At 59.5% G+C, this 41,311-nt stretch carries 34 protein-coding genes and 4 pseudogenes; 27 read left to right on the top strand and 11 right to left on the bottom strand.

What is annotated here, in order from left to right; genetic code table 11:
* The 3 genes from GZH79_RS13950 to GZH79_RS13940 all read left to right on the top strand — a co-directional run.
* The coding region (locus tag GZH79_RS13950; protein ID WP_211644388.1) for an efflux RND transporter permease subunit at positions 1-1,566 on the top strand (1,566 nt) is incomplete at its 5' end.
* A 532-nt stretch (positions 1,567-2,098) separates the two neighbouring features.
* A complete protein-coding gene (locus GZH79_RS13945) occupies positions 2,099-2,269 on the top strand; it encodes a hypothetical protein (protein WP_211644387.1) in 171 nt (56 codons plus the stop codon).
* A 415-nt stretch (positions 2,270-2,684) separates the two neighbouring features.
* Positions 2,685-3,392 carry a hypothetical protein gene (locus tag GZH79_RS13940; protein WP_211644386.1) on the top strand — a complete coding sequence of 236 codons (708 nt, stop codon included), beginning with the start codon at positions 2,685-2,687 and terminating at the stop codon, positions 3,390-3,392.
* A gap of 190 nt (positions 3,393-3,582) precedes the next feature.
* Here the strand turns inward: GZH79_RS13940 and GZH79_RS13935 are convergent, their stop codons facing one another.
* The 4 genes from GZH79_RS13935 to GZH79_RS13920 all read right to left on the bottom strand — a co-directional run bounded on the left by GZH79_RS13935 (position 3,583) and on the right by GZH79_RS13920 (position 8,326).
* Entirely contained in the window at positions 3,583-6,057 is a 2,475-nt protein-coding gene (locus GZH79_RS13935; RefSeq protein WP_211644385.1) for a VWA domain-containing protein, read from the bottom strand.
* Positions 6,058-6,063: 6 nt separating this feature from the next.
* Complete coding sequence (locus tag GZH79_RS13930; RefSeq protein ID WP_211644384.1) at positions 6,064-6,528, bottom strand: hypothetical protein; 465 nt, start codon at positions 6,526-6,528, stop codon at positions 6,064-6,066.
* 3 nt (positions 6,529-6,531) lie between these two features.
* Entirely contained in the window at positions 6,532-7,308 is a 777-nt protein-coding gene (locus GZH79_RS13925) for a hypothetical protein (RefSeq protein WP_211644383.1), read from the bottom strand.
* Positions 7,309-7,378: 70 nt separating this feature from the next.
* Positions 7,379-8,326 carry a helix-turn-helix transcriptional regulator gene (locus GZH79_RS13920; RefSeq protein WP_211644382.1) on the bottom strand — a complete coding sequence of 316 codons (948 nt, stop codon included), beginning with the start codon at positions 8,324-8,326 and terminating at the stop codon, positions 7,379-7,381.
* Positions 8,327-8,355: 29 nt separating this feature from the next.
* Between GZH79_RS13920 and GZH79_RS13915 the strand changes: the two genes are divergently transcribed.
* The 12 genes from GZH79_RS13915 to GZH79_RS13860 all read left to right on the top strand — a co-directional run bounded on the left by GZH79_RS13915 (position 8,356) and on the right by GZH79_RS13860 (position 22,900).
* Positions 8,356-9,153 (top strand): hypothetical protein, encoded by a 798-nt coding sequence (locus GZH79_RS13915; protein WP_211644381.1) that lies wholly within the window; start codon positions 8,356-8,358, stop codon positions 9,151-9,153.
* Complete coding sequence (locus GZH79_RS13910) at positions 9,150-11,312, top strand: hypothetical protein (protein ID WP_211644380.1); 2,163 nt, start codon at positions 9,150-9,152, stop codon at positions 11,310-11,312. Before GZH79_RS13915 ends, GZH79_RS13910 begins: the two co-directional genes overlap by 4 nt.
* 257 nt (positions 11,313-11,569) lie before the next feature.
* The gene (locus tag GZH79_RS13905) at positions 11,570-12,205 is read left to right on the top strand and encodes a hypothetical protein (protein WP_211644379.1); all 636 of its coding nucleotides are present in this window, start codon (positions 11,570-11,572) and stop codon (positions 12,203-12,205) included.
* A 375-nt stretch (positions 12,206-12,580) separates the two neighbouring features.
* The gene (locus tag GZH79_RS13900; protein WP_211644378.1) at positions 12,581-13,804 is read left to right on the top strand and encodes a GAF domain-containing sensor histidine kinase; all 1,224 of its coding nucleotides are present in this window, start codon (positions 12,581-12,583) and stop codon (positions 13,802-13,804) included.
* 810 nt (positions 13,805-14,614) lie between these two features.
* Positions 14,615-16,021: a TrkH family potassium uptake protein gene (locus GZH79_RS13895; protein ID WP_211644377.1), complete on the top strand. Its 1,407-nt coding sequence runs from the start codon at positions 14,615-14,617 to the stop codon at positions 16,019-16,021.
* 1 nt (position 16,022) lies between these two features.
* Entirely contained in the window at positions 16,023-16,478 is a 456-nt protein-coding gene (locus tag GZH79_RS13890) for an NAD-binding protein (protein WP_211644376.1), read from the top strand.
* A gap of 153 nt (positions 16,479-16,631) precedes the next feature.
* Complete coding sequence (locus GZH79_RS13885; RefSeq protein WP_211644375.1) at positions 16,632-17,450, top strand: bacteriorhodopsin; 819 nt, start codon at positions 16,632-16,634, stop codon at positions 17,448-17,450.
* Between the two features lie 263 nt (positions 17,451-17,713).
* The gene (locus GZH79_RS13880; RefSeq protein ID WP_211644374.1) at positions 17,714-18,505 is read left to right on the top strand and encodes a polyprenyl synthetase family protein; all 792 of its coding nucleotides are present in this window, start codon (positions 17,714-17,716) and stop codon (positions 18,503-18,505) included.
* The gene (crtI, locus tag GZH79_RS13875; protein ID WP_349291206.1) at positions 18,495-20,000 is read left to right on the top strand and encodes a phytoene desaturase family protein; all 1,506 of its coding nucleotides are present in this window, start codon (positions 18,495-18,497) and stop codon (positions 19,998-20,000) included. Before GZH79_RS13880 ends, crtI begins: the two co-directional genes overlap by 11 nt.
* The gene (locus GZH79_RS13870) at positions 19,997-20,848 is read left to right on the top strand and encodes a squalene/phytoene synthase family protein (RefSeq protein WP_211644373.1); all 852 of its coding nucleotides are present in this window, start codon (positions 19,997-19,999) and stop codon (positions 20,846-20,848) included. Before crtI ends, GZH79_RS13870 begins: the two co-directional genes overlap by 4 nt.
* Entirely contained in the window at positions 20,835-21,944 is a 1,110-nt protein-coding gene (locus GZH79_RS13865; protein WP_211644372.1) for a lycopene cyclase family protein, read from the top strand. Before GZH79_RS13870 ends, GZH79_RS13865 begins: the two co-directional genes overlap by 14 nt.
* Positions 21,941-22,900 carry a Brp/Blh family beta-carotene 15,15'-dioxygenase gene (locus GZH79_RS13860; RefSeq protein WP_211644371.1) on the top strand — a complete coding sequence of 320 codons (960 nt, stop codon included), beginning with the start codon at positions 21,941-21,943 and terminating at the stop codon, positions 22,898-22,900. The genes GZH79_RS13865 and GZH79_RS13860 overlap by 4 nt, the downstream gene beginning before the upstream one ends.
* Before the next feature lie 192 nt (positions 22,901-23,092).
* On the opposite strand, the pseudogene GZH79_RS13855 reads toward GZH79_RS13860, so the two are convergent.
* Positions 23,093-24,178: pseudogene (locus GZH79_RS13855) on the bottom strand (IS3 family transposase).
* A 402-nt stretch (positions 24,179-24,580) separates the two neighbouring features.
* Here GZH79_RS13855 and istA point away from each other — a divergent pair.
* Positions 24,581-25,150, top strand: a pseudogene (gene istA, locus GZH79_RS13850) (IS21 family transposase); the annotation flags it as partial.
* Positions 25,151-25,296: 146 nt separating this feature from the next.
* Here the strand turns inward: istA and GZH79_RS13845 are convergent.
* The 3 genes from GZH79_RS13845 to GZH79_RS13835 are packed head-to-tail and all read right to left on the bottom strand — an operon-like array spanning position 25,297 to position 28,761.
* On the bottom strand, positions 25,297-26,463 hold the full coding sequence (locus tag GZH79_RS13845) for a LarC family nickel insertion protein (RefSeq protein WP_211644370.1): 1,167 nt from the start codon (positions 26,461-26,463) through the stop codon (positions 25,297-25,299).
* Positions 26,456-27,325, bottom strand: a complete 870-nt coding sequence (locus GZH79_RS13840; RefSeq protein ID WP_211644369.1) for an NAD(P)-dependent oxidoreductase — start codon at positions 27,323-27,325, stop codon at positions 26,456-26,458. The genes GZH79_RS13845 and GZH79_RS13840 overlap by 8 nt, the downstream gene beginning before the upstream one ends.
* A complete protein-coding gene (locus GZH79_RS13835; protein WP_211644368.1) occupies positions 27,322-28,761 on the bottom strand; it encodes a lactate racemase domain-containing protein in 1,440 nt (479 codons plus the stop codon). Before GZH79_RS13835 ends, GZH79_RS13840 begins: the two co-directional genes overlap by 4 nt.
* A 227-nt stretch (positions 28,762-28,988) precedes the next feature.
* Between GZH79_RS13835 and GZH79_RS13830 the strand changes: the two genes are divergently transcribed.
* The 7 genes and pseudogenes from GZH79_RS13830 to GZH79_RS19085 form a co-directional block, all read left to right on the top strand.
* Complete coding sequence (locus GZH79_RS13830; RefSeq protein ID WP_211644367.1) at positions 28,989-29,993, top strand: LacI family DNA-binding transcriptional regulator; 1,005 nt, start codon at positions 28,989-28,991, stop codon at positions 29,991-29,993.
* 35 nt (positions 29,994-30,028) lie between these two features.
* Entirely contained in the window at positions 30,029-31,021 is a 993-nt protein-coding gene (locus tag GZH79_RS13825; RefSeq protein WP_211644366.1) for a TRAP transporter substrate-binding protein, read from the top strand.
* Positions 31,012-31,539 (top strand): TRAP transporter small permease, encoded by a 528-nt coding sequence (locus GZH79_RS13820; protein ID WP_211644365.1) that lies wholly within the window; start codon positions 31,012-31,014, stop codon positions 31,537-31,539. Before GZH79_RS13825 ends, GZH79_RS13820 begins: the two co-directional genes overlap by 10 nt.
* A 4-nt stretch (positions 31,540-31,543) precedes the next feature.
* Positions 31,544-32,821, top strand: coding sequence for a TRAP transporter large permease (locus GZH79_RS13815; RefSeq protein WP_211644364.1), 1,278 nt, complete (start codon positions 31,544-31,546; stop codon positions 32,819-32,821).
* A gap of 92 nt (positions 32,822-32,913) precedes the next feature.
* Positions 32,914-33,624: an adenine nucleotide alpha hydrolase gene (locus tag GZH79_RS13810; protein ID WP_211644363.1), complete on the top strand. Its 711-nt coding sequence runs from the start codon at positions 32,914-32,916 to the stop codon at positions 33,622-33,624.
* Positions 33,614-34,327 (top strand): nickel pincer cofactor biosynthesis protein LarB, encoded by a 714-nt coding sequence (gene larB / locus GZH79_RS13805; RefSeq protein ID WP_249219200.1) that lies wholly within the window; start codon positions 33,614-33,616, stop codon positions 34,325-34,327. The genes GZH79_RS13810 and larB overlap by 11 nt, the downstream gene beginning before the upstream one ends.
* Positions 34,328-34,577: 250 nt before the next feature.
* Positions 34,578-34,685 (top strand): annotated as a pseudogene (locus tag GZH79_RS19085) (IS6 family transposase); the annotation flags it as partial.
* Between the two features lie 39 nt (positions 34,686-34,724).
* On the opposite strand, the gene GZH79_RS13800 reads toward GZH79_RS19085, so the two are convergent.
* Positions 34,725-35,405: an RraA family protein gene (locus GZH79_RS13800; protein WP_211644362.1), complete on the bottom strand. Its 681-nt coding sequence runs from the start codon at positions 35,403-35,405 to the stop codon at positions 34,725-34,727.
* A 1-nt stretch (position 35,406) separates the two neighbouring features.
* Positions 35,407-36,465: a hydroxyacid dehydrogenase gene (locus GZH79_RS13795; RefSeq protein WP_211644361.1), complete on the bottom strand. Its 1,059-nt coding sequence runs from the start codon at positions 36,463-36,465 to the stop codon at positions 35,407-35,409.
* A 236-nt stretch (positions 36,466-36,701) separates the two neighbouring features.
* Between GZH79_RS13795 and GZH79_RS13790 the strand changes: the two genes are divergently transcribed.
* The 4 genes from GZH79_RS13790 to GZH79_RS13775 all read left to right on the top strand — a co-directional run bounded on the left by GZH79_RS13790 (position 36,702) and on the right by GZH79_RS13775 (position 40,427).
* Positions 36,702-37,661 (top strand): tripartite tricarboxylate transporter substrate binding protein, encoded by a 960-nt coding sequence (locus tag GZH79_RS13790; protein WP_211644360.1) that lies wholly within the window; start codon positions 36,702-36,704, stop codon positions 37,659-37,661.
* A 74-nt stretch (positions 37,662-37,735) separates the two neighbouring features.
* Positions 37,736-38,194 carry a tripartite tricarboxylate transporter TctB family protein gene (locus tag GZH79_RS13785; protein ID WP_211644359.1) on the top strand — a complete coding sequence of 153 codons (459 nt, stop codon included), beginning with the start codon at positions 37,736-37,738 and terminating at the stop codon, positions 38,192-38,194.
* A gap of 5 nt (positions 38,195-38,199) precedes the next feature.
* Complete coding sequence (locus tag GZH79_RS13780; RefSeq protein ID WP_211644358.1) at positions 38,200-39,717, top strand: tripartite tricarboxylate transporter permease; 1,518 nt, start codon at positions 38,200-38,202, stop codon at positions 39,715-39,717.
* 5 nt (positions 39,718-39,722) lie between these two features.
* The gene (locus tag GZH79_RS13775; RefSeq protein WP_211644357.1) at positions 39,723-40,427 is read left to right on the top strand and encodes a GntR family transcriptional regulator; all 705 of its coding nucleotides are present in this window, start codon (positions 39,723-39,725) and stop codon (positions 40,425-40,427) included.
* Positions 40,428-41,030: 603 nt separating this feature from the next.
* On the opposite strand, the pseudogene GZH79_RS13770 reads toward GZH79_RS13775, so the two are convergent.
* Positions 41,031-41,219 (bottom strand): annotated as a pseudogene (locus GZH79_RS13770) (potassium transporter TrkG); the annotation flags it as partial.
* Between the last annotated feature and the right edge of the window lie 92 nt (positions 41,220-41,311).

Below are 41,311 nucleotides of genomic sequence, written 5' to 3'. Positions count from 1 at the left end.
GTAGTCAAAGGGTCCGTGCGCCATCCCGTCTTCGCCATCGTGGTGTGCGTGGCCATTGCCGTGGCGGGTGCGGGGCTGTTGGCGGCGGGCGTCGTGCGCTTTGTTTTTTTCCCGTCGATCGAGGGGAATTTCGTCACCGCCCAGTTGAACCTGCCCGAAGGCACGTCGGAGGCCGCGACCCGCGCCCGTGCCGATGCTTTCGTGGCGGCGGCACAGCGCGCGGCGGATGATCTGAACGAAGAAGGTCTGTTGGAGGCAACAGCAATTTCCATCGGTTTTTCCACCGACGGCGGGCCTGACGACACCGGCGGGGTCAATCCGTCCTCTACCGCGCGGATCGATGCGCGTCTGCGCTCTTCGGCGATGCGCGAGACGTCGGCAGAGGCGTTCAAACAGGCATGGCGCGCGGAGGTGGGCGAAGTTGCGGGTGCTAAGGAGGTCATATTTTCCTCGTCAGTGGTCGGTGTCGGGGCGGCCATCAACCTGGAGATCGCTGCAGAGGACAAGACCGCACGAGATGCGGCCACGTCGCGCCTGCGCGAGGCGCTTTCCGAGCGCGCGGGCGTGTTCGACATTCGCGACGATTCCGTATCGTCCGCTCAGGAAATCACGATTGCGCTGCGCGACGCGGCGCGCGCCTATGAGGTGACGCTTGCCGATATCGCTCGCGAGGTACGTGGCGCGTTCTTCGGCGTCCTGGTTGATCAGTTCGCCCGTGATCGCGAGGAAGTCGACATCCGCCTGCGCCTGCCCGAAGACCAGCGCAATTCGGTTGCCGATCTGGAGCGGCTTCGCATTCCGACGTCCCAAGGGATGATCCCGATCACGGTGCTGGCTGATCTGTCGTTCCAGCCTGCGTCGACGGCGATCACCCGCGTGGACGGGCGCACCATCACCACGCTGCTGGCCGATGTGGATGTCGGCGTGACGACCGGCGCCGATGAAACCGCGCGCGTCATGTCGCAGGTCGTGCCGGGACTGCGCGAGGATTATCCCGGTCTGCGCGTGTCGGCAGGCGGCGAGCAGGAGGAGCAGGGGCGTTTCCTGCCTGCGCTGGCCACCAATTTCGGTCTTGCCCTTCTGGCGATCTATACACTCTTGTCGCTGGCTTTCGGAAGCTATCTGAAACCGCTGATCGTGCTTGGGGTGGTCCCTTTCGGCTTTGTCGGGGCCTTGTTGGGGCACGCGGCGCTGGGGCTGAACCTGACGATCCTTTCGCTGTTTGGGGTCATCGGACTGGCGGGCGTGATCATCAACGACGCGCTGCTGATCGTCGATTTCACCCGCGCGCGCGAAGCCCGTGGCGCGCCGCCGCTCGATGCGATCGTCGAAGCGACGCTTGGGCGGTTCCGGCCCGTGGTGCTGACCACGCTGACGACATTCCTCGGGATCACGCCGCTGATGCTCGAGACGTCGGTTCAGGCGCAGTTCCTGATCCCCACGGCAGTTTCGTTGGGGGCGGGCGTGCTGTTCGCGTCAGTGCTGCAGATGGTTCTGGTCCCTGCCTATTCCTCGTTGGGCATCCGTGCGGGAAGGGTGCTTTTCGGGCCTGACCGGCTGGGCTGATGCATGCGGGCGTGCGAGAAATGCGGGAACCAATCGCGGGCGATGACATTGGTGGTTAAAGGAAATGAGTTGGCCTTGCGCCGTCTTGAGAGCGCCTGCCGAGTGATAATGTCCGTCGTCATATAAAATGGGACATCAGAGCTGCTTGAACATTGGAGGCTCTGGTTCTGTTGTGTGATTGATTACGCTGCTTGTTTTTGATGTTGTAAGCGGCGCTGCCGGATCATCAGTTTCTTGATCTTCTCCCTTTCTCTAAGAATGGCTTTGTCCCGCCGTTCCTCCCGAGTGCCTTCGCGGGTGCAGCGCAGATCGCGCCGCCGCGGCGAAAGACCGCAATGTCCGGATACTGTTGAAAAAGTCGGCGATCAGAGCGTTCTGACCAGCATCCAAACTGAGCCGATTGCCAGTCCCGGTCACGCGGGGACTGGCATGGGCACCAACTTGGCCAGTTTGCGGAGGTTCTGGGTGCCGGGAGCGCCTGTCGCGGATCGTCGGGCGGGACGGTCTAGATCGGGACGTGCCGGAGACGGGCGTGGAATGCGTGGACCGGAGCCGGGCGCAGGAGCGGCTACGGGAGGCGCTGAACAGGCCGCGCGCGCGGCTGGAGCTGGAGGACGAGCGCGACACGAAAAAGGACCGGGAGGTCGAGAAGGAGCGCGGGATCGACAGGGATACGGATCGCGGCTACGGCCTCGGCGACTGAGCGGCCGCGGGTGTTGGACGGCTTTGAAGCGGTATGTTTCGACGCCTATGGAACGCTGCTGGAGATCACGTACCCGCCCGCGCCAGCTATGTGACAAGCGCGTCATTGCGCGATCCGCCCGGCGGGGATCTTTGCGCGAAGGTTGCAGGATCGAGTACGCTCAGCGTGATCTCCAGTTCCCCCTTTAGTGCCTGGCGGCGCAATCAAGGGACCGGTGGCACTCGGGGGATCGAATTATGCTGCAGACGGAGTCTGGCACAGCTTTGGATAGGCAGTCGTGATCGAGCTATCGTCCACCGCGAATAGGGCGAATGCACTATGACGCAGGTATCATAATCCCTATGCTGCGGGAAAAGTCCAAACTGGAGTTTCCGCCAATGAACTGTCAACTCCCGAAACTTTTCGCCAACTTGCTTTGCGGTTCCGTCGCATTGCCAGGGGCGGGACGCTTGGGTTCGTTCTGACGGCAGGGATCATCCTGTTTCTGCGGCAGTACATTCTCTACATCGTCAAGGCGGGTCATATTGCCGTCATGGTGGAGTTGATGGAGGGGCGCGATCTGCCTTCGGGCGGTGCCCAGATCACCCATGCGCAGGCCATGATCAAAGAGCGCTTCGCGACTGCCAACGTCCTGTTTGGTGTCGATGTTCTCATCAAGGGCGTTTTGCGCGCGGTCACCGGATCGGTTCAGGGTCTCGCCAACGTCCTGCCGGTCCCGGGCGTCAATCAGGTGATGGTCATTGTTCGCGCCTTCCTGCGCCTGTCCGTCGGCCTGATCGACGAGGTGATCCTCGGCTATCTGATCCGCGAACGGTCGGAGAATCCTTGGCGCGGCGCGCAGACGGCGCTGGTTCTCTACGGACAGAACTACAAACCGATGCTGAAGAACGCCTTCTGGCTGACGATCATCGTCTACGGGCTGGCGGCGATCATCTTCATCGTGATGCTGGCACCGGCGGCGGCGCTGGTCTACGTGATCCCCGGCGCGTGGTCGGCGGGCGGGGTCGTGTTCGCCCTGCTGTTCGCTTGGGCGGCGAAAGCGGCGCTGATCGAACCTATCGCCATCGCCTGCATGTTGCAAGTCTATTTCCGCGCCATTGAGGGGGCAGTCCCCGGATCCTGAATGGGACGCGAGACTGTCGCACATGACGGGCAAGTTCCGCAAGCTGGGCGAGCGCGCAGGCAACTGGACGCCAGAGCGGGGCAGGGGGCAGATGGCGGAACCCGGTGCGGCCGAATAACATGCCCGGTCCTGCGCTGAGGGCAAGCCGGTCAGGACCACGGGCAGGGACGACGACTTTCGCCGCTCCGCGTCAGTTCAGCGTGATCGTCTGTCGGACCAATGCTGTTCCGCCTTGGACATAGAGCAACTCATAGGCACCCGGAGCGTCGGGCAGGTCCATGGCGACCGGATTGCCGGTGGACAGTGGCACGCGGGCAAGCGCCGCGCCGTCATCGCCGCCGACCGGCACGATTGCCAGCGCGTCATCCGCGCCGCCCGGCCCCTGCCAGGCGATCTGGAGCGTGGTGCCCGCCGTAGCCTGCGGCGGTGCGGCCAGCCGGGCAGATGGCAACGTCGCCGCGAAAGGCATCCGCGCGATGGCACGCTGGCCGCCGCTGAGAACGTAGCGCAGCTCATAGGCCCCCGGCTCCTCCGGAACGGGCAGGGTCAGCTCCGCGCCGTTGCGCGTATAGGCGTAATCCTCGTATTCCGTATCCGGCGCGTCCGGTCGCGCGACCGTGACGTAGTCGCCCGGCCCATCCGGCCCCGTCCACCGCACCGAGACGTGCGTGCCCCGCACCGCCTCGGCCGGCGCGTCCAGCGTGGCTATGGCCTCGGTGACGGTGATCGGCTGCGATACCAAAACGTTGTAGTCCTCCTCCAGGACATAGCGCAGTTCGTAGGTCCCGGCTTCGGCGGGCATTGTCAGGCCGATCTCCGGACCTTCGAGGTAGGCGTAGTGTTCGTAGCCGTTCGGGGCCATTTCGAGGAGGGCGACGCTCAGGAAGTCCCCGTCATAACCCGGACCCGTCCAGCCGACCCGCAGCACGCTGCCCGCCATCGCCTCCTCCGGCGCATCGATGGTCGCCGCGACCGCGGTAACAGTGATGGGCCGACTGACAAGGATGCGCGGTCCTTCCGCGAGAATGTAGCGCAATTCGTAAAAGCCCGGCTCGCCCGGCATGACCAGGTTCAGCGGGCTGCCTGCTCCGACGTAGGTATAGTTCACGTAGGCACCCGGCGCGTCCTCGGGCCGCGCGACGGACAAGAAGTCGCCATCGTATCTCGGCCCCGTGAAGCTGACATTCAACGCGTTACCGATATCGGCGCTGTCGGGCGCGTCGATGGTGGAGGACACATCGATCACCTCGATCGCAGCACGCGCGAGGATCGTGCCGTCCTGGTCAGCCACGTAGCGCAGCTCGTAGGATCCCGGCTCGCCCGGCATGACCAGTTTCAGCGGGCTGCCCGCCCCGACATAGGTATAGTTCACGTAGGCATTGCCCGGACCGTCCGGCTTGGCCACGGTCACGTAATCCCGATTATAGCCCGGCCCGTCCCATTCGACCGGAATTGTCGCTCCGGCCGGGGCGGTCGCCGCAGCCGCCACGCGGGCCGGGACGGGCACGACCTCGACGGGAGCAGTGGCGAGCACGCGGTTGCCATCCGCCGTCACGTAGCGCGCCTCGTAGAAGCCGGGCCGGATCGGCATCTCCACCCACACCGGAGAGCCGCCTTCGACGTAGGAATAGGTCTCGTAGGCGCCGCCCGCCGCGTCCGGCTCGGCGATCGACACGAAGTCGCGGCCGGCGCCCGGCCCGGTCCATTCGATGTCGACCTTCGCCCCTGCCGGCGCTGTGGGGGGCGGGGCGACCGTGGCATCGGGTCGATGCGCCGCCAGTTCGAGCGTGACCGTGAACGGTGCGGCATCGGTGGGAACGGTCACCGCGGCGCTGGCACTTTCCTCGGTCCGGGTCCACAGAACGGTGGCGGTGTAGGTTCCGGGAAGAAGATCCACAACCGGCGCGGCGTCGAGCGCGTCCTGCAGCGGCGCGATGTCGGTGCCGTCCTCTTGCACCGTCCAGACAAGACCTTCGCCGATGGGCTCGCCCGTGCCCTCTATCACGGCGGTGAAGGTGACGGAGACGGAGTCAGCAACCGGCGCTTCGGCGACCGTTTGCAGCGCGATGGCCAGACTTCCCGCGTCCGCCGCCGTCAGGAACGTGCCGCCTGTTGCCTCTGCCAGGCAGGAGAGTTGTTCGGCCGCCTCGCCATCGACGTCAAAGCCGATGACATGGGCGGTAAAATCGATCCCGGTCTCCTCCAGCCGCCGACCGACCGCACATGGATCGGCCTCGCAGGTCTCGATCCCGTCCGAGATCAGGATGACGGTCGCCCGCTCCTCGGTGAAGGCGAGCCCTTCGGCGGCGTGCAGCACGGCTTCGGAAAGCGGGGTCTTGCCCTTCGGCGAGATGTCATCCAAGGCAGCGAGGATGTCCTCACGCGTGCCGGAGCCGGGTTCCACCAGCGTCTCGATATCTCTGCATTGGCCGCGTTCGCGGTGGCCGTAGGCCACAAGGCCGAGCGCCGCATCGGCGGGCAATCCGTCGATCAGCCCGACAAGGGCGCGGCGGGCGATGGTGATCTTTGCCTCGCCGTCGATCTGGCCCCACATCGAGCCCGAGCCATCGAGCACCAACGTCGTGCGCCCGTCCTGCGCGGCGACCGAGGTTGCAAGCGCCACGGACAGAAGCGGGGCGGCGAGACGGGAAATCAGATGAAACATTGTGGCTCAGCCTTCCGTGCAATTGAATGTCAGGTCAAAATCAAAGCTCCCGCCGGTCGTGCTTTTCATCGGACTGCCGGCGAGAGCGAGCTTGCCTTCCGATATATCCGCCCTGATTTCAGCACTCCGGCCAAGAGCGATGCGATACGCCTCGACGTCGGTCACCACGTCGAGCCTTCCTGCACGAGTCTCGCTGTTGAGGGAAATTTCCACGATGCTGTCGCAGGCGTCAACGGTCCCGGCCCAGAAGGCGCCCGAGCCCTTCGGATGGTCGCATACCACCGCCTCGTTGATGATGTGACCGTCGATCGTTCCGGTAACCCAGCCACCGCCGTCCTGCTGCGCGGCGTCGCGCGAGACACAAGAATGCCCCATTCCTTCTGCCGTCTGTGTCCCGGCGGATATCGGTGAGGCCGACGGCGCAAGAAGCATAAGACTGGCCAGGAACGTTGCGCGACCGCGCGTGATCATCGCTCAGCGATCCGTGCAATCGAAGGTTAGATCGACATCGTAGGTCTCGCCAGTCCCGCGCGACGTCAGTTCGTCGGCGAAAGTGACCCGATCCGCCGACATGCCGAATTCCCTGCCCGCGATCGGCGCCACCACGATCTGGTATTCCTCGGTCCCGGCCGTGACCGTGATCGTCCCCTGGCTGTTTTCGCGCATCACGAAAAGTTCGACGGAAGGCTCCTGCTCTTCCTCGGTCCGGGCCTGGATCGCGTTGGGTTGATCCCACGCCCCGCAAAACAGGGCCTCGCCCACGACAATGCCATCGATCGACCCCGTGACCGTTCCGGTGAAGCCGCGCTCGGATGCGGCGCGCGGGGCGCAGTCGATCGTGATGGACACCTCGGCGCTGTCGGCCCCGGCGGTCGGGCCCAAAAAGGCGGCGCCGGTATCGGTCACGTCCCACTTGGGAGCATCGGGACCTGGCCGAAAACCGGAGTTCAGCGTCAGTTCGCGATCGTCGATCCATAGCGTGCCACTCGTCCGTGCCGCCGCCGGTTCGAAATAGCTGAAGGTCAGACGCATGCCGTCGCCATTGTCATCGCGCCGGCCGTCGTCGTCGCCGGCGCTGAAGATTATTCGCTGATCGTTGTCCCAACGGGCGCAATCCAGCGGGATGCTGAACGGCACGCCGTCCACCTGACCTTCGGCGAGGCCGGGAACGGGAGAATCCTGGGCCAACGCGGTTGTGGGAGCCAGAGGCAAGATAAACAGCAGAAATTTCGGGAAGCGGCCTTCAAACACGTCGACGGTCTCCAGTGGATTAAAACTAAAGTGTCGTGCAAATTCTCGGATAGCGCATAGGGATATCGCCCTATGCCTCTCGATTTCCGGAGAGAGCCGACCATATCGCCGCGCGGGACCGTATTCCGAGTCGGGACAGCACCGCCTCGCAGTGTCGCCGGGCGGTATGGGGCGAGATGCCCAACCGCTCGGCGATTCGTGCGGACGTGAGACCTTCGAGCATGAGGCCCATCACCTCGGTCTGCCGCGCGGTCAGCCCATGCCTTGCAGCCGCACGAGCGCGAGTTTCCGGCCTCGTCGCAAAGTTGGTCTCAAACGTGATCCAGCTGCGGTTATATCCAGGAAGAGGCGGCCCCGGAATTACCCGTATCGCTTCGGTCGTCTCCGGCGCGGCATGGGTAACGAGCCGCATGTCCGGTGCGGAGGCCAGTGCCGCTTCGAGTTCCTGCTGGGCGGTGGCGCGCGCGTCCCATGCGGTGAAACCCGCCTGGAAGGCGGGCAGGACCAGCCGCAGGAGATCGACCGCGCGCGTCCCGGCGAAGCCCGGGTCATCGTCGCCGTCGAAGCCGAAGGCGAAGACCGCCTCGCCGATCGGCAGAGGCGCGGTCAGACCTATCACATGATGCATTCCCGCCGGCGCGAAAGCCTCCTTAAAATAAGCGCTGGCCTCGATCCGTTCTCGCAGCTGCAATTTCGCCTCGTGATGTACGCCCGGGCCCATCTGTCGGCGCCGAAGGTTGATCTCTTCCAGTTCGGGATCGCACATCAGCGCATTGCCGTTTCGGTCGAAGCCTCTGAACACGCGCGCAAGATAGGCCTCGATCTGCGGGCCGGCACCGTTGTTGATAAACCGAAACTGCGCTCCGAGCGTGAAGGCCGCGAAGCTGCGTTGCGCTCCGATCAGGGATGACAGGGCCGTCAGAATCTGTCTGACGCGCCCCTCATCGTCGAGCCTGTGGGACAAAAGCGCGGATTGTTGGGCTGTCAGAACAGCGATATCGGATGCGGTCAGGATCATGGGTCTTTGATAGGGCATTCGCCCCATGGATGGAAACGATCTGTCGTTGCAATGTTTACGCGATGCGCAAAATGTTCCCAAACCCTTTGATTATGGCGGCTTCGATCTGCTTCCTTGCGGCTACTCCGGCCGCGACCGCGGAGCTGACGCTCGATATTTCGGTGCTGAATCCGCAAAGCTTCGAGCAGGCTCCGCCGTCGGGCGATACGCGCTGGGTCATCGAAGGACCGGGCAATTTCAGCCTTGCCGAACAGCATGGTGCCTTGCCGTCCATGACCTTCAACCTGCCGGCGGGCGCATACCGCGTTACCGTATGGGAGATTTCCAGCGGTGCCGCAGCCGAGCACCGCGCCACGCTGCGCGATGGCGAACCGGTGTCCGCCTATCTGTTGCTGACCCCCGACAATTCCGGATTGATCGACGTGGTGATGGAGCGCATGAACCGCGAGGAGCCGGGGCCGCCGCAGACAGAGAGAGCCATGCCCGGCGCCGTCACTCTCGATGGCTCGACGCTTCTTCCGGACGATGACGTGATTGTCTCCGCGCCCGGCGACACTGGACCCAGCCCGCCCGCGCAGCTGCGCGTGGTTCACTCCTTCGCGCCCGGCGCGCCGATCGACGTGCTCCTGCCAGTCGTGCCTGACGATCCGAGCGACGATTTCGTCGGTATCGACGACGGGCGACCCGGATGGGCCATGCAGCGCCAGCGCGGCACTGACGAGGCGATGACGCTGACCGCGCCGGAGCTGCCAGGCCGATACCTTCTTCAATACGTCGCCGTGCCGTCGCTTGAAGTGCTGGCCGAGGCGGAGATCACGGTCGAATGAAGAAGGTGCTGACAGCGGCTCTCGCGGCCTGTTGCTGCACGCTCTCTCCGGCGAGGGCGGAGACCTGGCCAAACGATGTCATCTTTTCCTGCGACTCGGCCTTTACCACCGCGTCCGACCGACAAATGCTCGGATTGCCAAGCGAACTCCTTGGCCCTTGCTCGGAGCCGGACAGCAGCGGGGTCGACGAGGAAAAGGCGTATTGGACGGCGCTGGTCGCCGTTGCATCGGAATGGTTCGCGATGCACGCGGTCCCTCCACCCCGACTAGGCCAGAGCAATGATGTACTGACCATTTACGACATGGGAGCGACCGGGGGACGTTGGCGACAGACCCCGCTGGCCCATCATTTCGTCGCGCTCGACCGATTCCTGGCGAGGGTGACGGATGGCGGACCGGGCGACCCGACGGACCCCGCGAATCTCAGCCAGGTGGGCCATGCGCTCTATTCCGGCGCCGCTGCGGGCTACGCTGCCGGACCCGATCAGGCTGGCAGTTGCGCGCTGTGGCTGCAGGAGGGGCTGGCCGGGGCAGCGGGCGGCCTTCTCGCCCTGAATTACCGTGGGCGGCCGGCCGTTCCGGGGCGGGACTTCGACGTTCCGTGGCATATTCCCGAGGATCGCGAGGCCGGCGGCGGACTGTCGGGAACCGAGATCGACACGAGCTGCGAGCCCCGGGAGAACCCGAGCGGATCGGAGAGAGGCGACCGCGGGCGGTCGAACGCCATCCTGTTCACCCGCCTCGCCGAGGCGCTTGCGCGCGGCGGAACGGGCGGCAATCCGCACTTCAGACCCACGAGCCGGGCGATGGTGACGCTGGACCTTCTCTACACCTCCATTACGGCCCCGGCGGCAAACGAACGTGGCAAGGTCGCCGCCGCGCTGGACCAGGCGCTGCGGGTGCATCATCCGCGCGGCCTCAATCATTTCTACCCCGAGATCATGCGCACGATTGTCACCGAGGGCGCGCGGATGGACCGGCTTTTTCGCGAGGCGAGGACCGCGAAGGGGCGTGTCGGTGCCATGATCGGCTTTCCCGACCGCCGGGTTCACCCCCTTGCTACTCATGGCTGGACCATTGATGTTCCGCAGCACGCCCGTCCCGTCAGGGTCACGCTCACCGCCAGGCCGAACGTCGAGGAGAAGATGCCCGATCTGCACCTGATCGTGGACGGTGACCTGCACCGGACGGTGAAGGGAATGCTGCAGGCCAGCCTGATCTTCTTTCCCTCGGACACGGACCGCACGTTCAACGCGGGCGTTGCGCTCGCGCCGCGGCCCCAAGCGGAGCTTGCCTCGGCCCTCTACGAGCTGGAGGTGGACGTGCGCGAGGTCGGCCTTTGCGATGCGGAGACGATGGAGGCCCTGAGCAACCCGCAGATGTACAAGATGCTCGGTGCCTTCGCGGCGGGCGTGGGTGCCGGTGACGACCTTCCTGACGAGCTCCGCGAGCTTTTGGGAGGCATACTGGGCGGCGGATCGCCCGCCATCGAACCCACGATCGGCGCGCTCGAATTAAGACTTGGCGGGATCCGCGCGGGTGGGCTGGCCTGCGCCGATCCGCTGGCCGCCATGGGACCCGGTGGCGCTGGCGGCGATCTGGTGATCTCCCTCTTCACCCCAGCCCCGGTCACGGTCATGGGTGGCGGGTTCGACGGCATGTCGGTCGCCCATGACGGCTGGGAGGGCTGGCCCGCGAACGCGAAGGCGCAGGTGCACGTGCAATTGATCGGTGTGTCCGAGGACGACCTGGAGGAAGGGCGAAGCTACCCGGCGCGGCTCACCGGGCTGCAGGGCGCGGACTTCGCCCCGATCTTCAGCCGATACGAAGGCACGTTCTACGACTATATTCCCTATCAGGAAGCCTTCACCGGGCAGAGCCAGATGGTCATGCCCGAGGCCGTGGCCGGCACGGTGACGATCGAGCGGATGAGCGGCGGGACGGTCGAGGGGCGCCTGCGGCTCGCCGGAACTGCCCTGCGGTTCGATATCGAGCACACGATGCGCGAGGGCGGCGGATCGACGCCGACGTTCGAATGGGAGGGCGCGGAGACGCGCGTTCCGCTGTCCATATCGGGCCGTTTCGTTATCGCCGCGACGGATTCGGGCACCGTGCTGATGCGCGACGCCGGAACGTTGCGCACCATAGCGATCGATTGATGTCGTTTTTCACAAACACGTTCAACACCTCGTCACAAGAGACTCAGTAAGCGGTCAAAACCATCAACGCCGATGATGCGGCGGCAGAAAACAGAGCCCCGGACAAAGGAACATTCATGGGTAGCTTTTTGAAAACGGGTATTTGCACCGCGCATTTGTCGCTATTTGCCGCCCTCGCTCCGGTTCAGGCTATCGCGCAGTTTGACGGGCACGGCCCAGACGCGTGGCAGGTAACGGGTGTCGCCAGCGACGACTGGTTGAACCTGCGCATGGGACCGAGCACCGACTATCCGATTATCGGATCGTTTTCTTCAGATGCGATGGGACTGACCAAGACCACCTGCGTGCCATTCATGACCGAAGGCCAAGGTATCATGCTGTCACAGGCCGAACGTAGTTTTCTCGATCTGCCGCCGCGTTGGTGCCTGATGAGCAACGGGCAAAGCCACGGCTGGGTCGCTGCGCGTTTCTTGATGGAGGCGACAGGGCAAGCGACGCCGGATCAAACCAGCAACCGGATGCTCGCCGACGCAGTATCTCTGGTCAGGCGACTTTACGCCCGCCACGAGCAGTCAATGCGAGGCGAGGCTTTGGCGCCATTCGGCGCATCGCGGGCGCTGGACTTCTTTATGGCGGATATCGCAAACGACCTGGCGCAAACGCAGTGGCAAGCAGACCCACTCTATAACGCTCAGGACACGGATATCAGCAACTTTCGGGTGATGTCGGATCCTGACCAGCCAATGCTGCGGGGCATGATCACTGTGCGCGCAGAGTTCACAAACTTCGGCCAGCCCCAGACCGTCACGTTCAATTTGCGCGCCGATCCCGTCCAGCCCGATGCCCCGGTGCGGATCATGCGGATTAACCACGGTGAATGGTCAATCCCTTGATAGCGAAACAGAATCCGCCGAAGTGCCGCTGGCGACCCAAGACGCCGCCTTTGGCCGCTGTCTAAGCGGCTCGGGAAGCCCAACTTACCAAAACACAACATTTGATAGACCGTAGTTTCACCTAAAACGGCCGTATTTGACCAGCCATTTATGACCAAAGGTTTTTGTCCATGTCGAGCGGCAGAGGTGCAGACAAAGCGGTCAATCCCCGCTCTTCGAGTGGTGGGATAACGGTGTCGGTTTCTGTGACCAACAAGCACGGGGCGCATATCTTTGGCGTGTTTTTCACTTAACGCCACGAAAGCGCCCTAAATTCGTCCCATCCGCTGCTATGCTGCATCCGTGCTTGTCATTCTGGCTTAACGAGGTCGCATTATGCGAACTTACCCCATCCCGTTCAATGAAGAAGCCCGCCTGCGGTCCCTGCTTGCGGTTCCTGGTTTGACCGAAGGCAACCAAGCGGTCTTCGAAGCAATCTGCGAAGCAACGCGAAAATTACTCGACTGCCCTATCGCACACATAAGCATCGTTGAAGATGACACGCAGTGGTACAAATCGGTTGTCGGCATCGATTTGGAACGCATGCCTAAAGAGAATAGCTTTTGTACGTATACCATCATGTCCGATGCCCCACTGGTTGTTCCCGACTTGAGTAAGGACCCGCGGTTCAAACGGCATTCAATGGTGGCCGAGGGAGGTCCGGGAGCTCGGTATTATGCCGGAGTACCGCTTGTACTTTCCTCTGGGCATCGTCTCGGCAGTCTTTGTGCGCTCGACTTGGTCGCTCATGAAAAGCCCTCCGACCAGCAAATGGCCGTGCTTGCAGAGTTGGGCAAAGCCGTTGTCGCGGCGTTTGAAGCCACCCCGCCCAAACCTGTCGAAAAGACTGAGGATGAAGCTGTAAAAGCCGGTTTCATTGCGCTGATTGGCCATGAGCTGCGAACGCCTCTGACAATTCTCTTTGGGAGCCTACGACTGCTCGAAGCCTCAGGCGGAGGCGGCACCAATGAGAAGCTGATAAGTTCAGCACGCAAGTCAGTTGAACACTTGAAGAGCCTGATTGAAACGATCATCGTGTTCAGCGACGCAACCACTGGCGAGCTGCAGTTGAACGAACAAAGCAGTGAGTTGGATGCGCTCCTCCAAGAAATGGCAGATCTACGGCTTCCGGGTGCAGACGGCGAACTCAAATCGATTACCGTGGACAAGGCGTCGATGCCGCAGTCAGCCTTGATCGACTCAGACCAAATCAGACTTGCCCTCAACGCGCTGGTGCTCAACGCCATCAATCACGGTGGCCAAGAAATCACTTTGAACGCGTTTCGGGATTTAGAGGGTAACCTGGAAATTCAAGTCTCTGACGACGGAAATCTCGGAGACCACGTCGAGCTTGAGAAGCTATATGAACCGTTCGTTGTCGGTGGAAGTTTCAATCACAAAGACACGCGAGGCGGGCTTGGCCTTGGACTTCCGTTGACCCGCAAGCTGGTTGAGTTGCACGGAGGCGACTTTGAAGTCAGAGCCGACCCAGACCGCACCACTGCGATAATTCGCTTGCCAGCATGGCGTGCAGAAGTCTTACAAAAAACTGAATCATAGACGTCAGTGGTTCAGGCCGACGTGTTAGATGGTGCCGGACGGTGGCGAACGTGCTTTCAATCGGATTTAACTGGGTCGCGAGATATTCCTCGACGAGACCCTCTCCAGCGCATTCTCCTATGCCTCGCTGTGTCAATGTGCGGGATTATGAGTCCTCTCTGTACAATGGCCTACAGACCACCATTTTGGCACATTGCGATGCCGTCTGGGGAGGGCGGCAACCATCCAATCTATCGATGGTGGACACTATCAACCACTCTATCAGGCAGGCAGGGCAGTCAGACTCGACAGATACTTTTATGGTGCAGAATCCGCGTCATACATCCGGCGGAGTGCCATGTGAGTCCTTATCTTTCGACAGAGTGGATTTTGTAGCGTTTTTATTTCTCAAGCGCTTGTCTATCGCGCGCTTGGCGAACAGTATAATCACCAGAACAATACCCAAGGTGCCCAGAGCCTAAGCGGCCAGTAAGGGAAAGTTTTCCATTTTTCTCATTTCTTTTTTACTTCATACTATAATACCAACGTTCTGGGGGGGGCGGCGTTCCGGAGGTGCGGCAAGATGGCCCGACTCCGCTCGATCAATTGGCATTCCAGAGATCGTCCAAGGGGTTGAGTTCCGCGACGGGATCCGCCAACTTCAAGCCGCCGCCTGATCAGGCGTCACCAACTTTTGCCCATATCTCGGTAACTGGGAACTGTCGATCACAGTCGGCGTTTGTTGTTCATGAAAATGAATAAGCGGTTTTGTATTTGAGCAGGCTTGGTGCGGTCCACTCTGCGCGGTTCAGTGTCGTCGTCGGACTTTGCTTGAAACAAGCTCCGGTGCTTTCTGCGGTAGTGCTTCCGCCCTGCCTTGTCTCAGCGGCGCTCGGAAGCTGGGGTTTATTCGCAGCGCTGGCGCCCCAATCGGCTGTGCTGTTGGCGATTTCGGTCACGAGCTATAAACGCCCGGCGCCGAAATTCACACGGCGCATTGAAGCGGTGGTATTATTCGCAACACTGTTTCTACTTGCCTGCCTCATTTCGACACCGCCTTTTTTGGCTTTAAGAATGTCACCTTTGAACGCGTTTTTCGAGGCGACGTCAGGCATTACCTCGACTGGGCTGTCTGTGGCGCGCGATGCGACAGTGTGGCCCGTTGCAGCACATCTGCTGCGGGGCTGGCTCCAATGGTGTGGCGGATTCGCTTTGGCCTTTGCCGGCCTGACAATTCTGCACGACCACACTTCGGCGTTGCGCGAACTTGGTCAGTCCACTCTCGAAGAGCGTGACAAGATGACATCAATGCGCAAGCATGCGCAGCTTTTACTGGCCTTCTACGGCGCTCTCACTGGCGTTGCGGTAGCGGGTTGTCTTTTTTTGCTCCCGACATGGTGGGAGGGGGTTTCGATCGCGCTGGCATCAGTTTCGACAGGTGGGTTCACCCCACAGGCCGATAGCCTCGCCAGCTATTCTGTCGCCGCGCAGGTCTTCGTAATGGGGATCTGCGTCATGAGCTCGGTGTCATTTCTGTTCTACATTATGCTCTGGCGCGCCGGGTTCCGGAAGGCCATCGCAAGCGGTCACGTGGTTCTTTACATCGGTGTGGTTTGCGCCGGAACGCTCCTTTATGCCTTTGTGTCTGCACTTCTTTTTCCCGATACCGATGCAACGGTCATTGAAGGCAGCCTGAATTTCATCAGTGGTTTGACGACAGCGGGGTTCAGCGCGGCACCGGTTTCTTCATCACCACTTCTGGTCGTGCTGCTGCTCGTGGGAATGGTGATCGGAGGCGATATTGGCTCTACCTCAGGCGGTATGAAAATTGGCCGTATCGCCGTTGCTATCCAGATGGTGCGCCTAAGCTTCCATCGTTTACTATTGCCGACGCACGGAGTGCTTCATCTCCGGGATCGGGGAAAGCGTCAGACCAGCGATGACATTACAGCCGCAGGTGCCGTTCTGGTCCTTTATATCGCCACGGTTTTAATTTGCTGGAGCATCTTTCTTGCAGCCTCGCAGCCAGCTCTGCCAGCCTTGTTCGAAGTCGTTTCAGCGGTCTCAACCGTCGGATTGTCGTCAGGCATCACGGCGCCAGACCTGCCGCCACACCTTGTGTCAGTTCTGCTCGTGGCGATGCTGCTTGGCCGCTTGGAATTTATCGCGCTTATAGCGATTTTTCTGCCCAAAACCTGGATCCGTGGAAGGTACCTGGCATCGAAAAGGAGACAATAACATGCGTATCATCGTCGTTGGCGCGTCGCGCTTCGGGGTCGCCACCCTTAAGCAGGTTATGGACAAAGGGCACGAGGCGGTCCTGGTGGACCAAAGCCGGGAACGGCTTGACGACATTTCCGACGAAGTTGAATGCGGTCTGGTTCATGGAGATGGCACGCTACCTTCCATCCTGCGGGAAGCGATAGGCGACGGGGCAGACGTCCTCATGATGCTTACCAATCATGATGAGGCAAACATTCTGGGCGCCGCTGTCGGGCGGTCGATCGGGGTCGAACGCATTGTGGTCCAAATAATTCGGCCAGAGCTTTTGCCGATCTGCGAAGAACTTGGTCTTGATGAGGTGGTGATGCCACACGAAACAGTGGCACGCAGCATTGTCTCCTCTCTGGAGACTGGCGACAACACACGTGAACGCACAGAAACCGATGTCGAAAACGCGAACAGCACAGACTAAGGTTCTTTAGCTTACGTCGTCGATAATCTGCATAAAAACAGAGCGGATGATGCGGCAGCGCACCCCAACTGCGGCAATGTATTGCGTCCACGGAACCATTTTCACAGAGCATCGTTTACAAATCTGATAGGCTTAAAACGAAGGACCTGTAAAATGCCAAATTATGAAAATTTCTTTGTTTTTGAATATTGGCAATACGAGGTTATTCGTCACGCTTTCAGTTTCACTGCCGCAGTTTTTGCCGCAGCACTGCTCTACTTTGTTCTGACGGCAAGTGAAGCGACAAAAAAATACCGACGCACTTTCTATATCTCAGGTGTCGTCATGGTTTCGGCGACAATCGAGCTCGGTCTACTTTACCTGATGTGGAACTCGAGCTTTACCTACGACGCGGAGCAAATGGTCTACACCAGAGCAGAAGGGCAGATCTTTGCAAATGGCTACCGCTACGCGAACTGGCTGATCGACGTGCCGATGCTTCTGACACAATTTCTTGTTGTCCTGCAGTTTGCTGGCGCGGAGTTCATGAAGCGTTGGGCAAAGCTGACGATCGCAGGCGCCGCAATGATCATTCTCGGCTACATCGGTCAATACTACGAGCCGCAGGTTGCTGGCTTTGTTCAAGGGTCGGGCGCCGGATTCTGGATCTGGGGTGGACTGTCTTGGCTTGTGTTCTTCTACTTGCTCTACGTGGCCAACGACAGCGTGAAAACGGGTCTTGAATCCCTATCGCAGGATGCCCAACCGTGGATGAGCCGGGCGTGGACGCTCCTCATTGTTACGTGGTTTATCTACGGCTTCGTCTACCTTGTCCCCGGCATTCCTGGGATCAATCAGTCCGCCGACTGGGTGGTGATACGCCAGCTGGGCTATACATTTTCGGATGTGGTCTCCAAAGCCGTGTTCGGACTGATGCTGAGTCAGGTTGCGATCATTCAAAGCCGTTCCGAAGCAGGCTCACAGCGCGGCTGACCAGCACGGCACAGGAGGAGAGCTTATTCAGCCTTCTCCTGTGCCCTCACAGCAAAGCCGACCAACTCATGAGAGGACGACGTTATGCTTGATCGCGCCACGCCCTCAAAAACACCAAATCAAGTCGCGAAAAGGTCGAAAACTTCGACCGAACACCATGTTTGCTCTCGCGCAATTTCAGTCGCTCATTGCAATTTGCCTAGCCAGCGGAGCTTGACGTGACACATCAGCAACTCCGTGGGGACCAGGCGACTGAGGCGCTGATGCGCGACCTTCTGGGAAGCGGCCTTGTAGCAGAGGCTGCGGCGCATCACATGAACGGCGGCGGTGGCCGGATCCGTGCTCAAATTGCGCTGGATGCGGCGGCGAGGCTTGGCCTCGACACCACCACCGCGCTGTCCTGCGCTGCGGCATCGGAATTATTGCATAACGCATCTCTTGTGCATGACGACGTGCAAGATGCCGACAAAACGCGCCGAAATCGGCCAACGGTTTGGCAGAAGTTCAACGTAGCGACTGCAATCTGCGTTGGTGATTTAATGATGTCGGCCGCCTACGCCAGTCTTGCTGCACACCCGGACCCGGCACGCGCGCTCAAGATCATGCACGATGCCATCAGTCGGACTACACAAGGCCAGTCTGAAGATCTACGCGCGCGTGCCGGGTCGCTTAGAGAATATAAAAGTATCGCCATGGCAAAAAGCGGTCCCTTGCTGGCGTTGCCCATGCGTCTTGCCCTTAGCGCCGCAGGTGCCCCCGGCGACCAGACCGCCAAAGCTATCGGCGCGCGGCTCGCCATCGCCTACCAAGTGCTTGACGACATTAAAGACCGCGAGGCCGATCTTGCCATCGGTAGCGTCAATATCTGCCTGATCCTCGAAGCCAATGGCGCCAGCTCGATCGAGGCGGCGTGTGAAGCCCGTCGCGAAGCGCGCGAGGCGCTGCAGGAGATGCGTATCCTCGCAGCCCAATTGCCTGCCGGGTCAGGGCAGGCCTATTGCAACCTCGCCGACCAAATGGACCGCGCCTTGCAGGAGTTATTGGATGCCGCGTGACACGATGATCGAAGATCAGCCGCGTGCCATCGTGGCGGGGGCCGGTTTCGGAGGTATTGCTGCTGCCCTGCGGTTGCGCGCACGCGGCTATGATGTGCACCTTATTGATCGGTGTCCACGGCTGGGCGGGCGTGGGCAGGTATTTGAACACGAGGGGTTTCGACACGATGCGGGCCCGACCGTGCTGACTGCGCCGCACCTGTTCGAGGAGCTGTTCGCACTCTTCGGCAAGCGGATGTCCGATTACGTGGAACTGATAGAACCTGACCCGTGGTACCGCTTTCACTTTCACGATGGCGAAACCTTCGATTATGGACCCACGGAAGCTGCAACTGAGGCTGAGATTGAACGCCTATCGCCATCCGACGTCGACGGTTATCGCCGCATGGGTGCGTGGTCAAAGAAGATCTATGACGTAGGGTTCCAACGGCTTGCCGCCGCACCGTTCCATTCGATCGGGTTTATGTTGTGCCAGATTCCGCACCTGTTGCGTCTGCGATCCTACGAAAGCGTCTGGTCAATGGTTGGTCGGTTCCTGAAAGACGAACGCCTGCGCCGCGCCTTTTCGATCCAGCCTTTGCTGGTGGGGGGCAACCCGTTTGATACCACCGCCATATACGGCATGATCAACCATCTGGAGCGGACCCACGGGGTATGGTTTCCCAAGGGTGGGACCGGTGCACTGGTCGATGCGCTAGAACGGCTGCTACGCGAAGAAGGCATTTTGATAAGCCTGAACACGACCGTCGACCGCATCAGCTTGGATGGTAAGCGCGCGACCGGCGTTGTTCTGGATAACGGAGACGAAATACCTGCTGAAGTGGTGGTGTCGAACATGGATCCGCTCCATGTCTACCGCCAGATGCTACCGGCTCGTGTGCAATCGCCACTGGTCCGATTGCGGTCAAGCAATGGGCGTCTTTCAATGGGTCTTTACGTGCTGTTCTTCGGTGCCAACCGTCAATGGCCAGACGTTGCACATCACACTGTCTGGTTTGGGGAACGCTACAAGGAGCTGTTAAGTGATATCTTCCACCGCAATTTGCTGGCAGAGGATTTCTCTCTTTACGTCCACCGACCGACCGCGACCGATCCCAGTTTTGCGCCCGAGGGAAAGGACAGCTTCTATGTGCTCTGTCCCGTACCGAACCTTGCAGGTGGCCAGGACTGGTCAATCGAGGGACCAAAGCTGCGCGACCGGATTGTGGCAGCTCTAGACGAGTCCATGTTGCCGGGGCTCGCCGAAACAATCACGGCCGAGTTCGCCATGACGCCTGAGAATTTCAAATCCGACTATCTGTCGGTAGACGGGGCTGGATTTTCCCTGTCGCCATTCTTTACGCAATCGGCGTGGTTCCGGTTCCACAATCGCGGTGAGGGAGTTCAAAACCTCTATTTCGTTGGAGCAGGCACTCATCCCGGTGCGGGTCTGCCCGGTGTGGTGTCGTCGGCGAAGGTCCTTGACACTTTGGTTCCGGCGGCGGTCTTGGCATGACGCCACAAGAAACTTTATCTTATCATGCTCGAAGCTTTGCGCCTGCCACAAGGGCGCTGTCACGTGCTGATCGAGGGCGGATCGCGCGACTATATGCCTTATGTCGCACACTGGACGATCTGGCCGACACCGTCGGCGGGCCTGACATATCTGCGCGCCTGACCCGTCTGGAACTCGATCTGCGCAGCGCAGCAGGCACTGATCCGCTTGCCATCGAGGCCCGTACCCTGTTTTCTGGCAAGCCTTTGGGACTGGAGAGCTTTGCCGCGTTGGTAAAGACCTTGGCTTCCGATACTGCCGAAACCTGTATCGCCACCGATGCAGAGCTCGATCATTATTGCATGGGCGTGGCCGGGACCGTGGGCATCATGGTCTGTGCGCTTTTCGAGGTCGATCCGCAATGGCACAGGCGGGCCGCCGACCTTGGCAAGGCCATGCAACTGACCAATATCTGCCGTGATGTGATGACCGACGCGCAAGCAGGCCGTCGGTATCTTCCCTACACAATGTGTCCGCACGAACCTGATGCGATCGCAGGGGCCAGACAAAAGGCGCACGCGGACGTCCGCCGCGCTGTAGGCAAACTGCTTGCGCGAGCGGATCAACTATACGCGTCGGGCCGCATGGGTCTCCCTGCGCTGCCGCTGCGTCTGCGTCTGGCGGTGACGGCTGCGGCGGCGATGTATGCGGGCATCGGTGACGAATTGCGTGCCAATTCCTGCAACCCTGCAAGGGGTCGGGTGTTCGTACCGACCTGGCGCAAGTTTCTCTTGGTTACAGGTGCCACGGCGTCGGGTCTACGCCCGCGAGTTTTGGCTTGGAAGGATCGGCAGCATGCTGAGACCTGATGTGGATATTGCGATCCTCGGCGGTGGTTGCGCAGGTCTCAGTCTTGCGGTGCGTCTGGCATCGTCTGGGCAAAGCCTGTGCGTTCTTGAACCCCGTGAAGTCTACACAGATGATCGTGCATGGAGCTTTTGGCGCACTGCCCCTGATCCGTTTGAAGATTGCGTACGTGCATCTTGGACTCATTGGGACGTCACCGGTCCAAGCGGGCTGGTCGCCCGTGGATCGTCTGGTCTTCGATACGAGACGGTCGCCGCCGGGCCGTTCTACGACCGGGCGCAATCGATGCTTGCGGATTCGCCATCAGCTGACCTCGTCGTCGCAACTTCGGCAGGCAAGGTGCGCAAGACGGCTCATGGCCACCAAGTCGATACCGACAGAGGCACGCTGAGTGCGAGGCACGTGGTTGATACGCGTTCCCCGCGCCGGGTCCCGACCTATGGGCAGTTCTTTCTGGGGCGGGAGATCCGTACAGAGCGTCCGGTATTCGACGCGCACCGGGTCCATCTCATGCAATTTCGCAATGGGTACAGCGAAGGCGTGGACTTTGTCTACACCCTGCCGTTTGCGCAGGATCGCGCTCTGGTCGAGGTAACCTCGTTCGCTCCAGCATCGCCCGGCGGGAGCGTTTTTTCGGCGTGGTTGGATGCGGAAATTGCCGATTTGGATCCCGGTGATGTAGAGATTTTGCGTCAGGAAAGCGGCGCTTTACCGATGGAGGTCGGATTCGCCGAGCCGGACGATGATAGCGTAATTCGCATGGGGCTGCGCGGTGGTGCTGCGCGGCCTTCGACAGGCTATGCTTTCGCCCGCATCCAAGCACAGGCCGATCACGTCGCAGACGCACTGGCAAGCGGGGCCAAACCCCGGCCGATGCTGGACAGTCAAGCCACCCGTTTCATGGATCGGGTCTTTCTTCAGGTGCTACAAACGATGCCCGACCGTGGACCGGCTTTGTTCGAGAGCCTGTTCCGTAACGCGCCGCCGGACCGGCTGGAACGCTTCCTGTCAGGCTCGACCCATCCGTTGGACCGGCTCTCTGTCATGACTTCGCTGCCGCCGATGCCGTTCTTGCGCGCGGCGCTGACCAGGGCATGACCGCCGCGCCAATCTGGCAAACAGTCGTTTTTGCTGCGTCGGCTGCAATGGCCAGCACCTTGCAGCTCACGCTGAACCTCGACCTTGGGCGGCAATTGCTGCTGTTGGCTCCACTGATCGTAATCCTTGGACTGCCGCACGGAGCTCTTGACCTGCCCGTCGCGGAAGCGCTCTGGCCACTGAAGGGGTGGCGCGGCAAATTGAAATTCGTCACCGTCTATCTGGGGCTCGCGGCTACCGTAATTGCGGCCTGGGTTTTGGTGCCGGGTGTCGCCCTGATCACATTCCTGTCTTATTCCGTGGTGCATTTTTCCGATGACTGGTCGCGTGCGGTGTCGCCCTTGCGCTGGACCGGCGGGTTGGCGGCGATCGGCGCTCCAGCGCTGTTGCAACATTCCGCAGTGACGCGGCTGTTTTCCTATCTTGCGCCTTCCGGCGTGGCGGATGTCTGCGCAGATGTCGCCGCAGTCGGCGGTGGGTTGGCATTGTGTCTGCTGATCGGAACGCTGCTCCTAAAGCCCCAGGCGCGCGGTCAGGCTGCGATTGAGCAGATCATCTTGTGGTGTAGCGCGGCGGTTCTTCCTCCACTTGTGTTCTTCGCGGTCTACTTTTGCGGCCTGCATTCTGTGAGGCACTTCCGGGCGACGCTTACCGCACTTCCACAGGCACGACGCGCGATGCATATGGCTGTCGTTTTATCAGGACTTGTCACAATTGCCGCGCTTGCTGCCATTCTCGTTACCGAAGGCAGCTTCCAAGCAATGTCACATGGCACTGCAATGCGCATCATATTCATAGGTCTCGCTGCGCTGACGGTGCCACATATGTTTCTTGTGGATCGGTTTTGGCGATTAAGGTCGCCTGAGTATGAGCCCTCGAGGTGGCGGCGCGGTTGCCCACCCAACGTCTGCGCGAAGCTACTTGCAGTTTATACGGCCCGCTTTCTGAATGATTAGGAAATATCGCACGGTCTTGCAGCCCTCAATGAAGCCGAGCGTCAGCTCGGAATCTATGACTGCGTTCGCCATGATGTGCTCGGGATTCAGTTCGAGGTTTGTCTTTCCTGTACTCGGTAAGGACTTCTGCTCGCCGAGGAGCGCTTCTTCTTCTGGTAATCCCCCATTTTTAGCGGGGTGCATTCGTAGAACTTATGCGGCCATTTTCAGTTTCTGGGCGGGAGTGATGCCGCCAATGCCCATGTTGGGTCGGTCGTTGTTGTAAGTCCATAACCATTGTGTTGCGTGATCTTGAGCCTCCTTGATGCTTTCGATGATGTATTGGTCGAGCCATTCATGCCGGACGGTGCGGTTGTAGCGCTCGATATATGCGTTCTGCTGGGGCTGACCCGGTTGGATATGCTGGATAGTAACCCCATGTTTCTCCGCCCATTTCATCAGCGTTTCACTGATGTATTCGGGGCCATTGTCGACCCTTATGGTGCCTGGCTTGCCGCCATTCGATGATCCGGTCTAAACTGCGGATGACCCGTTCAGCTGGCAAAGAAAAGTCGACCTCGATGCCCAAGCCTTCACGGTTGAAGTCGTCCAGCACGTTCAACAACCGAAATGCCCTGCCATCCCCAAGGCGATCTGCCATGAAGTCCATTGACCAGGTCACATTTGGTTCCTCAGGCACCGCCAAAGCGTCAGGTTTGTCGCGCTTCAACCGCTTGCGCGGCTTGATCCGCAGGTTCAACTCCAGCTCACAGTAGATCCGATAAACCCGTTTGTGGTTCCATGGATGCCCCTTCACATTGCGCAAATGCAGAAAACACAGGCCGAACCCCTACGTCTTGCGGGCGTCGGTTAGCCCGGTCAGCAGACCAGCGATCTCTTCGTTCTCGGCGCGCAACTTCGGGCCATACCGACAACAGGTCTCACTCACCCCAAAGGCCCGGCAAGCCAGGGCGGTGCTTGCCCCACGTCGTGCCACTGCATTCTCGGCCATCTCGCGGCGTTGAGACGGCCCAATCACTTTTTCCCAAGGGCTTCTTTCAGTAAATCCGCCTGCATGCTCAGGTCCGCATACATCCGCTTTAGCCGAAGGTTCTCATCTTCCATGGCCTTCATCTGGCTGACCATGGACGCATCCATACCGCCATACTTTGCCCGCCACTTATAAAACGACGCGCTGCTCATCCCATGCTCGCGGCAAAGCTCAGCCACTGGCACACCGCCTTCAGCTTGGCGCAGGATCGCAAGGATCTGGGGTTCTGTATATCTCGTCATCTTCAGCTGAATCTTCTCATGCATCTTGCCGAGAAAATTCTACTTCCGCAGCCCCTTACTTTCGGGGGGGATTACCTTCTTACCTGGATCCTTGCCTCAGATGCCGCGTTATGTCTTCAAACGATCCAGGCAAAGAATGGCGAGATGCAAAGTAAGCGCCCCGTTAATCTTGCAATTACCCATATGTCGCGCTTGCCGCACCTCTCTTGGGTGAGAAGGTAGGTCGCGCCCGCTGGATCGCGACAATCACGGGTTTTGCGGTCGCCGTCGGGCCATCTGCGGGTTTCGGTAATTCCCGGACAGGGATTTCGCTAATTCCCGGACAGTTCCTGGAGTGCTCGGACACGGTTGATCATCGCCTGCGATGTCACGGTATTCTGCCGGTCTTGAACAAGGCCGGGAGGGACCATGCCAAGACAGAAGCAAGCGAGGCGCACGACTGTGCAAGATATACGATCCATACTGCGGCTGACGCATGAGCAAGGTCTGTCGGCGCGTGAGGTCGCAGCACGGCTGAAGCTCAGCGCGGTGATGCAGACGGACTACGCCGGCCACACCATTCCTGTGATCGATCCTGCGACGAGTCAGGAACATCGCGCTCAGATTTTCGTCGCAGTGCTTGGCGCCTCCAATTACACCTTCGCCTGGGCCAGCCTCAGCCAGAAGCTGCCCGACTGGATCGACGCCCAGGTTCGGGCGCTGAAGTTCTTTGGCGGCGTGCCCAAGGCGATCGTGTGCGACAATCTCAAGGCGGCAGTGGCCAAGCCGTTTTGGTTCGAGCCGTCGGTCACCAAGACCTTCTCCGATATGGCTGCTCATTACGATACGACGGTGCTGCCCACGCAGCCACGCAAGCCGCGCGACAAGGGCAAGGTCGAGGGCGCAGTCTTGATCGTGGAACGCTGGATTCTGGCACACCTGCGCAACCGACAATTCTTTTCTATCGAGGCGCTGAACGTGGCCATTGCCGAGCTGCTTGCAGATGCGGTGTGATGACTGGGATCAAGCATGGGAGGCAGAAGTTCACCGAAGAACTTCGCCTCTACACCGGCCAGCGTGCTCCGCCCTATTCACTTGTCCGGTCTTTTTCAAAAGGCAGAGCGTTCTCACCAAGTCAATTCATGCTAATCTTTTTCGGTCCGGCGCCGCAGCGCTTGCCGCTCTCTTTCATTCCCCGCCCGCGCCACATCGTCCATTTCGGACTTCGTGGAGGTCGAGCCGTCGGGACGGGTGCTGCGCTTTGTGCACACGTTCGCGTCATCCGCGACCGCCAATCCGGTTTCGCGGGGCAGGATGATCCGGCTTTCCATGCCGTAGCGCAGTCCGATCGTGGTAGTCTCGAGAAAGCAGTAGCGTGCGACAGTCTCGACAGTAGCGGGGTCACAGAGCACTTCGATGCGGGACGCCATTCGGTTCTTCTTGCCAAAGCTCGGCATCTGCTGGACATCAAGGACGCCCGGCTGGGCGCGAATGTTGGTCAAACCAATCGCCAAGTCCTCCGGTGTCTGGTCGTCCACATGGAAAACGATCGCACCGACAGTGTCCCGCACCGCGGGGCCTGCCGGAAGATAGAGGCTAAGACGCAGGGTATTGGCCATTTTTTCGAAGGTCTTTGTGCCAAAGCCGTAACCGATGGCTTTGAGCGTCACTTGGCCTGGCGGGCTTTCGGTCGGGCAAAGGTGGCTGAAGATCGCGGCACCGGTTGGCGTGATACGCTCACCTGAAACGCTATCATCGTGAAACCTTGCGCCCTTGAGGATTTCGAGCGTTGCAGGCGCCGGGACCGGCAGCGGCCCGTGTTCGGTCCGAACGGTTCCAGAGCCGAGGGGCAAGGCCCCTGCGCTCGCGGACCGGACGTTGAGCCTCTCAATTATCAAAGCCGACAAAAGAATATCGACGATCGAGTCCCAATCGGAAATCTCGTGGAAATGAACCTGGTCCAGTGCCACACCGTGGATCTTGGCCTCTGCCACGGCCAGCCGTCGCAAAATATCGCAGGCTCGGTCAATGACGGCCGCGTCGGTGGGTGCGCCAAGGTAAAGTGCCTGATAGTCTGGGTAATGCCTTGGACCACGCTTTTGGCCAGGCAGAGTGAGAGTTAGCCGCTTTCCCGTCAGCCCATGGTCTTTGGCGTCTTCCAGACCGATGGAAATGTCGGGAGAAATGGCTGACGCAAGATGTTGAGCTTCGTCCAACAGGAAAGGGGCGGCGTCCAGCGCCGCTGCGATGAACATGTCTCCCGCAATTCCGCCCAAGGCATCCAGATGAAGGTGGCTGACAGGTTCACTCACGCCCGACGGCCTTCCACAGGACCGATGTGTCCTGATCGCCATAGCCCTGTTCTATGGCGTCTTCGTTCATCCGTGCCACGATCGTGCCAAGTTTCGGCTTGATGTCGGCCTTGCGAGCCATTTCCAGCCCAAGCCGAATGTCTTTTTCGAGCAATTTCACGCTGAAGGTCGGGTTGTCGTAGTCGTCACGCTGGATGCGTTGACCCAGTTCCCTGAAGAGGTTGCTGACCGTGCCGGCCTGGCTGCTGGTGATGATCTCGTACAGCTTGCTTGGCGGCAGTCCCAGCTTTTCCGAGGTCGCCATCATCTCGGCGGTCATAGCGTTGATCGCACCGAACATCATTTGGTTGAGCAGTTTTACCGCGTGCCCCTTACCCGGGCCACCCATGTCAAAGACCGCTCGGGCATAGGTTTCGAGGACGGGTAGGGCGATATCAAGGGCGCCGGATGTTGCACCACAAGGCAGAGCCCAGCTGCCCGCCGCCGAAGGCCGTCCCAGTACGGGGGCATCGATCCATCCGACCTCCTGAACTTCGCTCAGCTCAGCCATGTCTTGGGCGGTTTCTGGGTCTGCGGTGGAATGATCGACGATGACCTGTATTTTTCCCTTTTGCACCAGCAGACCACGGGCCCCCGAAACCACAGACCGAATCTGCTCCGGACCGGGGAGGAACAAAAGGACGACCTCGGAACGGTCCGCGAGCTCGGTGATCGACCCAGCGAACTCGGCCCCAATGGCCTTGGCCTTTTCCGGGGTATTGGGCGAAGGATCCGTCACGGATAATCCGTGCCCCGCCGCCAGCAGCTTTTCGCCGGCGGCCTGTCCCATAATGCCGAAACCTATGATCCCGACCCGCGTCATGACGGCAACCTGCCCTTGAGATGCAGGTGCGGAGCAGCCCCACCGGAAAAGCACTCAGGCGTGCAGAGGATCTTGGGGTTCTTGCCAGTGAAGCGGATCGCTTCTCTCATGGCGTCGTCATAGGTGGGCATCGGGGTGTATCCCAGCGCCTTGGCGTGAAGCGGTTTTTCCGAACCGACGACCAGCACGCGCTGGCACCGCTTGGGCGGGATACTGCCGCCGGACAACATCGACATGCCATGGAACGGATGGTAAGTGAAGTAATGCGAGTAACTGTATGTATATTCTGGATTTGTTGACATTTTTCGGGCCTCGTCCGAGGCTAAATAATCCTCCTGCCGAGGATACTTCGTCATCTGCCAGAAGGTCTCTTCATAGGACGGGAACCAGCTTTTATTGAACCAGCCATCGAGGTTTGCCACCGCGATAACCACTGGATCGGGCCGCAGCGCCTTCCAGCAGCGTGACAATTGGCCTCCGATTGAGAGGCCCATCAAAACAGGGTTCGATCCCATCCCCGGCCCATAGTGGAAATTGCGCGGCACACCGACGACCAGAATGTCGGCGGGATCCTCAGTAGGAAGTTCGACATTGGTGCGGGTCTTAGCCAGCGGCCAGCATTTCTCCTCGACATAATCAAGCGTTCCGGCATGCACGCCCAACACTTCCGCGAACTGGCCGATCACGGCATCGACGGCAAAGAACTGCTTGCCGATGCCCGCTTCCATCGCCTTGCCGATGGACTGGAATTGGTCGCGCATTTTGCCTTTCGGCGCAGCGCCCAGCCAATCGTCGCGATGCATCGTCTTGGGCACATGGTGCGAGGCAATCGAGCGCCAGCCGGTAATCCCCGTGGCCACCATCTTGTGCCCGCCGGAGAAGCCACCATAGGGGTTGCCAGCGCAATGGCCGATCACGATGGGGATGTCTGCGGCGGCCATCAGGTGACTGCATTCGACAGCGTTACCCATTTCGTCCCGTCCGAGGTCCAGCAGCTGGGGATTCTCGGCATCATGATTGATCAGGCGGTCCGGCCAGAATTGGTCTACGATCGTCGGACCAAGGTAGTCGCGCCATTCATCGAAGGTATTCATCCGGTGTAGGCCGATGGCGCAGATTAAGGTAATGTTCTCGATCTTCGTACCACCCTTGAGCAGCTCTTCGACCACCAGAGGAATCGCAACTTTGCGATGCGCAAGCGCATGGGTTCCGCCCTTGACGCGGTCGGGGAAGGCGATGGCTGCGGTCTTGTCGGGCCCGGCAAGATCTGACAGGGGCGGCAGCCCGCCGGGTGCTGCAAGCGCCGCGCGCGTTGCTGCGACAGGGTCGACGCCCGGGGGGTCCTGATAGGTCTGGCCAAAGCGGACGATTGTCGCGCTGTCGGGAAGCTCCACCCGCATCTTGGTGTCGCTATAGTCAAGTTCGACATCTTGCATGGCAGCAATCCCTCTCCTGTAAGTCAAAATACTGCAACTATTTGCATTGCATCGTGCATGAACTTTCCTGCTTCGTCTATCGTTTTTTAGCGCTTTTATTACCTGCCTGCCCCCTTTGTGCAGAAATTTACCTCTTGTGTGCAGAAATGCCTTGACGGATTCGAGGACCCTGTTGCATCGTGTTATGAAACTAATTGCAGGGTTCTGTAGTGGATCGGAAGCTGAACATGCGGGAAGTCGCGAGGCGGGCGAATGTGTCGGTTGCCACGGTGTCCCGGGCATTGCGCAGTCCCGGTCAGGTCTCTTCCGCGACGATCCAAAAGGTGCGGAGCGCTGCCGAGGATCTGGGGTATGTCTACAACGTCACGGCTAGCGATATTCTCAAGGGGCGGTCGACTGTCGTCGGGCTGGTCGTGCCGACGTCGAGCAGCACGCTTTTCGGAGAGACGATCCACGGCGTGCAGGATGTGACGGCGGAAACCGGGTTCTCTGTCATTCAGGGGGCCACTCGCTATGATGCCGTCACGGAAGAGGCCCTTATAGATTCCCTCTTGGAGCGGCACGTGCATGCCTTGATCCTAACCGGCATGACCTATGCGAACGAAGACCGTATCAGGCGCCTGGCCCGGGACGGATGGACGCGCGTCGTTGTGGTTTGGGAGAAGCCCGGGTCCGATCCGGGAATCTCTTACGTAGGGATCGACAACCGCAGTGCCGCGGAGCGCATGACTGAGCATCTCATAGCACTGGGGCATCGCCGTATCGGGTTGATCGTCGGGCCCTATTCGCGGCAGGCGCGGGTCCGCCACCGTCTGGAAGGCTATCGCGATGCGCTGGAAAAAGCCGGGATCGCCTTTGATCCTGACATCGTGATGGAGCGCCGTCCCGACCTTCTGGAAGGACGCGAGGCGATGGACAGCCTTATGGGTATGGAAGTCCGGCCAACGGCTGTCTTCGCAGCCTCCGATCTCTTGGCTATCGGGGCGCTGAAGGCCGCTCGGCTTCGCGGGCTGTCGGTGCCGGGCGATGTATCCATCGCCGGCTTCGACGACATGAATTTTGGGGCCTACCAAGACCCGCCGATCACCACTGTCCGGGTCGAGGCATATCGCATTGGCCAACTTGCGGGCCAGATCGCGGTCGAGCCCATTGGGACGCCCGAGCGCAGCTATTGCCTTGATTGCGACCTCGTCATCAGAAGCAGCACAGGGCCTATCAAGACGACACCATAGTGACCAATTTGCAAAACCCGGGAGGAATATAGCAAATGACAAAATCAATGACCTTTGGGCGCCACGCACTGGCGCTGACGATGAGTGTCAGCCTGATGAGTCCGGCCCTTGCTGAAACCGTGTTAAAGGTCGGCCTGATCGATCCGCCTGCACATATTGACGTCGTGGCGATGGAACGAGTCGCAGATCGGGTGGAGGAACTGACCGACGGCGAGGTGATCATGGAGATTTACCCTGCCGCGCAGCTCGGTTTTGCCAATGACATGCTGTCGGGGATGAAGCTGGGCACGGTCGAAATGTTCGTCGGTGCGACTACCTGGCTGGGCGCCTTCGATACGGATTTCTGGATTTCGGGCACGCTTTACGTGTTCAATGGTCAGGAACAGGCTCGCGCCATGTACGAAAGCGAGATCTTTCAGGCCATGAGCGACCGATTGGTGGAAAACCACGGCATCCGGGTGATTGCGCAGAATTGGGACCGCGGTCCACGTAACTTCATCTCGACCCGTCCGGTCGCCACAATCGAGGATCTGGAGGGTCTGAAAATTCGCGTCCCCCCACAGGAAAGTTGGATCGAGAACTTCAAGTTGGCCGGTGCTGCCGCCACGCCGATGCCGCTGTCGGAAACCTTTACCGGCTTGCAGCAAGGCATCGTGGAGGCCACCGAACAGGCGTCGAACTGGCTCTACGGCAACAAGTATCATACCATCGCGAACAACCTCACGCGCTCCAAACACAACTACGAGGAAACCGGTGTGATGATCGCCGAACAGGTGTATCAATCCCTTACCGAAGAGCAGCGTGACGCAATCGTGCAGGCGATCAACGAGACCTCGGAATGGCACAACGAGCAAGTGGCCGTCCAGATCACTGAGGCCGAGGCACTGATGGCTGCGGAGGGCGTAAACATCATCGATGTGGATGTTCAGGCCTGGAAGGAGCATTTTCGCTCGAACTTCGACACCATCGTCGAAATCGTCGGCTACTCCGAGGAACTCACCAATGAGCTTAAGTCCCAGTGGGACTGAAGGCACTCCCCGCAATCGCGGAAGCGATTGCGCGCGGGGCGGTCCTGGTCTCCGGGACCGCCCTTGCGATAATCCTTCTTCTGATCGGCGCGCAGATCGGCTCGCGGTTCCTCACCGGCAACTCCCTGTCTTGGTCGGACGAGCTGGCGCGGTTGTTCTTTATCTATCTGGTGTTCATAGGCGCTACAGAAGCCTCGATGCGGCGCACGCATATCGCGGTCGATCTGCGCGACACATTCGGACTATCCGACGGCGTTGACCGCATCCTCGATCTCGTCAGGATGGTGCTTTGCATCGCCGTGCTGGCGGTCATCGCCGCAGGGACCTGGAAGATCATCCCGGTCGTGGAAAACATGCAGCGTCCAGCGACACGGCTGTCGACCGCGTGGATGTTCTATCCGATCTTCGCGGGCTCGTTGTTGATGATCGCGGCGACGGCGATCAACTTCTTTTCCTGCCTAACCGGCGGGTCGATCTATCGCGACAACGCGAAAAACCAACACGACTTGCTGGAGTAATCAAATGGCGACTCTCATCCTGGTTGGTGGGCTCCTGTTCCTGCTCCTCGCGGGGGTGCCGGTTGCCTTCGCCCTGCTGCTGTCGAGCCTCGCTCTGATCCTGTGGGAGGGAACGCTCCCGCTGCTGATCATTTCCCAGCGGCTTGGTAACGCTCTTGACAGTTTCCCGCTTCTGGCCATCCCGTTGTTTATTCTGGCCGCCGAAATCATGAACCACTCAGGTGCGACCGAGCGGATCTTCAAGTTGGCCAACACGGTGCTGGGGCGGATATATGGCGGGCTTGGACATGTGAACATTGCCGCCTCCATGCTGTTTTCCGGCATGTCCGGCTCTGCTGTCGCTGATGCCGCGGGGTTGGGCGCAATCGAAATCAAGGCAATGAAACAGCAGGGCTATGATCCGGGCTTTGCCGCTGCCGTCACGGCGGCCTCTTCCACGATCGGTCCGATCATTCCGCCTTCCGTGCCGATTGTCCTTTATGGCGTCATTTCAGGGGCTGCCATCGGCGAATTGTTCCTTGCCGGTTTCGTTCCCGGCGTTGTGATGGGGCTCGCGATGATGGCTTATATCGCCGTGATCGCGAAGCGGCGGAATTTCCCGCGCGACCCAGAATTCGCTGGAGTTGGCAAGATTTTTGCGGCCTTTGTCAGCGCTATTCCGTCCTTGCTGCTTCCGGTGATAATCCTGGGGGGCATCTGGGGTGGGATCATGAGCCCGACTGAGGCGGCCGCGGCCGCAGTGATCTATTCATTGTTCCTCGGGCTCGTGGTCCACCGCAGCATGACAATCGTCACGGTGATCGAAAGCTTCAGGCTTGGGGCGCGTTCCACGGCCACCATCATGCTGATCGTGGCAGCTGCCAATATCTACGGCTGGCTCGTCTCTACGCAACAGATCCCGCAGGTCGTGCAGGCTTTCCTCGTCAGCATAACGGAAAACCCGACGATCCTCTTGCTGATCATTGCCGCCGTGCTGCTGGTCATGGGCATGTTCATGGAGCTGATCGCGATCCTAACCATTGCCGTGCCGGTGTTTCTGCCGGTCGCGGTCGCTACGGGCATCGATCCGATTCATTTCGGCATCGTGACAGTGCTGACCCTGATGATCGGTCTGCTGACGCCGCCGTTCGGACTTAACCTGTTTATCGTTCAGCAGGTGTCAGGGGCGAGCTATTCATCGATCCTGCGAGAGGTATGGCCGTTTATCTTCATCCTGATTGGGGTGCTGATCCCGATCATCGTGTTTCCGTCCATCTCGCTTACCATTCTGGAGGTCTTCTGATGGGCGGGGGTGGTTCTGACTTGGCAAGATTGACCGAGGTGCTCACAGGGCACAGGAGGCTTGCCCTTGCAGTCAGTGGTGGCGTGGACAGTATGACGCTGGCCCATGTAGCCCATCAGGCGCTTCGGGGGGAAGAGGTCCGGGTTTTCCATGCCGTCTCGCCCGCTGTCCCGGAAACGGCGACAGAACGGGTCAAGGACCATGCGGCCCGGTATGGCTGGGAGCTCACAATATTAAATGCCGGAGAATTCGCGGACCCGAATTATCTCAAAAACCCCGTCAATCGCTGCTATTTCTGCAAATCCAACCTGTATGACCGGATCCGAGAGGCGACGGACGACACCGTTGCCTCCGGGGCCAATCTGGACGATTTGGGTGACTACCGTCCCGGGCTTCTGGCCGCAAAGGAGCGCAGCGTGGTCCATCCTTTCATCGAAGCGCAATTCAGTAAGGAAGACATTAGGGCACTGGCCCGCAAATTCGGGCTGAACGACATCAGCGCACTTCCCGCCCAACCCTGCATGGCCAGTCGGATCGAGACGGGGATCACGGTGGACCCCAGAGATCTGAAGTTGGTGGAAGACCTCGAGCAGAGTATTTTGGCCTACTCACCCGGTATAACCGTGCGGTGCCGAATCGTCGCCGGGGGTGTGCGGCTGGAGCTTTCGGAGGGACCTCAGATCGATAAAGAGTTGCGAGATGAACTGGTCAAACTGGCACGCCGCAAGTGCGGGCAGTTCGGAAAAACTCTTTTGGGCGTCGCCCCCTATCGCAGGGGTTCGGCGTTTCTCCATGATGCGTGACGAGAGCGAAAAACCACCCCACGTCCGTTTCGACTGGGATCGTCAGGCGCGGACGGGCATGGCCGAAGCGGTTCTCTGCCAAGGTAAAACATGCGCGAACCTGAGCGAAATTCTCACAGAGGCCAAGGCTCGGCAAGCCAACTTACTGCTCACGCGGCTTTCATCGGAAATGCATACCGAGATCAGTGCGGACCATCATCTAAATTACTGCGCATTGTCCCGAACCGCGATTTTCGGCGCAATGCCGACTCTCAGAGAGACGGGACTTGGCGTTGCTCTTGTCTGCGCCGGAACTTCGGATCTCGATGTGCTGACCGAGGCGCAGCGGACACTCGACTTCAACGGCATCCCCAACAAGGTGTTTGCCGATGTCGGCGTTGCAGGTCTTTGGCGGATCATGTCGGTGGCCGAGGAGCTCTCGCAATACCGTGTCCTTATCGCGGTCGCAGGGATGGAGGGCGCGCTGTTTTCTGTCCTTGCAGGCTTGGTTTCGGGTCTTGTCATCGCAGTGCCGTCGTCTGTCGGCTACGGCGTTTCCGCCGATGGCAAGGCCGCGCTGTCGTCAGCCCTGTCAAGTTGTTCCCCAGGGCTTGTCACTGTGAACATCGACAATGGCTTCGGAGCCGCCGCAGCAGCGATCAAGCTGTTGCGGCAAGGAACTCCGGACTCCACATCGGCCGAATGTCAAGATAATAGACTTTAGATCAGCAGCAGTGATCCGGAGCCATTCAAAGGTTAAGGTGCGCCAAACGACAAATTGTCTGCCTTACACACCACTGTAGAGCTTGCAGCGAGCTTCCACTCCCCGCCGTCCTTGCCGGTGATTTTCGCGGTCGCTGCGAAAAATGAGCACGCACGGCGAATGGCAGGAAGGTCCCACACTGCCGGGCTCTGTCGCAAACTTCACCCTGGTGGTCTATCAGTTTGCGTAATTTGTCGATGAGGTCCGTCCGATTTTTTCGTTCAAAGGCGCGCAGCTTTCGAAGGATGTCAACTTGCATTCCGTTTTCTTCTACGTCAGATACGCTGTGTCGTTTCAAGACCTCGACGTCATTGTCGCAGTAGGCTGCCCTTGATCATTCGCTACGGAGACAGCCCCTTCACTCGATGAATTCACATCCGCGTGCTTTCAGCGTTTCGTCGACCCAGCTTCTGTCGATTGTCCCACTGCGGATAGCCGCGATGTCTTTTTGCTCTGCGTTTTGTTTCGCTTCAGTTGCTGCGAGCACGGCTTCGGCGTCATCTGCTGGGACGCAGAGAAGGCCATCTCCATCCCCAAGGATCAAATCACCGGGGTTGATGACCATTCCATCAAGGGCAATCGGCACGTTCACCTCTCCGGGGCCATCTTTGTATGGGCCACGATGGGTTACCCCGGCCGCAAAGACCGGCACGCCGGACTCTCGGATCTCTTTCACGTCGCGAATGGCGCCATTGATCACAATTCCCGCGACCTTCTTTTCTTGAGCGATGTATACCATGATCTCACCCATGATTGCGTTGGTGAGATCACCTCCGGCATCAACAACAATCACATCACCCTCCTCAGCCATGTCGAGCGCCTTGTGAAACATCAGGTTGTCGCCAGGGCGTGACTTCACTGTAAGAGCCGGACCAGCCATGGTTCCGCTCGTGTCATGAAACGGCCGAAGACGACTTCCAGCGGCGGTCATGCGACTCATCGAGTCCGAAACGTTCGCGACGGGCAATGCTTCGAACTTCTTTGCAATTTCGGCACGCACTTTCACCTGTCGGCGCTGAACTCTGAATCCGATGGTCATATTATTTCTCCTGTTTCGGTGATGCGTTGGCATCGGTTGTGGGGATGTGACGATCACGCAGGCCCTCAAGGACCTGCTCAACGATGGAGAAGCCAACCCGGCGCAACGCGCCGTTGGTCGAGGCTCCCAAATGCGGGGCGGCCAAGAAGTTTGGACAATCGAAGAGTGGATTATCCGGAGCAGGCGGCTCCTGTGCGAATACGTCGGATGCGGCACCCGCGATCTGGCCGTGTCGCAGGGCTGCGGACAGCGCGGCTTCGTCTACTATGCCGCCACGCGCGCAGTTAACGAGGTAGGAACCGACCGGCATCGCAGAGAGTGTGGCGTCGTTGATTGCATCGCGCGTGGACGGCAGGAGCGGCGCATGGAGAAATAGGATCCTTGAGCTGGTCAGAAGATCGTCGAGGCTGTCCACCCGCCCGATATCCTCAGGCCAGTGTTCATCCGGGATGCCTGGGTCGAAGGCCCGAACCTCTGCGCCGAACCCAGCTGTGAGCCGATGGGCAGTGGCGCGGCCGATCGCGCCCAGGCCGAAGATCCCTGCCGGTAATTCCCCGAGCTCCCAGCCATTCCGGAGTGCAGACGGTAGGGGATGTCCTTTTTTCGTCAGGTTTGAGACCGCTTGAATGTTGCGGATCAAGGAAAGTGCGAAGCCGATCGCCAGATCTGCCACCGACTCCGCGTTGACGCCGGGCGTCGATAGGACGGTGATGCCTCTCTCCTCCGCCGCGTCGACGTCAATAGCGTCGAGGCCAGCGCCGTGTTTTCCGATGACCTTGAGGTTCGGGCAGGCGGCGATGTCATTGGCGGTCACTTTTTTGGCGCGAACGATGAGCGCATCGCAGGCGGATGGAAAAGCGATCTCCGGGCCGAACACGTCGGCCGATTTTGCAAGGCGATCAAATGCTTCGGGGTGAATGTCTTCCAAAACGTGAACTACTGGTTTTTTGATCATTTGCCTCACCCGAAATTCTGATGCGCTACCAGCTTGGACCGGAAGCCTTGGAGGTTGTCCAAATAGGCACGCGGTTTCACGCGCCTGAAAGATGACCTGAAACATCAGAGTCATCCTCAAGAAATACAATATAGAACCACGTTGGCAAGGTTTGGATGCATGTCGTATCAACAGATTCCGGTAAAAATCCTTACTTACAGCACTATTTTAATGTTTTAGCGTTTTCTCACGAATCTCTATCTCGCTGAAGTGGACACGATTGTTTTTATTTTGTATCACATGTGGCGATCGCACGTCGTCAGCAAGACGCGTGCAGTCACCGTGAAATCTGGGAGGATACCATGAACAATACCATATCACTTGCCGTCACCCTTGGAGTTGCAGCTCTGTCAGGAACTGCTGCTTTTGCTGACTATCCGGAGCGCCCGATCGAGATGATTGTTGCGTATTCCGCAGGTGGAGGCACCGATACGGCAGCCCGCACCTTGGCGCCCTTCATCGAGCGCTATCTGGACGGTGCGACTATTACTGTGGTTAATCGCCCTGGTGCCGGCGGTGAAATTGGCTTCACTGCGCTCGCGCAGTCGGAAGCCGACGGCTACACTATCGGATTTATCAATAGCCCGAACCTCATGACGATTCCGATCTCTCGCGAGGCTCGCTACTCTCTGGACGACATCCAGCCGATTGCTGACGTCGTCTATGACCCGAACACCTTTGCGGTCTTGCCAAATTCCGAATTCACCACTCTTGATGAACTCGTCGCATTCGCCAGCGAAAACCCCGGCGTCGTAACCTACGGCACCTCTGGTATCGGTGGGGATGATCACCTTGCGGCACTGTCTTTCTCGCGGATGGCCGGGATCGAGATGACGCACGTTCCCTTCTCGGGCGCTGCAAATGTTCGCGCAGCGGCGCTTGGGGGCCACGTCACTATGGCTGTCATGAATATCAGTGAAGTCGCATCATACGTTGATGAAGGTTCGCTCGTTGCTCTTGGGCAGATGAGCGAAGAGCGGTGGGATGGCGCTTCGACCGTGCCAACGTTTGCCGAAGAGGGTTACGATATTGTCATGGGCTCAGATCGCGGTGTTGCGGCACCTGCCGGTATTCCGGAGGAAGCTCTGACCGCCTTGCAGGACGCGATCGCACAGACGCTTCAGGACCCTGAGTTTATCGAGGCAGCCGAAGAGCAAAATCTTCCGTTGAACTACTTGGATGCGGAAGCGTTCGATAGCCACCTCGAAAAGGTGAATACGGCGCTTGAGGAAATCTGGGCTGAGACTCCCTGGGTGCAATAACCTCGACACATAACTGACGGCGGCGGGCCATTGTGTCTGCCGCCGGTCTTCAATGTCTTTGGGAGGAGGCAAACGTGACCAAGCGCACCCTTGAACTCGGCGCGGCCGTTTTGGTAGCAGCCCTGTTCGCATTCTTATTCTTCGAAGCACTGGGCTATCGTGGCCGGTCATCTTACGTGCCGTCTGCGGCCACCGGTCTTGGCGTTGCCATGTGCCTCTTTTGGGTGATCTCGGTAATGCGGCTGAGCCCGGAAGAGGGCAACGCTCGGCTTCCGGTAACGCGCTCAGATCTGCAGCAGTTCGCCTTGATTGTTCTTACTGGGATCCTTTATCTGTTGGGTTTCGCCTGGATCGGCTTCTTTACCTCTACAATCATCGTGGTGCCGTTCCTTGCCGCCGCGCTTGGATACCGCAACTGGAACGTCCTGGTCTTTACAACACTGGGCTTCGTTATCCTTTTGTATGGCGTCTTCCGACTGCTTCTGTCGGTGCCGCTTCCACGTGAAGCTATTTTCGCGCTGTTCGGAGGCTGAAGAAAATGGACGTATTTCTCAATATCATAAACGCTGCACCCGGCCTGCTGGATCCTGCTGTAATCCTTGCCATGATCGCGGGCACTGCGATCGGTATCGCTGTTGGTGCGCTTCCTGGCCTTTCAGCGACCATGGGCATTGCCGTTTTAATACCACTTACTTTTACGATGGAACCGCTCGTAGCCCTCGGAATGATTGCCGGCATCTATAACGGGTCGATGTATGGCGGATCGATCCCCGCGATCCTGCTGCGCATTCCCGGCACGCCGGCCGGGATCGCCACTGTCTTCGATGGGCATGAGATGGCGAAACAAGGCAAGGCTCGACTCGCGCTCGATATCTCCCTCGTCTCATCGTCGTTGGGCAGTGCGGTGAGCGCAGTCGCACTGCTTTTGGTGGCACCCCCGCTTGCCATGATTGCACTGAAATTCGGCCCGGCAGACTATTTCTGGCTGGCCGTTTTTGGAATGACGACGATTGCGGTTTTGCTGGCGGGTAACCCCGCTAAGGGCATTCTTTCGGCCTGCTTTGGTCTTGTTGTAGGCATCGTCGGAATCGACGGCATCAGCGGCGCGGAACGCTTCACCTTTAATACGCTGGAACTGATCTCGGGGGTTCATATCATCGTTCTGCTCACCGGCCTCTACGCAATTCCCCCAGCCATCGACTTGCTGATGGGACGTAATGCCATTGAGACCGGAGAGATTGAACTCGGAGACAGATCGAAGGGATTCAAGTGGTCCTCGCTGATTCCAACTTGGATCCGGGCATCGGCCATCGGTCTTGTAATTGGCCTGATCCCGGCGCTTGGGGGTAATATCGCCGCGCTGATGGCTTGGAATGAAGAGCGGCGTTATTCCAAAAACAAGGCGAACTGGGGCAAGGGCGAGCCAGCAGGACTCGCTGCACCGGAATGCGCCAATAACGCTGATACCGCTGCCACGCTGATCCCCGCACTGACGCTCGGTATTCCAGGCAATGCCGTGGCAGCCGTTATCCTCGGCGCACTGTTGGTTCACGGACTGCAACCGGGCCCTGAACTCTTTCGCGCCAATGCTGAGGTCACTTACGGCTTCATGCTGACAATGCTCGTGACTTCGGGCCTGATGTTCGTCATCGGCAAGCTTGGGGCCAAAGCCTATGTCAACGTGCTGCGTGTGCCGCGTCAGATCCTTGGTCCGATGATCCTTGCTCTGACGGTGGTGGGCGTCTACGCGATCCACAATAGCATTTTCGAGGTCGTTCTGATGCTTTGCTTCGGCCTCATAGGCTTTGCGATGGAACGAATGGCTATTCCCACAGCCCCGGCGGTTCTTGCCGTTATTCTCGGCCCGATCGCCGAAGAGAACCTACGGCGATCGCTGCTGATCTCAGGCGACAATCTGTGGTATCTTGTCCAAAGCCCAATTTCGATCGTGCTGGCGGTTCTCGTCCTCGTCGCCCTTGCTGCCCCTTGGCTACCCAAGTTAAACCTGCGCTCAACCCGTGTCCCTGATGGGTCCGAGAACGACGAGGAAAAATAATTGACATGAGTGTCAGCGACGAAGTTCACGCGGAATTGCGCCGCCGACTGATTGCCGGACATTTTGATCCTGGTCAGAAGTTGAAGGAAGAACATATCGCAGCGGATCTCGGTGTGAGCCGAACCCCGGTCCGTGCCGCAATCCAGCGGCTCGTCTCCGAGGGGCTATTGGAAGCTACTCCCAAGCGCGGTGCTGTCGTCAGTGAGTGGCGCACCACCGATACCGAAGAGGTCTTTGAACTGCGCCTGCTAGCGGAGGGACAAGCCGCTGCTTGGGCGGCGCGGCACATAACGACCGAGGATACCGACCGCATGGACGCGCTCAACGCTCGGATCGAGCGGGCTGTGGATGAAAAGCCGAAGGGTTACCTCGATGAGGTGAAGGCTGCGAATTTATCTTTCCACATGGCACTTTACGAGACCTGCGGCAGTGCGCGGCTGCGCATGTTTGGGGCAAACCTGCTCGAGTATCCGCTGGTTACGGGCGGGTTTTATATCTACTCGGACGTGGATGCCCGAGAAAGCATCCGGCAGCACACTGAAATCGTTAATGCACTGCGATCTGGCAACCCCGACTGGGCAAGATCCGCTCTCACGTCACATCTCTGCGCGGCTATCGAACGCTTTCGTAGGTATCGCCGGGCGGAAAGAGATGGTGCCAAGAAAGGACCCCCGACGCAGGAGGTGTTTATTCCCGCCGATTCCCGTTGAGGACAAGGATTTCCTCAGAGGTTTTCCGCCCGGGCAGTCGCTTTGCATCCACCCCGAAGTTCATTCGACTGGCAGCCTTCCTGACCGCGTGCGTGTGGCGACTGACGAAGTCAGAAAGCGCGCGCTCGTAGCAAACAACGGCACGGACAAAACCCACCGTATTTGGCCACTCTTTTATGACCAAGGGTTTTTGTCCAGACTGACCATCCGCTATGTCGACTTTCTTTCGTGCGCTGCACCTGCACAAAAATTATTCGCGGTTGCGGCATCATCGACAGGGAGGGCGGGAAGCGGAAGTTCGCGGCAGCGGCGAGCGCACGATGGCCCACGAAGTAAACGGACATTCCGCCAGAGCCTCATCGCGCGCAACAGCTCCAGGGGGATGACCTGCTAAAGCCTGGCGCTTTCGCAGGGCGGCTCCGAAGAGATACCCCTACCGCGCATTTAAACGAGCACTTGGGGCCGCACGACAGGTCCAGCCTGACCAGATCCACCTTTGAAGACGGTATACGCATCCAGGTCTATCTGGACGGGCCCTGCATCAATCTGGCTTGGTTTTCCTTCACTGCGGGCAGTTCGCCCGAGACATGACCGGACTCTCTGTCAGTCGCGCCAGAACCGCGGTGCGAGAAGCACAAAGACGGAAAGCAGTTCCAGCCTGCCGATGATCATCCCGATGATCATCAACAACTTTGCCGACGTTGGAAATGCATCCATGGCACCGGTCGGCCCAACTGGCTGACCCCACGCGGGGCCGACATTCGCGATAGCTGTCCATGCGGCTGTCAGAGAGAGTGTGTCCGATCTTCTGTGTAACTGGGATCTGGTCCATGCTTCCTGAGAGGAGCAAGGACGATGACGATTTCCAAGGAACTGCTGGACGA

It is taken from the genome of Loktanella sp. SALINAS62, assembly GCF_018263905.1.
GTDB lineage: Bacteria > Pseudomonadota > Alphaproteobacteria > Rhodobacterales > Rhodobacteraceae > Loktanella.
This window is presented reverse-complemented; position numbering and strand designations above follow the sequence as displayed.

Bases quoted from the DNA above. Each gene is read 5' to 3' on its own strand.
- GZH79_RS13860 (WP_211644371.1), top strand. From the start codon at position 21,941: ATGACCGCCGCGCCAATCTGGCAAACAGTCGTTTTTGCTGCGTCGGCT.
- GZH79_RS13775 (WP_211644357.1), top strand. From the start codon at position 39,723: ATGAGTGTCAGCGACGAAGTTCACGCGGAATTGCGCCGCCGACTGATT.
- crtI (WP_349291206.1), top strand. From the start codon at position 18,495: ATGCCGCGTGACACGATGATCGAAGATCAGCCGCGTGCCATCGTGGCG.
- GZH79_RS13910 (WP_211644380.1), top strand. From the start codon at position 9,150: ATGAAGAAGGTGCTGACAGCGGCTCTCGCGGCCTGTTGCTGCACGCTC.
- GZH79_RS13825 (WP_211644366.1), top strand. From the start codon at position 30,029: ATGACAAAATCAATGACCTTTGGGCGCCACGCACTGGCGCTGACGATG.
- GZH79_RS13810 (WP_211644363.1), top strand. From the start codon at position 32,914: ATGACGCTGGCCCATGTAGCCCATCAGGCGCTTCGGGGGGAAGAGGTC.
- GZH79_RS13915 (WP_211644381.1), top strand. From the start codon at position 8,356: ATGGAAACGATCTGTCGTTGCAATGTTTACGCGATGCGCAAAATGTTC.
- GZH79_RS13900 (WP_211644378.1), top strand. From the start codon at position 12,581: ATGCGAACTTACCCCATCCCGTTCAATGAAGAAGCCCGCCTGCGGTCC.
- GZH79_RS13880 (WP_211644374.1), top strand. From the start codon at position 17,714: ATGCGCGACCTTCTGGGAAGCGGCCTTGTAGCAGAGGCTGCGGCGCAT.
- GZH79_RS13935 (WP_211644385.1), bottom strand. From the start codon at position 6,057: ATGTTTCATCTGATTTCCCGTCTCGCCGCCCCGCTTCTGTCCGTGGCG.
- GZH79_RS13865 (WP_211644372.1), top strand. From the start codon at position 20,835: ATGCTGAGACCTGATGTGGATATTGCGATCCTCGGCGGTGGTTGCGCA.
- GZH79_RS13890 (WP_211644376.1), top strand. From the start codon at position 16,023: ATGCGTATCATCGTCGTTGGCGCGTCGCGCTTCGGGGTCGCCACCCTT.
- GZH79_RS13790 (WP_211644360.1), top strand. From the start codon at position 36,702: ATGAACAATACCATATCACTTGCCGTCACCCTTGGAGTTGCAGCTCTG.
- GZH79_RS13800 (WP_211644362.1), bottom strand. From the start codon at position 35,405: ATGACCATCGGATTCAGAGTTCAGCGCCGACAGGTGAAAGTGCGTGCC.
- GZH79_RS13885 (WP_211644375.1), top strand. From the start codon at position 16,632: ATGCCAAATTATGAAAATTTCTTTGTTTTTGAATATTGGCAATACGAG.
- GZH79_RS13830 (WP_211644367.1), top strand. From the start codon at position 28,989: ATGCGGGAAGTCGCGAGGCGGGCGAATGTGTCGGTTGCCACGGTGTCC.
- GZH79_RS13815 (WP_211644364.1), top strand. From the start codon at position 31,544: ATGGCGACTCTCATCCTGGTTGGTGGGCTCCTGTTCCTGCTCCTCGCG.
- GZH79_RS13795 (WP_211644361.1), bottom strand. From the start codon at position 36,465: ATGTTTCAGGTCATCTTTCAGGCGCGTGAAACCGCGTGCCTATTTGGA.
- GZH79_RS13840 (WP_211644369.1), bottom strand. From the start codon at position 27,325: ATGACGCGGGTCGGGATCATAGGTTTCGGCATTATGGGACAGGCCGCC.
- GZH79_RS13835 (WP_211644368.1), bottom strand. From the start codon at position 28,761: ATGCAAGATGTCGAACTTGACTATAGCGACACCAAGATGCGGGTGGAG.
- GZH79_RS13870 (WP_211644373.1), top strand. From the start codon at position 19,997: ATGACGCCACAAGAAACTTTATCTTATCATGCTCGAAGCTTTGCGCCT.
- larB (WP_249219200.1), top strand. From the start codon at position 33,614: ATGATGCGTGACGAGAGCGAAAAACCACCCCACGTCCGTTTCGACTGG.
- GZH79_RS13920 (WP_211644382.1), bottom strand. From the start codon at position 8,326: ATGATCCTGACCGCATCCGATATCGCTGTTCTGACAGCCCAACAATCC.
- GZH79_RS13780 (WP_211644358.1), top strand. From the start codon at position 38,200: ATGGACGTATTTCTCAATATCATAAACGCTGCACCCGGCCTGCTGGAT.
- GZH79_RS13930 (WP_211644384.1), bottom strand. From the start codon at position 6,528: ATGATCACGCGCGGTCGCGCAACGTTCCTGGCCAGTCTTATGCTTCTT.